The following is a 55,756-nucleotide window of genomic DNA, read 5'->3' as shown; positions in this document are numbered from 1 at the left end:
CCTTTTCGGTGGTGTAGTAAAACGGCGTCTTCTGGCGGTCGATAAAGGTGCGGCTGAGCCCGATGTCTACGGAATGCCATTCGCCCACAAACCGGCTGTTGGACGGCTGCATAAAGGCCAGTTTCGGCAGTTGGAACGTTACGGTCTGGTCGGGCTCCACCGCGATGGCGTTAAGCGGCGTCGGAGCGTCGGAATACAGGCCGCTGGCAATGTCCACGGAGATGACCATTGCCGGGCTGAAATTCATCGCCTCGATGACGGTCCGGATGATGCCCTCCGCCGGTCGGGAGAGGCCGGAACCCAGAATTGCGTCGATGACGATCTCGTTCGGGCGAATAACGGGCATTTCTTTCTCCTGTTCGATGTACCCGATGGTCGTCAGGAGTTTGAGCCGCCGGTGGTTATGCATGCAGTCTTCCGACTCACGCGGCGCGTAGCGGACAATAAACGCCTGAACCGAGTACTCCAGTTGAATCAGCAGCCGGGCAATCGCCAGTCCGTCGCCTCCGTTGTTGCCCAGCCCACAGAAGATTTTGACCGGGCGGGACGTGTCGAACCGTTCGGTGAACCATTCCACAAAAGCCTGGGCGGCCCGTTCCATGAGGTTGATCGGGGCAATCGGCTCGTGTTCAATGGTGTACTGGTCAAGCGCACGAATCTGTTCGACGGAGAGGATTTTCATGAAAGAGATGAAGGGTTAGTTTGGATGGTTGAATGGGTGGATGGTTGAAGGGTTCGATGGCTGAATGATTGAATGGTCGAATGGTTTGATGGTTGAATGGTTTTAAAGGGCTGGATGCGGCTCAGCCATTCAAACATTTAGCCATCCAGCCCTCTAAACCATACCGTCATTCCAAATAGATAAAAACCGAAACACGGAGCAATCTATTGCGCTGCCGGGAATTTATTTAAAGCATATTTTTATAATCTGGAGACATATCACTATCTTTGCGGCTCATTTGGCAATAATTACACCTCGACAATATAATACAGTCATGAGCGAGCTCATTAAACTGGTCGAAGCCCAGAACGCCGGTCGTCGGGCAGATTTCCCGCAGTTTCAAGCGGGTGACACGATCAATGTACACGTCAAAATCCGCGAAGGCAATAAAGAACGGATTCAGGTTTATCAGGGCACGGTGATGCAACGCCGCAACCCGAACACCAACGGCGAAACCTTCACGGTTCGTAAAATTTCCAACGGTGTCGGCGTAGAGCGTATCTTCCCGATCCTGTCCCCGAACATCGAGAAAATCGAAGTGGTTCGCCTTGGTAAAGTCCGTCGCGCTCGCCTGTTCTACCTCCGTGGTCGTCAGGGCAAAGCCGCTCGTATCAAAGAGCGTAAGCCGAAAGCAACAGCGTAAAAAGGAATTGTAAGTGCAAAAGCGGTCCGCCGCCGCGGTCGTAAGTCGTAAGTGCTCCGCTAGCTTTGAATTGAGGCGGCGCATTTACGACTTACGACCGCGGCGGCGGACCGCTTTTGTACTTACGGCTTTTATAACTTTGTTTATGACTTTCTTCAAATACCAGGGCACGGGCAACGACTTTATCCTGATCGACGACCGGGCGGGGACGTTTGCCGCCTCCCAGGCCGAAATCGCCCGGCTGTGCCACCGCCGCTTCGGCATCGGCGCCGACGGACTGATTCTGCTCCAGAATCACCCGAACTACGACTTCCGGATGGTGTATTACAATGCCGATGGGGCCGAAGGCAGCATGTGCGGCAACGGCGGTCGCTGCATCGTCCGGTTTGCGCACGATCTGGGTCTCTTTGAGACGCACACCCGTTTTCTGGCGGTCGATGGTGAGCACGAAGCCACGGCGACGGAATCGGAAATCGCCCTGAAAATGGGGCAGGTGTCGGACTTTGCGCTCCAGCCCGCCTACGCCTTTCTGAACACCGGTTCGCCGCATGTGGTCAAACTGGTCGAGGACGTGGAATCCCTGGACGTTGTGGGCGAGGGGCGGCAAATCCGGTACGCGGACGCTTTTGCGCCCGGCGGCACCAACGCCAACTTTATGCAGCCCATCGGCGGAAATGCGCTGTTTGTGCGGACTTACGAGCGGGGCGTCGAGGACGAAACGTATTCCTGCGGAACGGGCGTCACGGCCGCGGCACTGGTGGCGCATCGGCAACTGGGCATGAGCAGCCCGGTCAGCATCCGGACCCTGGGCGGCGACCTGCGCGTTTCGTTCGAAAACGCCGGGGATTCGTTTGCCAACATCTACCTGACCGGTCCGGCCGTGCGGGTTTTTGAAGGACGTCTGTAAAACCGGGTCATTCCTCCCGGTATCCGGAGAGCGGGGTCAGGGTACTTTAACTTACCGAAGTGGCCCCGCGGGTGACAACCATTTGCCGTTTTCAGCAGTTGTACAAATTGGATGTTGTGACATCATCCGGTTTGCTCAACGCGTATGATTTTATATAAGAAGGAAGATTGGTGGAAATGCATCTGGTATTTTCACACCGGCGACTCGGCCCGCTCCATTCTGAAAGGAGTGCTTATCGCCGGGCTTTATGTGACGATCATTGCTGTCGTCGAATTTCGTTTTCTGGACCTGAAGCTGTCCCGGACCCCGACGGAATATTTTTCGGCACTGGGAATTCTGCTGAGCCTGCTGCTGGTGTACCGGACCAACACGGCTTATGACCGCTTTTACGAGGGTCGAAAGGCCTGGGGATCACTCATCAACACCAGCCGGAATCTGGCCGCTCTCCTGAGCGGCATTCTGCCCGAAGACGACGACGCCAACCGGCGGTTCTTTGCCCGCGGCATCTCCAATTTTGCTTTTGCGTTGACCAACACCCTGCGCAACAATCCGGTACCCGAGGGAATCGAGGATCTCGACGTTGTTCCCAACCAGATGCTTCCCCTCATCGAACACCAGCCCGGGGCGGTGGTGGCGCAACTGCGGCTGCGGCTGGAACAGCTTTACCGGGCCGGTGTCATCACCGATGCGCAATCGATCAATCTGAATGGCTTTGTGGGCGAATTACTGAACGTGGCCGGTATCTGCGAACGGATCAAAAACACGCCCATTCCGTTTTCGTACAGCTACCTGATCAAGTTCCTGATCATGGTCTACATCCTGATTCTTCCGTTTACGCTCCTGGAAGAATACGGGTACGTAGCCGTTCCCGTCGTCATGATTACGTCGTACATGCTGATCGGCCTGGAAATTCTGGGAGAGGAGATTGAAGACCCCTTTGGCGTAGACCGCAACGACCTGCCGCTGAACCAGCTGTCGAACCTGATTCGGGTCAATGTGCATGACCTGCTCTACCTGCATCTGCCGTCCGAGGAAAAAGAAGCCGCCAAGCCGCTCTTTACCGTCGTCATCTGAGGTTATTCTGCCTCTATGAGGCCGCCATGAAGGTGGTAGACGATCTTGTCCTGAAACTCCGGCTGTCGGCACAGGTCTTTGGCCGCAACCCGGCTCCGGACTCCGTTCGTACAAACGATAATCAGGGTTTTGTAAGGCAGCAGTTCTGCCTTCCGGGCGCGGATGTCGGGCAGGGGAATGTTCAGGCCGCCAATGTTGAATTCGTCGTATTCCCACTCATCCCGCACATCGACCAGCACAAAGTCCGGTTGTTCAACAATCGCCGAAAGCTCGGTCAGGGATATGTCGGAGTACGTTTTCATAAAGGTTTGAAAGCGAAGAAGAATGCGTCAGGATTGCCAAAAACTGTTTGGTGACTGGCACTTTATTCTTCACGCTTCACGCATAATTATTTTTGTCTGAATAAAAAGGGGGGCCTTACCGGGATTTCCGGGCACGAGCCTACTTACCGAACATTCGGGCGGAGGGTCCGGTTCAGGACTTTGCTAAAAGAGATTCTACGGCTCCAGACCGGAGTTCCCGTCGATTTGTCCAGTCGTAAAAACGGCGAGGCCACAGGTGTTCGCTTCGACGCGCCGATGGGGAATGGCTGTCAGCCTGGTAATTTTCTGGACGATGCCGCCGAGCCGAAGCCTGTCAGCAGTTGCGTGCAGGGAGACACTGACGAAAAAGGCTCTGTCAATCTGACAGGACTTTCTTTTTTGGAACACCGTTTGAAGCCCGCCGAAGCATACTTATTCGCCACTCACTATTCATTATTCGCTACTACAACTATGGAAGCTGTACAGAACGAAAAAGGCCAGATTTCCATCCACACGGAGAATATTTTTCCGATTATCAAGAAATTCCTCTACTCTGATCACGAGATTTTCCTCCGCGAACTGGTTTCCAACGCCGTTGACGCCAGCCAGAAACTGAAAAAACTAGCCGGATTCGGTGAGTTCAACGGGGAACTGGGCGATCTGAAAGTGACGGTTTCTGTCGATAAGGAAGCCAAAACGATCACCGTCAGCGACCGCGGGATCGGCATGACGGCCGAGGAAATCAAGAAGTACATCAACCAGATTGCTTTCTCGGGTGCCTCGGAGTTTCTGGAAAAGTACAAGGACAAGGTAGACGACAAAGGCGCCATTATCGGCCACTTTGGCCTCGGTTTCTACTCGGCCTTCATGGTGGCCTCCCAGGTCGAGATAATTACTAAATCATTCCGGGAAGGCGCCGAGGCGGCCCGCTGGATTTGCGACGGCTCGACGGAGTTCGAGATCACCGCCGCCGAACGTGCCGAACGTGGTACGGACGTTATCCTGCACATCGCCGAAGATTCCGAGGAGTTTCTGGAAACGTTTCGGATTCAGCAGATTCTGGACAAGTACGGCAAATTCCTGCCCGTCGAGATTGAGTTTGACGGCAAGGTCATCAACAACACGACGCCCATCTGGACCAAGTCGCCGGCGGACCTGAAAGACGAGGATTACGTGGCGTTCTACAAGGAACTGTATCCTTTCTCGGAAGACCCCCTGTTCTGGATTCACCTGAACGTCGATTACCCGTTCAACCTGACGGGCGTGCTGTACTTCCCGAAGCTGAAAAACGACTTTCAGGTCAAGCGGGAGAAGATTCAGCTTTACAGCCGACAAGTGTTCATTACCGACGAGGTGAAGGACATCGTGCCCGACTTCCTGATGCTGCTGCACGGCGTCATCGATTCGCCGGACATCCCGCTGAACGTGTCGCGGAGCTTCCTACAGGCCGACAGCAACGTGAAAAAGATCAACGGCTACATCACCCGAAAAGTGGCCGACAAACTGTCCGAAATGTTCCGCAACGACCGGGCTAATTTCGAACAGAAGTTTGACGACATCGGGCTTTTCATCAAATACGGCATTATTTCGGACGAGAAGTTTTACGAAAAAGCGAAAGACTTCTGTCTGGTTAAAACCACCGAGGGCAAGTTTTATACCTTCAACGAGTACCGCGAAGCCGTTCAGGCGGCCCAGACGGACAAAAGCGATACGGTAATCTGGCTTTACGCTTCGGACGTTGAAAAGCAGCACGGCTATATCGAGTCGGCCCGGCGGCGTGGTTACGAAGTGCTGGTGCTGGACAATGTCATCGACAGCCACTTCATCAACGGCATTGAGTACAAACTGGAAAAGACCAGCATCAAGCGCGTGGACGCCGACACGCTGGACAAACTCATCGACAAGGGGCTGAGTAACGACAGCGTGCTGTCCGAAGACGACCGCAACAAGCTGAAAGGGCTCTTCGAAGAAACTCTGAACAACAAAGCGGCCACGGTATCGGTCGAAGGCATGCCGACGGACGAACTGCCGGTGACGATCACCCTGCCCGAATTTTTCCGCCGGATGAAAGACATGTCGGCCCTGGGCGGCGGCAACCAGATGATGTTCGGCCAACTGCCCGACAGCTACAACCTGGCCGTCAACGCCAACCACCCACTGGCCGACCGCATCCTGAAAACGACGGATGCCGACGCGCAGAAAGCACTCGTGAAGCAGGCCGTAGACCTGGCCAAACTGGCACAAGGCATGCTCTCCGGCGCCGACCTGACGGCGTTTATCCGCCGCACGGCCGAGACGCTCTAGAAACAGCCGGATAATATAAAGAAAGGTCGCCTCCGGTGGGGCGACCTTTTTTGTTTACTGTCGGAGCGGTCAGGCGTCAGCCTTGCGGCCGTATCGGGTATCGTGAAGAACTCTGGCCTGACCGACCCAGTCGTCGCGTTCGATGCGGCCCGGAAAGAACTCGATGAACTCGTTCACCATATCGACATCTTCGGGCGTAAAGTTGGCGATCTGCCGAAAGGTGTAAATGCCGAGGCTATGCAGCTTTTTTTCGAGGAAAGGCCCGACGCCCACTATGTCCTTCAGGTCGTCGGCCTCCGTCGTGCTGGCAAAGCCGATGCGGGTAAAATTAAGTTGCGAGGCCCGGGCGGCAATCCGGGCCAGGACGGACGCTTCATCGGTTTCTTCACCGACGGTCGACGGCTGGACTTTGGGCGATGAATGGCGGGCCTGGCGGCATTCATCCAGCGCCAGCCGTTCGTCCGCAATGGCAGCTCTAAGGTCTCTCAGGCGGCCCGCAAACAGCAGGCGGGCCAGCAGCCAGCCAACAAAAGCGGCAAACGCCAGGAGCAGCAGGATTTCAGTGATCGCTACAGGATGGCTTAATGGATTCATGGATTCCGGAAGAAGTTAAAGAGTAGTAGAAAATCGTTCCCTGTTCGGGCCGGAAGCGGACTCAGCCTCCCGGCAGCCGGCGACGGCATTGCACAAGGCTTCGTGTTCGGCTTCGAGTTGTTTCCAGGCCTGTCGGCGGGAGAGGTAGCCCAGGATAAAGCCCAGCGTACCGGCAACCAGCAGCATGATCCAGTGATGCAGCGTAGCGTTGGGCGTTTGGAGGGGATTCAGATCAAACATAAGGAGCTTTTAGTTTGGCGGTTTAACACTTGGGAGTCATTAGAGGACAACGATAGTTACCCGGCGATTAGCTTTGCGGCCGTCTTCAGTATCGTTGGGGGCTTTGGGTTCGGCTTCGCCTTTGCCTTCCACCCGGATCTGGTCGGCGGAAACCCCCGCCTTTACTAACTCTGCCTTGACGGCGGTGGCCCGGAAGCGGGATAGCCGAACGTTCAGTGCTTCCGAACCGGTATCGTCGGTATGTCCCGTCAGCAGCAGCTTTTTACTCTTATGCTGCTTCAGGTACGCCGTTGCTTCCTGAATGAACCGGGCGGTCTGGGCGGTCCGGATGTAATTCTGGCTGCCCGCCTGGCAATAAAGGTCAATGGGTTTGAGCACAGATTCATAGGTTTCCGCTTTAGCGAGAGCCTCTTCGGTTACCGCTGCCTTTTTGCCGGAGAAGGCAAACCCAATGCCGCCGTAGAGGGAATCTCCGGCGGGCGTAATCGCCGGATTCTCGTCAAGCTGCCCGCGGGTTGTTAGCCGGTCGGGAGCAATGCCTAGTTGGACCAGCAGGGTTTTGAGACTTTCGGCGCGGGCAATCCCCAGGTTGCCGTACGAAGTGGCGTTTTGTTCCTGAGAGCCGTAAGAGCCGGTGAGTTCGAGGGTTTTTCCGGGCGCGGCCTTCAGGTAGCCCACCAGGGAGTCGAGTAGCGGGCGGAGGGGGCCGGTGTTGATGTCGGCACCCGAAACGGCAAAACTGAAATTACCGGCGGAGGATAGTGACAGACGCTGTCCGTCAGAAATGGTTAGCGCGGGCGGGGTAAACGCGGGCGGACTGGCGGAGAGCGCAGCGGGCCCCTGTCCGGAAGAGTCGGGACATAAATGTTTGATGTGGCACAAATGCCACCAGGTCGAGCCGGTCATCCAGAGCACCAGCAGGACCAGCCAGAAGGTTTTACTTGAAAACATACGGAGTGAAAGTAGTGGGTTGTCAACAGTAGGAGGCTCAATGGCTTAGACGGAGCGAAGTCGCAGAAGTAATCGTCCGGAGCCGGTTTTTGTAAAATTTTATAGGGCACAAAAAAAGGCCGCCCCGGTTATGTAACCGAGAGGCGGCCTTTGTATCCGTATGAACTAGAATGAGTTACGGAATCGTGATTTGTTATCGGTTCATCGAAACCAGAAACTCGTCGTTGTTGCGCGTGCCCCGCATGCGGTCGAGCAGGAAATCCATGGTTTCCATGGGATTCATGTCGGCCATATGCTTGCGCAGAATCCAGACGCGCTGGAGCGTTTCGCGGTCGAGCAGCAGATCCTCGCGGCGGGTGCCGGAGGCCATGACGTCGATGGCCGGGAAGACACGCTTGTTGGCAAGCTTCCGGTCGAGCTGGAGCTCCATGTTACCCGTTCCTTTGAATTCTTCAAAAATCACTTCGTCCATTTTCGAGCCGGTGTCGATCAGGGCCGTGGCGATGATCGTCAGCGAACCGCCGTTTTCGACGTTCCGGGCGGCTCCAAAAAAGCGCTTCGGCTTGTGCAGGGCGTTGGCGTCAACCCCACCGGACAGAATCTTACCCGACGAAGGCACCACCGTGTTGTAGGCCCGGGCCAGACGCGTGATGGAGTCGAGCAGAATCACCACGTCGTGGCCGCATTCGACCATCCGCTTGGCCTTTTCCAGCACCATCGCCGACACTTTTACGTGGCGTTCGGCCTGTTCGTCAAACGTCGAGGAGATGACTTCGGCGCGGACGCTACGGGCCATGTCGGTCACTTCTTCCGGACGTTCATCGATCAGCAGAATGATGAGGTAGACTTCCGGGTGATTTTTGGTGATGGCGTTGGCGATGTCCTTCAGCAGCACCGTTTTACCGGTTTTCGGCTGGGCCACGATCATACCCCGCTGGCCTTTCCCGATGGGGGAGAACAGGTCCACAATCCGGGTTGAATACTGATCCGGACGTGTGCTCAGGTTCAGTTTCTCTTCCGGGAACAGCGGTGTCAGGTATTCAAACGGAATCCGGTCGCGGATTTCTTCGGTCGTCTTGCCGTTGACCGTCGAAACGCGCAGCAGAGCGAAGTATTTTTCGCCTTCTTTCGGCGGACGGATCTGGCCGCGCACCGTGTCGCCGGTCTTCAGACCAAACAGTTTGATCTGTGACGGTGATACATATATGTCGTCCGGGCTGGCGAGGTAATTGTAATCCGCCGAGCGCAAAAAGCCGTAGCCACCGTCGGACATAATTTCCAGAACGCCTTCGTTTTCGATGATGCCGTCGAACTCGCGGATGTGCTGGTTGTACTGCCGCCGGATGCGGTTGGTATATTCGTCCGGACGGGTTACGGCGTCACCGTTGCCATTGCCGTTACGGTCGTTCGGCCGGTTCGGCTGCTGCTGGCCACCCTGAGGAGCGGCCGGTTGCGCTGGGGAATCCGTCGACGGGGCTGCTTCGGGAGCCGTTGCAAGGTCCGCTTCGGGAACTGCCCCTTCCGCTTCAGCGGGGGCGGCGTAGAAATCTTCCGTATCCGCTTCGGCGTTCAGATCCATCGCCGGTTCTTCCACTGCAGACGGACGGCGGCGGTCAGGGCGTTCTTCCTGTCCATCGCGGCGAATGCGCTGGCGCTGGCGGCGGTCGTTGCTGTCACCTTCCGGGCGGCGGGGCTCTTCCGGCGATTCCGTAGCGGGGGTTACCGCAACGGGTGCTGATTCGGCCACGGGACGTTCGGCCTGAGTCCGTTCAGGAGCAGGAGCCCCTTCGGGACGTGGCTGACGGTTTTCGGGATTGCGACGGTCGCCGCTGCGGCGATCATTGGTACGCTCGTTGCGGTTGCCGCGTTCGCCCCCATTTTCGCGACGGGGGCGTTCGGCTACCGGCCGCGCAACAACTTCCGCGGGTACTTCCGGAGTTGGCTGGTCTTCGTCCGTTGAAACGGCCGGGACGCTGGCAGCTTCCGGTCGGGGGCGGCGTTGACGGCGCTGGGGATCCGCAGCAGGAGAGGCAGCTTCAGCCGTACCGTTGGCAACAGGAAGAGCGGATTCGGGCATGATGGCCTGCTGATCTAATATCTTATAAATCAGCTCTTTCTTGTTGAATTTCGAGATGTCGCGGATTTTAAATTCTTCAGCGATTGCCCGCAGCTCGGACAGAAGCTTAAGGTTGAGTTCTTCAATATTATACATAAAATGCTGCTGTAAGCAAAGAGGACTTTACTTGATAATCCAAATCGGGTTGTGAATGAGTATTGTCAAAGAGGAATTTTAGTGGATTATACGAACAAGCCAACTGAAACGTACAAAACGGTCAACTGTAAAGGAGTGTGAGTTTGCAGTTACGCGTCGGAATGTTGGGCGGATCAATTGCGGTCGGCCTGCTGAAATGGGTTTATTACCGCAATGTTACTACGAAAACCCTGTCTTGTCAACAGAAAACGACCGGCAAGTGAAATTGTTTCAGGATTTTAGCCAAATTTATGTTTGAGTGGGTTGAGGACCCGCAACATAATTTGGTAATCTGAAGCCTAAACGCTTTAACTTTATTGTTCGAGCGTTTGTTCGGAATGGTTGCGAAGATACAGGATGCGTGTCGGAAATGCAAACTGCCCTTCATTTCGTTCAACAATGTCGATCAGGTGAAAGTTCACCTGCTCCTTGATCTGGTTGAATTCGCGCCAGTCGGCCGTATTGACGTTGTATTGTACCAGAATATCCCGCGAGCTTTCGCCGAATGCATCAAACTGAACCAGCGCCGGTTCTACATTGGTCAGCTCGTGCGTGGCCAGCATGAGGCGGATTTCTTCCACGATGGCCCGTAACTTCTCCGGGGAAGTATCGACAGAAAGGCGCAGGACCGATTTGGACTGTCGTTTGGTGCGGTCCGTCAGGTTATCCAGCGTCTGGGAAATCATCAGCCGGTTGGGCACGGCCACCAGACTGCCGTTATCCGTACGCAGGCGGGTGCTCCGGAAACCAATCCGTTCCACCGTGCCCGTGACGGCGGCCTTGTCCGTTCCCGACGTTACCGTGTCGCCTGTCACGAAAGGCCGGTCGAGCAGGATGGCAAACGAGGCGAACAGGTTTTCGAGCGTTTCCCGCGCGGCCAGGGCAATGGCCAGACCGCCGATGCCGAGCCCCGTGATGATCCCGACGACGTTGACCTTGTAGACGATGCCCAGCGTGGCGAATCCGCCCAGGATGCAGACGCCCAGAATGATCAGGTCGCGCAGAAACGGCACCAGCTGGTCGTCCAGCCGACTTTCCGTCATGGCCGCCCGTTTCTGAAAAATAAGCGAGAAATACCGGATGATGCGGATCGCCAGCCAGATCAGGGCCAGCATCACGGTGGTTTCGTACAGGCGAATCAGGATCAGCCGCAGGCCGAAGCGGTCGGGTGGGGTCAGCTGCCAGACTTCCGGCACCGAAATAAGACTGAACGCCAGGTACAGAAAAAGCAGAAAAACGAGGACTTCAACCGGTTTACGGACCAGCCGGAGAAAGTCGGAGAGGGGCACGCTGCCGACCTCCCGCCGGACCAGCACAAACATCAGCCGACCGAGGGAATTGGACAGCCGGTGGCGAAGAAAAAAGCCGACCAGCAGCAGGGCGGCAAAGAGAAACAGGTTCCCCACGGTATTTCCCAAAAGCTGCTGTCTGAACCACTGCTGAACGATTTCCATAACGGGCGGGTGTTTTTATGGCTCAAAATTCTGTAATACGAACTGGATTTACAATTTTTGCGCTTTCTGTAACCATGAACCTTGTCATCGACTGGGGCAATTCGGCCCTCAAAGCCGCCTGGTTTGCACCGGGCCAGCCGCCGGAAATTCACCGTAACCTGACGCTGCCGGGCGTGCGGGCTTTGGCAGAACAAAAAGAGCCAGCGGCCGTGCTGGTATCGTCGACGAGTCAGCCAGGCGAAAGTCTGCGCGACGAACTGGCCCTGCTGCCGGACGTTTTCTTTCTGTCGCTGAACGGCCTGACGCCGGTGCCGCTGGAAAAACGCTACGACACCCCGCACACGCTGGGAGCCGACCGGGTGGCGGCCGCGGTCGGGGCGAAAGTGCTGTTTCCGGAGGAAGCCTGTCTGGTGATCGACATGGGCACCTGTATCACCTATGATTTGGTCGATGAGGTGTCTGTTTTTCAGGGCGGCATGATTTCTCCGGGCTTTCGCATGCGATTTCTGGCCATGCATTCGTTTACAGAAAGACTGCCGCTGGTGGAACCCGAAGATGCCAACCCGCCTCTGTTGGCCCGGAATACGCGGCAGGCCATGCAGGCCGGAGTTGTCAACGGATTACTGGCCGAACTGAACGGAATTTTAGAAGCTCACCGTTCCAACCATCCAGCGGTAAAAGTACTCTTATGCGGGGGGGACGCTCCTTTCTTTGAAAGTAGCCTGAAACCGCCCATCTTTGCAGTTCCGGAGCTGGTGCTGTTGGGCTTGAATCGTATCTTAGAATATAATAATGTCAATCGGTCGTAAAGGCGTTTCTTCTCTTTTTTATACCAGCCTGTTGCTGTTCGGATTAAGTCCACTCGCGTCACAAGGTCAGGGTCTGGGTAATTCTCCGTATTCTTCACAGGGCATTGGCGAGCTTTACGGCGACAACAACGTCTGGAACCGCGGCATGGGTGGACTCGGCGTGGCCTACGCCAACCCGTTTCACCTCAATTCGGCCAACCCCGCCCTGCTGGTTCGCAACCGGTCGACAATATTCGAGGTCGGTCTGCTCGGCCAGGCCAAACGGATTTCCGACCGCCTGCAGTCGCAGCGGGATTTTGGCGGCAACCTGAGCTACCTGAACCTGGCGTTCCCGGTTACGGGCAAATGGTCGGCAGGCTTCGGACTGCGGCCGTATAGTTTCATCGACTACAATACCACCGTTTTCCGCAAGGTAGAACCGGCCACCATTTACGATTCCCGGACGGTGTATACCGGCCGCGGGGGTCTCAACAAGGCGACGATTACCAACGGGTTTCAGGTTGGCAAAAATGTCTTTCTGGGTCTGGAAGCCGGATTTATGTTCGGTAATGCCGTTCGGGAGGCCAATTCGCAGGTCATCATCAACGGCCTTGGCGACCTTTCGACGGACATTGTGGTGTCCCGGACGACGCAAAGCACGTACAGCGACCTCGTTTTCAAATTCGGGGGCGCCTGGCGGCCGAAGCTCAGCAAAAACTGGAACCTGAACCTGGGAGCGACCTTTGAGCCGCAAACCAAAATCCGGGCCCGGGAAACCGAAGCGTACGAACAGCGGCAGGCGCAGCAGGTGATCTCGCTGGCCGATACCATTCGTTCCAACCAGAAGGGCACCCTTGTTTTTCCGTCTAAACTGCGGGCCGGGGTGGTGCTGGAGAAGAACTTGAACATTGCCGTGGGAGCCGAAGTCTCCTACGAAAAGTGGTCCAATTACCGGACGGTGACCGGGGCGAATCCGGGCCTGCGTGACAGCTACGCGGTGAACGCCGGTATTGAATTTCTGCCAAAGACCGCTTCCAGCAACTACCTGAACCTGATCAACTACCGCTTCGGCGTTGGCTACGGCCAGTTACCGAATGTGGTCAACGGAAAGGCACTCAACGACGTCAATGCCAGCCTGGGCATTGCCCTGCCGGTCGGGCGTTTCGTTAACTCCATCTCGCTTTCGGTGACCGCCGGACAGCGGGGCAACACCTCGTTTGAGGGCCAGATCCGCGAACGGTATACCCGCATCGGCCTGAGCCTCTCGCTGAACGACCGCTGGTTCCAGCGCTTCCGGGTGGATTAACGTTTCTTAACGCGTACAAACGAACTTGCCCGAAATGGTTTCTGTTTACCGACAGAACGCATTTCGGGCAATTGGCTTATGATAAAAATTTCTGCAAAACTGGTATCCGGTCTTTTCCTGCTGTGCACCGGCTGGCTGCTGACGGCTTGCGAAGAGCAAAAAAAGGTGGCAGCCAGCAAGCCCTATACCGGACCGCTGGAAGAAATCAACAATGTTCAGGTCCTGTTCAGCGAGGGCGGCCAGCTGAAAGTGAAGATGAATACGCCGCTGCAGCTCAAGTACGAAAACGACGACCGGATTTACCCCAAACAGGTCGATATCGAGTTCTTTGGACCCAATAAGGAAGTGATGACCACGCTCCGGGCAGATTCGGGCCGCTACATAAACGACAAAAACCTGTACAAAGTGATGGGCAATGTCGTGGTCATTAACAAACAGAAAAACGAACAGCTAAAAACCGACGAGCTGACCTGGAACCCCGTCACCAAAAAAGTGTATACCGAAAAGGCGGTGAACATCCTGCTGAAAAACACCGGCGAACGCCTCGACGGCGACGGACTGGATTCCAACCAGGATTTCTCTGAATACACCATCCGGCGGCCAAGGGGCATCTTCCGCGTCGAACCAGGAACGTTTTAGGAGCATAAGAAATGAACCGCGGCGGACCGCGGTTCACTATTAATTATTCATTATTCATTTTCCACTGCGGCTCCACCGCATTCCGCCAGCACTTTGCTCACTTCTTTCACGTCCGTGATGCCTGTCTCGCCGCCCCATTGCGTATATAGGTAGGTTGTCAGCGTGGCGACGTCGATGTCGGTGAGCTGCGGATTGGCGGGCATGGGTCGGTTGTAGGACCGGCCATTGACGACGATCGGGCCGTTCAGGCCGTGGCGTATCAGGCAGATGACCTTCTCTTTGTTTTTCAGATAATCGGACTTATTCAGTGGCGGATAAATGGCGGCCAGCCCCTGGCCGTCCGTCTGGTGGCAGTTGGCGCAGTTTTCGACATAAACGCGCTGGCCGACGACTTTATATTTCTTTAGTTTCAATTCGGCTTCGCTTTCACAGGAAAAGTGGGCAAGCGCACCGGCTGCCAGAAAGGCCGAGCAAAGCAGATGTCGGTAGGTCATTTTTTGTATTCGGCCAGTAATTTTTCCATATCGGACATCAGTTTGTTGACGCCCTGCTCGGTCGTGCCGTCGTACATGCCGCGCACGTGCTTATCCTTATCTACCAGGACAAAATGGCCGCTGTGCAGCAGTCCGCCCGGGGCCGCGCTGTCGTCCTGCGCCACCACCATGTACGTTTTTCCCTGCGCAAAGAGTTTCTCCTTCTCGCCCGTCACGAATTGCCACTGGCCGTCGGTCACGCCCAGACCGGTGGCAAATTCCTTCAATACCTGCGGGGTATCGTGGCGCGGATCAATCGTGTGCGAAAGAATCATCACCTCCGGATTGCCTTTGTATTTGTCGTACACCCGCTTCATCTGCGTTTTCATTTTGGGGCAGATGGTGGGGCAGGTGGTGAAGAAGAAGTCCGTGACGTAGATTTTTCCGTCCAGCGTTTTGCCGGTAACGGGCTGGCCGTCCTGGTTGGTGAACGCGAAATCCGGAATTCGGTGGTAAACGGTGTCCACGACCGTTTTGCCGTCCACGGTCCTGTTGACGGTTTCCCGCTCTCCGTAGATGGGCAGTTTATCGCTTTCTGAAGAACAGGCCCAGAAGGCCGCCACGAGCAGCGCAATTCCCGCACTTTTGAAGACCATTTTCATAAGACTAAATCCCTTGTCTATGTAAAAAAGACACGTTTTCGCAACGTTTCGTTCGGGTCAGGGGTTGCTTTGGAGGTACTTTTTGGCACGTTCGATGCTGCTGCTGAACTTCTCTTTGACGCGGCCAATTTTTTCCTTCTCCCGGCTGAGGTACGACACTGCGCCCGCCTCGTCCAGTACTTTGAGCGTGTCCGGATTGTACTGGTTCATCCAGGTCATCATGAGGCTGTCGGCCTCCGCCAGCGCCTGATTGGTAGCAATCCCGTCCTGTTTCAGGGAGTCGAGGCTGGAAGCGGACGGGCTTGCCGCGGCGAGACTGTCGAGGCGGCTGATCCGGGTGCTGATCTGGCTTTTCAGGTCCATGAGTTCATCCATCCGCGGCATCACTTCGTCGTGGACTTTCATGACTTCCATTTCGAGCTTCTCGGCGTTGTTACCCCCGGACTGACAGCCTGCCAGCAGGAGCAGCGAAAAAGCAATTGCTTGTGCGTTACGCATGTATAAGTTAGGTGGTTATGACACAGTATGGGACAGGATTTCGCGGGCGTTGCTGATGACGGTGGCCGACGGGTTGTTTCCGCCGATCATCTGGGCAATTTCCCGAACCCGTTCCTCAAAGGTCAGCTTCTTGATCCGGCTAACGGTTTTGTTGCCGGAATGGTCTTTATAAACAAAATAATGGGCCGCTCCCTGGGCCGCAATCTGGTGCAGGTGCGTGATGGAGATAATCTGGTGATTGTGCGCCATGTCCCGCATCATATTGCCCATCTTGATGGCAATTTCGCCCGAAACGCCCGTGTCGATTTCGTCAAAAACGATGGTCGGCAGGGAGCGCTTGCTGGCCAGAATGTACTTGATCGCCATCATCAGCCGCGAAAACTCCCCGCCCGAAGCCACATTTTTCAGTTGCTGGAGCTTAATTCCTTTATTGGCGCTGAACAGAAAAGTGATCGTGTCGATTCCGCTGCCGGTGGGTTTGCCGGTGTCGGCCTGGAGGCTCAGCGTCGCGTTGGGCATGCCCAGATCGCTCAGCAGGCCGCCAATTTCTTTTTCGATTGGCAGCAGAACGGCTTTCCGGGAGGCCGACAGACGCTCGGCGCTGTCCATCATCCGCTGGCGGGCCGCTTCCGCTTCCACCTTGGCGTTTTCCAGCTCTTCGTCCAGATTGAGTACCTTGCTGACCTTCTGCTCCAGCGATTCCTGAATGGCGAGCAGTTCGGCGATTGTTTTTACCTGGTGCTTCGTCTGCAGCTGATAAACGACGTTCAGGCGTTCCCGGACCGCCTCGGCGCGGGTCTCGTTCGTGTCTACCCGGTCGAGTTCGGAAGAAATCTCTTCGGACAGGTCGCGCAGTTCGATGAGCGAACTCTGGGCCCGTTCGCGCAGCGCATCAAACTGCTCCGACAGCTTGTTGATATACCCCAGATTGCTGACGACGCTTTTCAGCAGGGCGACCACCGACTGCTCGGGGTTATCCAGGTATTCCGCCGACAGTTGCAGCCGTTCCCGGATGACTTCGGCGTTTTCGAGCACATTCAGTTCCTGCTCCAGCTGCTCCTGTTCGTCGGCCTTAAGGCTAACCTTGGCCAGTTCGTCGAGCAGAAACTGGTTGTAGTCAAATTCCTTTTTCATGGCCGACGCCTCGCTGCGCAGGGTGTCGTAGGCTTCCTGCTTCTGGCGATAGGCGCGGTAATCGACCCGGTACGTACGCAGCAGGGCGTCGTTCTGGGCGTAGGTATCGACAATCTGTAGCTGAAACTCATTGGACCCCAGCAGAACCGAATCGTGCTGGGAATGAATATCCATCAACTGCGTCGAAATGCGGCGCAGCGCTTCCAGATTGACCGGAGTATCGTTTACAAACGCCCGCGATTTTCCACTCGGGCTGATCTCCCGGCGGACAACGCAGGTCTGTTCATAATCAAGGTCTTCTTCTTCAAAAATATGCTCAATGATGTACCCCGAAATATCAAACGTACCTTCGATGACGCATTTTTCTTCGGGATTGTAAAGCACCTTCGAGTCGGCGCGGTTTCCCAGCAGCAGGCCAAGGGCACCGAGCATAATGGATTTTCCGGCACCCGTTTCCCCGGTAACGATGTTCAGGGACGAGTCCGGCTCAATTTCCAGTTGCTGTATCAGGGCGTAGTTCTTAATCAGTAGATGCGATAGCATACAGAGATTCCTCAAAAGATTAACAACGCCGGGCGGCCTGCGGTTCGGAAGGTGCGGATGAAGTTTTGGAACGAATTCGGAGCTACCGGCAGCCGTCGCAACGGTTCAGTAGGCGGAGGTCCGGTCGTAAATGATTTCTTCGATGTCCGCGACCGCGACCGTATGCCGGTGTCCGATGTTGTCGCGTAAAACTACTGTCGGCAGTGCCGCTTCCAGCAGTCGCCCGTGCAGGGTCCGGTTGCTGGTCAGAATCAAATCGACTTCTGTGCCCACTAACGACCCAACCTGAGCGGCTACCTCTCCCGACCGGATGCGAAATAAACGTTTCCCCATGACTTCCGGCAAAGGTAGGCGATTTTAATTTAAGTGTCAGTAAACGACCCCAAGACTAATCCCCGGCAGACCTTTATTGCGGCTGAAATTCGCGGTTGTTGATAAAATCGTAGTCCGTCAGCGTGCGCAGAAAGGCAACAATATCGGCCTGTTCCTGGCTGGTCAGCGGAATACCCAGGCGGCCGTTCTGCCGCAGCAGCGGATCGAGCGTCGGGCCGTCCACAACCCCGCTGGCATAATGATTCAGCACCTGTTCCAGCGTGCGGAAGCGCCCGTCGTGCATGTACGGCGGCGTCACCTGCACGTTTCGGAGGCTGGGAACGGCAAACCGCTGGCGGTCGGCCTCCTGAAGCGTAATGCTGTAGCGGCCCCAGTCTATAAAGGTCGAGGACGTGATGCGGGGCAGGCCGTTGTTGCGGAAGCTGGCGTCGGTAAACAGTTCTCCCGCGTGGCAGGTGCTGCATTTGGCTTTGAACAGGTTCAGGCCCCGGCTTTCTTCCTCGGTCAGGGTGACGCCCTCGTTGCGGCTGAATTTGTCGTAGCGCGAATTGGCCGAAACCAGCGTCAGCATAAACTGCGACAGGGCTTTCAGGAACCGTTCGGACGTGATCGAGTCTGTTCCGTAGGCTTCTTCAAAAAGCGTCCGGTACTTGCCGCTGCCGCGCAGTTTGGCCATTACATTCGGCAGCGAGTCACCCATTTCAACCGGGTTGCGGATGGGGGAGAGCGCCAAAAGATCGAGGTCTACAATGCCGCCATCCCAGAAAAAATGCTTCGACCAGGCGGCGTTCTGAATTCCCGGAACGTTGCGCGTCCCGATCCGGTCGTCGATGCCGTGGCTCAGGGCGTGGTCGGTATGGGCAAAAGCGGTGAAGGGCTGGTGGCAGAAGCCGCAGCTGATGGTGCCGTTGCGGGACAGCATGCCGTCGTAGAACAGCGCCCGGCCCAGCGCGACGCCTTCCCGGGTCAGCGGGTTGTTTTTGAAATCATAAACCGGGTCGGGGAAGTTGGCGGGCTTCTTCCAGGGATACGGCGTCGTTTTGACCACCGGCTCAGGTTCCGGGTCCGGATCGCCGCCGCCGCTTCCCGAACGGCAGGAGGTGACTATATAGCCCCAGAGCGCTATACAGACGGTCATCATTAGCCAGTGCCAGCGTTTCATGGGTTTGTCTGCAGTCGCGAAAAACGGAAGATTCGGGCGTAATTGTCAGCGATGGTCGAAGAAAAAGGACCTACCATGACTTCGGGATACTGCCGGATGCTGACCGGGGTAGGGCCGTTGAATAGCTGCAATACGTCCGCGGCGATGACCACCGTAGGCCGGGCCGAGGTAGCCACCGTAACCGGGCTGCCCAGCAGGACCCGGACGGTCCGCAGATTGTTGAGCGTGCGGGTCTGGTATCCGCCGAAAAGGCCGATATGATACCGGAAATTCTGGCCGCCCGTGGCGTCGGTCGGGGCGCTGGGCGAAGTGCCTTCCAGCTTCAGGTGGATGTAGCCGCTGTTCCAGTCCCAGTACATCCCGGCGCTGTGACCGCCCGCGGGGTCGAGCACACCCGTTCGTCGGCCAATGTCCATCGTATTGCGGAGACTATCGACGCCCACCAGAAACGAGATTTCGGAATAATCGCCCGGCGGTAAGCCGCGCAGCGTCAGCGTCTGGCTGGCCGCATCCGATTCCCGGATCAGAAAGTAGCTGGAATCCTGCGGCAGAATGGCTTCGGAACCGTCGGTCCGACGCAGCCGGAAGTTGGTCAGGTAATAATCCAGTTTGGAAATCGTGAATGTCTCCCCGACGCCGTTGGTATACGCCGTACTGCCCAGCTTCAGGTCCTGATTACCGACCACGTTATCGATCTGAACAGTTACCTGGCCCGTTTCGGCCACCGGATCGGAGTCCCGGCAGGCCAGCAGGCCCAGCAGACATCCAAAGAAGCAAAATTGGGAAAAGCGGAAAACTCGTGTCATATAACCTCGTGCGGAAAGGGAAACGCAAACTTGACCGGATGAACGGCACCGTTAAAATAACGATGGTTCCGCCTGTCTGGTATACAATTTCCGCATCGGTTATGTGCCCGCAACCCGGAGCTTACGGGGGAAATTTTCCCGACAAGCCCCGGGTTGCGGACGAAGTTCCGTTATACCCGCATGATCAGAACCGGCACTTCGGAATGGTTGAGGACATCTTCGGCCACGCTGCCGTTGATGAAATGCCGCAGCCCTTTGTAGCCGTGGGTGTAGAGGACGATCAGGTCCGCCTTTACTTTGGAAGCGTAATGGATAATGCCCTCCGGCACCGACTTGTCCGGCCAGATCGCCAGATCATAATGCCCGATACCTTTCGACATCGCAAACTCTTCCATCCAGTCTTCGATGCCTTCCGGCGTGCGGGCGTCGGTGGGCGTCAGGACGTAAACAAACTGCCGGAGGCCGTGCTCACTGAGCTGGAATGGATAAAAATGGCGCTTTTTCAGGTTATCATCCAGGTCAACGGCGCAGACGATGTTTTTGGGTTTGAACTGTTCGACGGGCTGCTTGATTACCAGCACCGGGCAGGACGCGTGGCGGACGATCAGTTCGGCATGGGAGCCTTCCAGCCATTCCTGCAACCCGGTCACGCCTTTGGAGGCCAGAATAATCAGGTCCGCCGATTCGTCGGTAATGCCTTTCACAAAGCCTTCCGTATTGTTTCCCAGCTTGGGAAGGATGGAGACTCCGGCATATTTGGGATGAGCCGCCAGCGCCCAGAGCGATTCTTCCGCTTCGCGGCGGGCCTGTTCATAGTCGGCGGCCAGCGTGTCGGCCAGCCCGACCGAATACTCAGGGACCATCAACGGCAGATATTCCTGCTGAACCAGGTGCAGCAGAATAATCTGCGCCTGGTAAAGGCGGGCCAGATCGGCGGCAACGTCGAGGGCGTTTTCGGAAAGGGGGCTGAAATCCGTGGGGACAAGAATGGTTTTCATAATGGTAGCGGCTATTTCGATGAGACTAAATAAGCCGAAACCAGCCCGTTCCCCTATGATGGAAGGCACGGGAAAACCTGAGAGAAGTCACGCCGCCCCCTGACGCAAAAAGGGGCTTAGCGTAGCAATTTCCGATACAATTCCGTTTTGCCGGGGTCCAGTTGCGACAGAATCCCAAAAGCTCTCTGCCGTTCCGGGGCTGTTCCCTCAAACAGGATGTTGTACAGTTCTTCGCCTTTGGTGTCAAAAAACGAGTTGATGACGACCGAATTGGGCCGCTGCTGGCTGATTTGCTGCACCGTCGTCAGCACGTTCAGGATTTGCTGCCGGGCGGCCGCCGGGTTTTGCGCAAAAGCATCCATTGCCAGCCGGTGATAGGTGTAAAGAGCGTCGTGAAACGGGATAAACTGCTGGTTTTGCAGGTTTTCGATCAGCCAGTACCGGTTGCGTAAATCGCCCGTCTGTCCCCAGCCGCCGCCCGGAGGCACGAGGTTCAGGATGTTATAGGCCCGCTGAAAATACGGTTTGCCGCCCTGCCGGCTGAACGTATCGTAATCATAACCCAGCATGACCAGCGCATGAAAAGCCAGCAGTGAGGTCAGTTCGTTCTGGTACGTATTTTCGTTGAAATACATCGGGTCCGCCGGGTTGTAATTGAAGCTGAAATCGTTGTCCATGTACCGCAGCGTGACCGTCTCGTAGTTCGTGCCGTAAACCGGCCGGGTCACCAGCACCTGCGTCCGGCAGCGGTAGACGTTGGGAGCGGGGACTTCAATGACGTTAATCTGGAGCCGGCAGTTGATTTTTTCCTGGGGGCCGTAGGTATCGGTGGTCCAGCGGCGGTTGTTCAGAAAATCCGTCATGAACGCCTGCATCTGGGGGAAAACCTGCCGGTCGGTGGTGGCCGTAAACTTGGCCTGGTCCGTATTGACAATCACCTGGCAATTCAGTTCCTGGGCCGGGCTGACCCGGGCGAGCAGCGCAAAAAAAAGCAGCAGGGGCAAAAAGCGCGTATTCATAAAGCAGTAAGGTAACCTTCCACCAGACGGAGCAAATCAAGCGCTACTTCGTTTTTGGATTTCAAGTCAAAGGTGGTAATGTGTTCGGCTTTATTAATAACGGTGATTTTGTTGGTATCGTGCCCAAACCCGGCTCCGGAATCCTGGAGGGAGTTCAGAACGATGAAATCGAGGTTTTTGCGGCGGAGTTTGCCGATGGCATTCTCCAGTTCGTTGTCCGTTTCCAGCGCAAAGCCCACAAGCACCTGACCGGGACGTTTGCGCCCTCCCAGCGACCCGGCAATATCTGCCGTTTTGGTCAGTTCGATGGAAAACTGCTCTTCCTGTTTCTTGATTTTCCGGTCGGCGGGGTGAACGGGCGTATAATCGGCCACGGCCGCGGCCATGATAATCACATCCGCCTCGTCGGCTTCGGCCATCGTGGCTTCGTACATCTGCGCCGCCGACCGGACGGACACCCGCCGGATGGTCGGGGCCGGGACCGGAAGGCCGGTAGGGCCGCTGATCAGCGTGACGGTAGCACCCGCCCGGGCAAAGGCTCCGGCAATGGCGTAGCCCATTTTTCCGGACGAATGATTGCTGATGAAACGCACTGGGTCGATGGGCTCCTGCGTCGGGCCCGCCGTGAGCAGAATGCGTTTGCCCCAAAGCGCCGGGCGCTGGGCAAAATGCGTTTCCAGCATCTGCACAATGCGTTCGGGCTCCGCCAGACGGCCTTCGCCGACCAGCCCGCTGGCCAGTTCTCCGTGTTCCGCCTCGATGATCTGGTTGCCGTAGGACGAAAGCCGCTGCAGGTTCTCGCGGGTCGCCGGGTGCCGGTACATGTCCAGATCCATAGCCGGAGCCACATAAACGGGGCATTTGGCCGACAGGTAAACGGCCGACAGCAGATCGTCGCAGAGGCCGTGCGCCAGGCGCGCCAGCGTGTGGGCGGAGGCCGGGGCAATCAGCAGCAGGTCGGCCCAGAGGCCCAGATCGACGTGGTTGTTCCACAGGCCTGTTTCATCCCGCACAAACTCCGACAGGACCGGCCGTTTGGAGAGCGTCGATAAGGTCAGGGGCGTGATGAACTCCTGGGCGGCTTTGGTCATGATGACCTGCACGTCGGCTCCCGCCCTGACCAGCAGACGAGTCAGCAGGGCAGCTTTGTAGGCGGCGATGCTGCCGGATACGCCGAGGAGAATCTTTTTGCTGGAAAGAGGGGACATACCAGATGCATAAAACCGCCAGAACGCGAAGGATAACGCCAGGTCGCTAAGAAAATCTCGGCGCTCTGGGCGTTCTCCTTCGCGTTCTGGCGGTTATTACAAAACTATGAATTCGAATTTTCGTCGTCTACATGACGCCACTGCACTTTGTCCTCCAGGAACTCGTCGGTGGCCAGCGAGGTCGGCTTCGGCAGACGCTCGTAATACTTGGAGATTTCGATCTGTTCGCGGTTCTCAAACACTTCCTCCAGATTGTCAACGGCCGAGGCAAACTCAGAAAGCTTGTTGCTGAGCTCTTCTTTCATTTTGGTTGAAATCTGACGGGCGCGTTTCGAGATAACCGATACGGATTCGTAAAGATTGCCCGTTTTAGCGGCGATTTTGTCCGTATCGCGCGTAATCAGAGAGGGATTTGTTGCCATATTAATTAGATGCTGTCGTTGCTGTTGTAACCTTACCGGGCGCCTGGCCGGGGGTTTGTTTTTTCTCGTTTTCCTTTTGTTTAATCTCTTCCAACTGCTTCTGGCTGTCCGCAAAGAAGCGTTCTGCCTGACGAACGTACTTGCTGTTGGGGTATTTATCGACAAACGACTGGTAGAAGCTCAGGACCTCCCCAAACCGCTCTTTCCGTTTATCCTCAAAACTGTTTTTGGCCAGATTGTACTGGGCGTCCACCTTCAGGTAAGCGAGCCGTTCGTTGTATTCCGAAGACGGAAACTCACGCTGAAAGTTGGAGATCGTTACGACCGCCGAGCGAAAATTGGCAATATTGGCGGCGCTGGTTCTGTAGTACAGTTCCGCTTTCTCGTAGGCTTTCTTCTCCACCTTCTGACGAAGATCCATGATCATCGTCGTACACTCCTTGCTGAACGGACTGCTGGGAAAGGTGTTGACAAAATCCTGAAGCGCCGAAATGGCCGTGACGGTGTTCGACTGGTCCAGATTGTAGTTCGGCGTATCCTTGTAAAGGGACAGCGCGTACATATACATCGCTTCCTGGGCATAATCGCTTCGGGCGAAGGTCTCGTAAAATTGCTTGAAATGGAAGGACGACAACTGGTAGTTGCCCTGGTGGTATTCCGTATAGGCCCGGTAGAACTGAGCCAGTTCGGACTCTGTACTTCCTTTCAGGATCGGAATGATCTCCTCAAAGAGCAGTCCGGCCCTATACCAGTCTCCCTTTTTGAAGTAATTGACGGCCGCGTTGTACTTCTCAACATCCGTACCTTTTTTCTGCAATTTCTGAAAGGGGCTGCACGAGGCCAGCACGATCAGTAACGCGACTACAATACTTCCTGCTTTCCAACTATACTGCATAAGGCTGCAAAAATAACAAAAAATCCGCTATTGGAAGCGGCTGTATCTCAGTAACGAAGGTCGAGGGGAAAAAGTGTCAGGAGCTAAAGAAGATGTCGGCAGGAATTTACAGGGTTCCTGCCGACGATAAATGGCTTAGTTATGACGAATCAGCAGCTTTTTGGTCGCTACTTTCTTGCCGTCTACGGAAAGCTGGTAAAAGTAAATTCCGTTGCTCCAGTCGCGGGTGACGATCCGAAGCTTGCGTTCTCCCTTATCAAAGGCATAATCCGCAATGGGAGCGCCTAATACGTTATAGATCAAAACTTTGACTTCGCCGGCGGCGGGCGCAAGCTGGTAGTCAAATTCTGCATAATCGTTGGCCGGGTTCGGGAAAACGTTGGAAACGGATACTTTTTCGTTTGCAAACAATTTCTCGTCCACTTTCTTCAGCTCTTCCGTAGTGGCCTGGCGTGCCTCGGCTATCACCGGTTTGCTGGTCTCTACCGCCGTGGTGTTGCCCGTACGGGTGGTTCCCGAGAGCATCGAGGTCCGGTAATACTGGTTAATCGCCGCGCTTGGTTTCACTTTAACACTCCGGTCCATGCTGCTGACGGTCGGGTGCTTCAGAAACGGGAAGTTCTTGCTGGTAATGACGCGACCGACCGTGGCCGGCTTCCGGCCCATATCCAAACGGCTTTTTGGCGGGCTTTCCGTCTGCGCCCACCCCCAGGTGGAGAGCAGCATTAGTCCCGTTAAACACCAGTATCTGAGTATAGGTTGTTTCATAGTATTCGGTCCAAAATGGGGACAGGTTATATGTGCCCAATACAAACATATTCAAAAAAATAGGAAAGTCAACGACCCCTACCTTAATTGTATTGTATTTATTTCTTTTTTATGTCGTTTAGAACCGTTTTCGGCGGCAAAGGTTTAGCCGAAGCGCTGGTTTTCAACAACTTTTTTGACGAATCGTCAGTCGGGCGGACGGGCGGTTTCTCCAATCCGAGCACCTGGCGTTTGGTGGGCCGCTGATTTTTCTGCCAATTAAAGCCATCCAGCCTTTTTTTGTTTTCAGAAAGTTCGTGTGGCGGAATAAACTGAGAATCCGGCTGTCCGATAAAGCGGATGTTCTTTACTTTTCGGGTATCGTCGAACCGGATATTCATTTTACTGCACTGCACGTGGTTCATCCCGACCAGCTTGTTCTTTTCGTCCACGGCGAAATAGTTGCTTTCGCCGTTGCCCTCCACCACCACCAGGCTAATGTCCGAACGGTCCACTTTCGGCTTGTAATCGAAATAGGCCGTGATGGCGCGCCCCTTCACCTGGTTGAACTGCTGCAGCGTGTCCTGGGAGATGACGAACGATTTGCTCCGGAGGAACATGGTATGAATCCGGTTATTCTTCAGTCGGGCCGTCATGGAGTCGGCTTCCATCTGATAATTCGTGCTCCAGACGATCGGGTCCCCGAAGAAAACAATCGTTGAATCTGCCGTATCATACACAATCGAATCACACTTGCTCTGCAAATCGTTCTTGTAAATCAAGACGTTTCGGTCGCCGATCAGCCGCCGTTTGGTGGCCGTCGCCGTGGTGCTGCCGGGTTTGGTCGGCTTCGCATTCTTGTCCGGTATCTCGAAGGACCAGAGGGTGTCGGCCCGCATGAACATCGTGTCCGATTCCGCCGTAATGCTTTTCACCACGGCGTTTCCGGTCATCCGCGCCACCCCCGTCTTTCGGTTATAGCGCCCGGACTCCCCGGTCAGGATGGTCTTGTCGTTTTTGGCGAACAAAACCACGTTTCCTTTCGCCACATAGAATTCGCTCGTGCTGTTCCCGCCCAGCGAATCGCCCGTCAGGCGGTACTTGTCCGTTTCGATGGTGGCCCGCCGCTGGAAGTTGGACACCCGCGTAATGGTGTTGTATTCGCCTTCCTTGGCGACAAGCGTACCGTCCTTGCTGACGATTCGGGTCGGCCCCTGAAAGGTCGCAATCTTGGTGAACGAATTGTACAGCAGCGAATCGGCCGTCATGGTATATTTCGGATTCACAAGCCGGACATTCTGCCGGAAGGTGAACAGTTTGGTACGGGTGTCGTAATAGCCCTCCCGGCTGGTCAGGATATTTTCCCGGTCCACGATCCGGCCCGGAACCGGGTAATGGGCGATGCCCGAAAGCATGTCATAATCCAGCCGCCGCGTGGTCAGCGTCATTTTCCGGTCGCGGAGCGTAACCCGGCCCCGGACGTTAGCCTGCCGGGTGGCTCCGAAGTAAAAGAGCGTATCGCCCCGAACCGTAACGGTATCGCCCTGCACAATCCGGACGTTCCCGAACGCTTCGATCGAATTGTTCGTCAGGTTTTGTATGGCACGGTCACAATACATAAGAGCCCCTTTATGACGAATGGCAACATTGCCGAGCAACTCCCGGGATTCGGATGTTCCGGTATTCAACCCTTTCAGCTGATTGGCTTTCAGAATTTCGATGACATCCCCTCCGGCCGACGGCCGACCGGCCTGCCCGAACGACTGTCCGCTCCAAAGCACAAAAAGCAGGGCGACCAGCAGCCGGAGCCGTTTGTCGATAAAGACTCTATAAGAAAGTGAACCGTTGCAATCCATAGTGAAAAACGATTGAAAGTTGTTTGTCACAACTTTTTGGCGTGCCATCGCCCGCGAAGTATTAATTTTCGCCCTACAAAACTACGGCTTATGCCCGTAACCCGACGATGCGCGATGAGTTTTTAACCTTTGTTAACGAACAACACTTATTCGGGCCAACAGATTCGGTTCTGCTGGCGGTAAGCGGCGGAATCGATTCCGTGGTGATGGTCGATCTGTTTCAGCAGCAGGCGTTTACCTACGGCATTGCGCATGTCAATTTTGGCCTTCGCGGGGAAGAGTCGGATGAGGATGAGGTTTTTGTGCGGCAGTTAGCCGAAAAAAATGGCGTCCGTTTTCATAGCGTACGGTTCAACACCCGGGACTACGCCGCGCAGGAAGGCATTTCGATTCAGATGGCGGCCCGGCAGCTTCGGTACCACTGGTTCGAAGAGGTCGCGCAAACCGCTGGTTATCCGTACATTGCCACGGCCCATCACCAGGACGACAGTCTCGAAACCCTGCTCCTCAATCTGGTTCGGGGCACGGGGCTGGCTGGTCTAACGGGCATCCGGCTGCGCAACGGCCGGGTGATTCGCCCGCTGCTGTTTGCCGAACGTCTCCAGATTGAAACCTATGCGGCGGCTCACGGACTGACCTGGCGCGAAGACCGCTCCAACGCGGAGGACAAATACGCCCGCAATCGTCTCCGGCATCAGGTCGTCCCTGTGCTTAAGGGGTTGAACGTCAATCTGTTGAACACAGTCAAACAAACGTTTGATTCAGCCAGGGCCTCCGGAAATCTGGTGAGGGACGAACTGGCCCGGTCCTGGCCGCTGGTGAGTCGAGAGCGCGGAGGAACTACCGCCATTTCCGTTTCAGACCTGCTGGCTTTACCGGAATGGGAATTCCGGCTGGGGGAGTGGCTGAAGCCCTACGGCTTTCGTCCGGGGCAGCTTCCGGCCCTGGTGGACGCGGTGAAAGGTACCAACTTCGGACAGGTGTTTGAATCGCCGGAGTACCGGCTTCTCCGCGACCGCACGGAGTTGATTCTTTCGAAAAAAACGGCCGGGCCCGGAGAAGTAATCGTACTTCCCGGAATGCCGGACGACGAAGTCCGTCTGGGTGACGGACGGGTTCTCCAGTTCGAAATTTTCCAGTATTCTCCTGATTTCCAGATAAAAGAAGGCGAGGCCGTTGTCTGTCTGGATGCGGCCCGAATGGAATGGCCGCTAACCATCCGGCTTTGGCAGACCGGAGATCGGTTCCGTCCGCTGGGCTTGAAAGGCAGCCAGAAAGTGAGCGATTTTCTGACCAACCGGAAGGTGTCCCGGCGGGAACGGGAAGAGGCCCGAGTGCTGCTTTCGGGCGGCCGGATTGTCTGGCTTATCGGCTACCGGCCGGACGACTTCTACCGGCTCACACCGGAAACCAAACAGGTTTTGCAGATTTCTTTGAAAACACGATGAGCGAATGTTACCAAATCAGCGGTTTCGTGTCAAAAATCAAAGATGCTTTTGGCATTTATTTTGTTTGGCTATTCGACGAAAACCGTCCAGTTTCTATGAGTATACGAAAAGGTTTACAACTGTTGGGGCTTTGTCTGGGCTTTTGTCTGCTGGCGTCTGTGGTTCAGGCGCAAAGTACGCGGCTCCGTGCGGCCAACAAGCAGTTTGAAAGTATGAGTTATGTGAACGCCATGCGGGCTTATGAAGACCTGCTGCGTTCCGACAAACGAAAAGACCCCACCGAAACGCTGGAAGCAATGACCAAACTGGCCTACTGCTACCGGATGTTACAGGATACTAAAAATGCCGAACGGGTTTATGCCGAGCTGATTAAAGAATTTCCTGAAGCCGATTCCAAGAATTACCTCTACTACGCCCAGGCGCTGGCCAGCAACGGGAAATACCGTGACTCGCAGAAAATGTACAGCAAATACGGCGAAAAGCAGGCGGATGATATGCGCGGCCGGAAGTTCACGGTCTCTTACATGGACATGAGCCGGTTTTATCAGGACTCGTCTTCCTACCGGGTCGATTATCTGCCCATCAACTCGAAACAGGCCGATTTCAGCCCCATGTATTACCAGAACGGCCTGGTGTTTGTCTCCTCACGGGACGAAGCCGGGGTGGTCAGACGGGTATTCCAGTGGAACCAGACCCCGTTCCTTGACCTTTACTTTCAGCCCGACACGGCAGAACTGCGCCGCGCGGTAGACCCGGTCCGGACGGGGGCCGTCGGTGGACGAAACGCTACGTCGGAGGAATCCGTTGATCTTTCGGTCGAAAAGGCACCCCTGTCGCGCACGGAAGTGTTCAGCCGTACGCTGAATACCAAGTACCACGAGGGACCGATGACGTTTTTCAAGGACTACAAGAAAATTATCTTCACCCGCAACAACGTCAGCAAGGGCAAATACAGCAAAAGCTCGGACGGCGTTCGGAAACTGAAACTGTACATTGCCGACAACGAAAACGGCAACTGGCGGAACGTGGAGGAACTGCCGTTCTGCTCCAACGAATATTCGGTCGGGCACCCGGCGCTCTCGCCCGACAACACCAAACTTTACTTTGTGTCGGACATGCCCGGCGGCTACGGCGGCACCGATCTATACATTGTCGAATACGCCAATGGGCAGTGGGGAACGCCGGTCAATATGGGCAAGGAAGTGAATACGGAGGGGAACGAAATGTTTCCGTTTGTCGATGAAAACGGCAATCTGTATTTCGCCTCGGACGGGCACGAAGGTCTGGGCGGGCTGGACATTTTCTTCACCGAACTCCGGGAGGGGGTTGCCTACCGGGGCGTGCAGAATCTGGGTTACCCGATCAATTCCGATAAGGACGATTTTAGCCTGATTACGGACAAAACCCGGCAAACCGGCTATTTCAGCAGCAACCGCAAACAGGGCATTTTCGACGACAACCTGTACAGCTTCCGCCGGGTCTGCAAGCAGCTCAATATTCTTGTGTACGACGCCAAAACAAAAGAGCCTATCGCCCTGGCCGATGTCCGCACCGTCAAAAATGGCGTCAATCAGGATTTGCGCATCACCGGGCAGGATGGCAAAACGTCGTTCTGCGTGGACGGAAATACGGAATATGAATTCAAAGCGCTGAAAGAAGGCTACGGAACCAGCAGTGTCCGCTTCTCGACCCTGACCCAATCGCCGCAGCCGGTGATGTCGGTGTCCATTTACCTCGATAAGAGCGACAACACGCTGGTAAAGGGTACCATCAAAACCGAAGTGGACCAGCGCCCGGCCCAGGGCGTTCAGGTGACGCTCCGCAACGAAAAGGACAAATCAGAGCAATCGATTCTGACCGGACCCGACGGGAAATACGAGTTTGAGATGAAGCCCGGTGCGCCGTATACCATCACCACCCAGAAGAAGAAGTACACCAGCAATAAGGAGGTGATTCCGAGCATGAAGAAGGGCAAAAGCCCGAAAGTGATTGAAAACGAGCACGGTATCTACGGCGAAGGCGACGTGTTCGAGCTCAAGAACATTTACTACGACCTGGATAAGTTCTTCATCCGTCCGGATGCCGCCCGGGAACTGGACCGCGTGGTGGCGATCCTCAAGAAGTACCCGGACATGAAAATCGAGCTGCGTTCGCATACCGACAGCCGGGCGACGGATACTTACAACCTGCGCCTGTCTGAAAACCGGGCCCGGGCCGCCGTTGACTTTCTGGTCTCCAGAGGCATTACGCCGACCCGCCTGAAGGCCCAGGGCCTGGGCGAAAGCGAACTCGTCAACGGTTGCGAAGACGGCATCCGCTGCTCCGAAGCCCAGCACCAGCTCAACCGTCGCACAGAGTTCAAGATCGTAACAGTGGGGAATTAAGAGTTAAGAGTTAAAAGTTAAAAGTAGGCTCCGCCGGGTCAGTAACCTGAATCAGCGGAGCCTTACTTTTAACTTTTAATTTTCAACTCTTAACTCAAATGACCGTTCCTCCGTCGGCGTAGAACAGGCTGCCGGTGCAGTAGGAGGAGGCGTCGGAGGCAAGGAAGAGGGCGAGCGGGCTGATTTCGTCCGTGGTGCCCATGCGGGCGATGGGCAACCGTTTGGTGAAGTGGGCCAGGATTTTTTCGTCCCGCCAGAGCGCCTCGCTGAATTTGGTTTTGATCAGGCCCGGGCAGATGGCGTTTACCCGCACTCCGTCCGGGCCCCATTCTTTCGCCAGCACTTTGGTAAGCATGTTCATGGACGCTTTGCTGACGCTGTAGATACCCAGACCGGGGTCGGGCGTGTGTCCGGCAATGCTGCTCATCATGATGATGCTCCCGCCGCCGCGCGCTTTCATGTGCGGATACACCATTTTGCTCAGTTCAAACGGCGCCTTGACATTCACCTGCATAATCTTGTCGAAAGCCGCGCTGTCGCAGTCGGCGGCCGGTCCGAAAACGGGGTTGGTCGCCGCGTTGTTGACCAGAATATCAATGCCGCCGTACGTATCCAGCGTCCGGTCGACCAGCGTGCGGAGCTGGTCCACATCGCCGGCATGGGCCGCTACGCCGGTCGCTTCGCCTCCCTGCGCCTTGATTTCGGCGGCTACTTCGTCCAGACTGTTCTGACGGCGGCTGCTCAGGACGACCTTAGCCCCGAAGCGGGCGTAAATACGGGCTATATCTTCACCAATTCCTTTGCTGGCGCCCGTAATGAGGGCTACTTTTCCTTCAAGACTAAATAATTGTTTTTCTGCAAGTTGAGCAGACTGGGTTTCCATAAAGTTAGGGTTAGGTTCGAAGTTTGATGAAACAAGCCCTGTAAACTAGGCCTATTATAGAATAATTCAAAACCTGAATTGTAATTATCCCACTGGCAAAGAGTAAGCTTCATACGTAAAATATCCCTACTTTCGTTTCCTGAATACTCCGTTACTCCACCGCTTTCCTATGCAACAAGACCCTGACCTTCCTCCGTTTGTCCGCTCCTGGCGACAGCTTTATAGCGTCGTGATTGGCAGTCTGCTGCTCGAAATAGGGCTGTTTTACCTCTTCATGCGTTATTTTTCATGAGCAGCCTGGATTGGGTGGTTCTTCTGGGAACGCTGGCCGCCATCATTCTCTACGGAATCTACCGGAGTCGTGGTCGCCAGAATATGGATGATTACCTGCTGGCCGGACAATCGCTGCCGTGGTACCACGTCTGCCTGTCGGTGATGGCGACGCAGGCCAGCGCCATCACGTTTTTGTCCGCACCGGGACAGGCGTATACCGACGGAATGCGGTTTGTGCAGTTCTATTTTGGATTGCCGCTGGCGATGGTGGTCCTGGCCGTAACGTTTGTTCCCATCTTTCACAAACTGCGTGTTTTTACAGCCTACGAATACCTGGAGTCGCGCTTTGATGCCCGCGTCCGGGTCTTTACGGCGCTTTTGTTCCTCATTCAGCGGGGCCTTTCGACCGGACTGTCCATTTATGCGCCGGCCATTATCCTCTCCACTATCCTGGGCTGGAATATCTACTGGACCAACATTCTGATGGGCGGGATCGTCCTGCTCTATACCGTTACGGGCGGCACCAAAGCGATTTCCTACACCCACCTGCAACAGATGCTTGTGGTGACGCTGGCCATGTTTCTGGCGGGCTGGACAACGGTCCATCTGCTCCCGGAAAGCATGGATTTTACGGATGCCCTTCAGGTGGCCGGAAAAGCCGGTCGGCTCAACACCATCGATCTGGAATTCGATCCGGACAGCCGCTACAACGTCTGGTCCGGGCTGATTGGCGGGTTCTTCCTGCAACTGTCTTATTTCGGGACCGACCAGTCGCAGGTGGGTCGTTATCTGACGGGCCAGTCCGTCGGGCAGAGCCGGTTGGGACTGCTCATGAACGGCATGCTGAAAGTGCCGATGCAGTTTCTGATTCTGCTGGTGGGCGTGCTGGTCTTCACGTTTTACCAGTTTCATCCGTCGCCGATTTTTTTCAATAAACAGGAAACGGACGCTCTGAAAAAAAGCGCCTACGCCGCCGAATTCAACCAGCTGGAGGCCCGACATTCGCAGCTGGAGGCCCAGAGGCGGCAGGCGGTGCTGGTGCTGGAGAAAGGACTGGATGCCGACGACGAACGGCTGATCGAACAGGCCCGGGCCACCATCCACAACGCCGATACCGAGGCAAAGGAGGTGAAGAAAGACGTGGTTGGACTGATCAAAAAGAACATTCCGGCTTCGGATACTAGCGACGTAAATTACATTTTCCTGCGGTTTGTGCTGGACTTCCTGCCGCACGGCCTCATCGGACTGCTGATTGCGGTTATTTTCAGCGCGTCGATGGGCTCCATTGCCGCGGCGTACAATTCGCTGGCGTCGACGACGGTGATTGACATGTACAAGCGGATGGCCCGCCGGAACGGCTCGGAGGATCATTACCTGCTGGCGTCAAAAGTCTCTACGGTGCTCTGGGGGGCTTTTTGCATCGTGGTCGCCCAGTTTGCCAACCGCATGGGCAGCATGATCGAGGCCGTCAATATACTCGGCTCGCTGTTCTACGGCGTTATTCTCGGCATCTTCGTCGTGGCTTTTTACTTCAAAACGATTGGGGCCCGGGCGACTTTCTGGGGGGCCATTCTGGCGGAGGCGGTGATTGTGGCCTGTTATTATTACGAAGTGACCGCCTACCTGTGGTTCAACCTCATCGGCTGTGTGCTGGTCGTCGGGTTTGGCTGGCTGCTGAACCGGGCCTGGCCGGAACCCATCAAAATCGAAGAAAAGGTTTTATAAAAAAAGCCGCTTCACGTTCCATGAAGCGGCTTTTTCAGGTAAGATAGGGAAGGATTACTTCTTTTTCTTGCCTTTGATCAACTGGGCCGGCTGCGGCAGAGCGGCCTGATAATCGCTCACGTTTTTGGCAATGGCATCTTTAAAGAAGCGGAACGAAGCGTCGCCGGAGGTCTCCCCGAGGCTCAGCGCCTTCTGGGCCAGCGGCAGCGCCTGGGCTACTTTGCCCATTTTGGCCAGAATCTGCGATTTGACCCACAGGTTGCGGAAGTTTTCCTTCAGGCCAATCGACTTATCGACCCACGCCAGCGCCTGGTCCAGATTGCGGCCTTTCGACAGGTTGTAGTTGGCAGCGGCGGTCAGAACGGCAGAATCCTCCGGTTTTTCGGCCACGGCCTTTTCGACATTGGCCTGGGCCGTCGTGTTCACATCCACTCTCAGGTTAGCGGCGGCTTTGACGTTCGCCCACGCGATGTCCATTTTTGCCGTGCTGTCGGTCAGGTCGCTGAAACCGATGAAGAACGACTCTACTTTTTCGCTCGTCGTGGCCGGTTTGATTTTCACCCGCAGGGCGTCTTCTTCCTGCTTATAAGCGTCGGTGCTGGCGCCGGTGTTCCGGTTGAAAATCAGTGTCCATTCGTTCTGTGCCGGGATGGTAAAAATGGAGTACGTACCGGCGGGCAGTTTCTGGCCTTCTACCAGAACGTCGGTCGAAGCCTGAAACGTGGTGGCGGCATTAGCGCCGGTGCGCCACAACTGGCCGTAGGGAACGAGCTGACCGAAGATTTCCCGGCCTTTCATGGCCGGACGGGAATATTTAACGGTAATGTCCGTGACCCCAACCGTCTGCATAACGGCCGCGGAAGGGCTGGGCTGCGGCAAACGAATCTGGGCGGTGGCCAGTTGTGCGACAAGGCAGAACGCCGCCACTTGAACCAGTGCTTTTTTCATGGTTGCTGTTGTATAATAGGTGGTCTTACAGGATTAACAAACACGAAGGTCCGCTTTTTCCGGTAGAAAGAAAAGTTCGCCGTACCTTTGCGGGCATGCACCGACACACTTTACTGAACCTGCTTGCGGCCTACTCTCCGGCCGATGAGCAGGAGGCCGCCATGCACCGGCAGACGGTCGAATTTGTAACCCATCATCCCGCCTGTTTTGAGCGAACTTTGCTGACCGGGCACGTCACCGGCTCGGCCCTTATCACCAGTCCCGACCGGCAGCAGATCGTGCTGATTCACCACCGGAAGCTGGACCGATGGTTTCAGCCCGGCGGCCATTGCGACGGCGATCCGGATGTGCAGGGCGTTGCCCGCCGCGAAGCCGAAGAAGAAACCGGACTAACCCGTTTGGAAGCCCTCAGCGGGGCCATTTTTGACCTTGATGTCCACGAAATTCCGGCGCGGGGCGAAGAACCGGCCCACCTGCACTACGACATCCGGTTTCTCTTTGAAGCCGACCCGCAGGAACCGTTTCAGGCTACCGCCGAGACAAAGGAAATTCGGTGGGTAACTCTTGAAGAGGTGAACAGGTTTTCGGACTCTTCCTCAGTTCTGCGAATGATTTCTAAAATAAAATGAAAAACTAAAGGAATAGTTGGTGATTTAGCGGTTATATTAGCGGAAGAATCAAGTTTTTGTCATTCAAACGCTTCATCTGTATGAAATCGCCAATGCTGGTTCTGGCTGGAATGCTGGTGGTTGCGCTTGCGGCACCTGCTTCGGCACAGACGAATTCGAAAGTATATCGGGACGTAACCGTCCACCCGAATAATTACAAACATCCTAACAAGGCGGCCATGCGGCCGGTTCAGGGAATTGAGTTTCGCGAAACCTATCGCAAAGCTCCTTCCATTGCCGATTATAAAGAACAACAGCGGCGCGGCGGCCACCTGGAAGCGGCAATCGCCATCCCGGCCAAAGACGTTGTTGTCTCCGAAAATCGGAATTACAAGCAACAGAATCTGAACGTGAAGTCCCGCCGGAAAGAGGCGACTCAGCCGACGATCGAACCGGTGACCCAGGAGGAAATCGGGAACTGATCCAGGGATAAATTGTTTGAGAAAGCCGACCTGCATCAGGTCGGCTTTTTTGTAAACCTTCGAGGTCGACAGGTCGTTAGTTGTTCATATATCTTTGACACACCTATGCGACTGCGGTCCAACGAACCCTTCTGGCTGCTCAAAAACGGCTATCTGAATGCTTATCCTTCCCTCCGAAAGTCCATCACCTGCGAGGCGCTGGTAGTGGGGGCGGGCGTCACCGGGGCCCTGATGGCCTATACACTTACCCAGGCCGGAATCCGGACGGCAGTTATCGACCGGCGCGACGTGGGCTTTGGAAGCACCTCCGCCAGCACGGCCATGCTCCAGTACGAGATTGATACGGCCCTGCACGAACTGATTCCGATGATCGGCCAGAAAGGGGCGGTCCGGGCTTACCAGAACTGCCGCGAAGCCATTGACACGATCGAAAAACTGGTCGGGCGCGTCGGGAGCCAGTGCAGTTTTCGCCGGAAAGAAAGTTTGTACTTTGCCAATACGCCCGGGGATGAAGATTTTTTGCGGAAAGAGTTCGAGACGAGGCAACGGCACGGGTTTCAGGTGGAATGGCTGGACCGAGCGGCCCTGCGCGAAAAGTACAACCTGCCCGCTTCCGCCGCCATCGCCTCCGCAGACGCGGCCGAAATCGACGCCTACCGGTTTGCCCACGACCTGATCAGGGCCGCTGTAGACGATGGCCTGTGCGTCTTCGACCATGTCGACATCCTCAAAACGGAATACCACAACCAGGGCGTCCGGGTGCTGACCGACGGCCTGGCCACGATAGATGCCCGCCACGTGATCTACTGCACCGGCTACGAAGCCCAGGAAATGCTGCCCGAAAAGGTGGTAAAGCTGCTGAGCACCTACGCCATCGCCAGCGAACCGATGGAGTCGCTGCCGGACTACCTGCGCGAGGTCATTCTCTGGAACACGGACAAGCCGTACCTGTACCTGCGGACTACGAACGACAATCGCGTCCTCATTGGCGGCGGAGATGAGGCGTTCAGCAACGCCGGTGTGCGCGACGCTCTGATCGCCAAAAAATCGGACTTTCTGACCGAACAGGCCCGTTCCCTGTATCCGGACATTTCGTTTGTCCCGGATCAGGCCTGGGCCGGAACCTTCGGCGAGACCAGGGACGGCCTGCCGTACATCGGGCCGCATCCGGACTTCCCGCATAGCTATTTTGCGCTGGGATTTGGCGGCAACGGCATTACGTTCAGCGTAACGGCGGCGGAACTCATCCGGGACTGCCTGAACGGCAAAGAGCCAGACGATCTGGCTCTTTATCGATTCGGACGTTAAACGACTCTTCCCTTAATGCTTCAGAATCTTCACCGTCCGCTGGTTCTTCTCGCTTTTGAGCGTCAGGTAATAAAGGCCCGGCGACAGGCTCAGGGGCGTCAGCGACAGGTTGGCCAGCCGGTCGGCGGGGTAGCGCTGCCGCATGAGGATCTGACCCCGTTCGTTGGTAAGGGTCACGTCCATCGCTTCGGTCGTGGACACTTCGTTCCACAGCACCGTCAGGCGGTCATTATCCGTGAACGGATTCGGGAACACAACGAGCGAAAACGAATCGCTGGCGAACGCCGCAGCCCGGCCAAAATCGGGAATTCCGAAGCCCAGTGAGTTGTCCGGCGTGCCATACTGGCTGCCTGAGCGGCGCAGGCTCTCGGCCACCTGTTTGGCGGTAAGGCGCGGAAATGCCTGCCAGAATCCGGCCGCCAGGGCCGCTACGAGGGGCGAAGCGAAAGAGGTTCCGTTGCCCGTGGTGATCGAACCGCCCGGCGAGCCGAGGACCGTGCCCAGTCCCATAGCGGCCAGATCGGGTTTGATGCGGTTGTCGGCGGTAGGGCCCACCGAACTGAACGAGGCTCTGTTGCCCGCGGCGTTGACCGCTCCGATGGCCAGCACCTGGGGGGAGTCGGCCGGGACGGAAACGTACTTCCAGCGGCCCGCCCCTTCGTTACCGGCGGAAACCACCACGAGCATACCGGCTTCGGAAGCCCAGTTGGCGGCCCGGGTAGCCAGCGACGTTTTGCCGTTCAGATCGTTGTAGGTATGGTTCAGCGCGGCGTCCTCAAAGGTGGTGTACCCGAGGGACGAATTGAGCACATCGGCTCCGGTGCTGTCGGCGTATTCGGCGCCAAAGAGCCAGTTGGCTTCTTCGACGGGCGTTTCGCCGGAGGCATCTTCGGTGCGCAGCAGGAGGTAGGAGGCTTTGTAAGCCGGACCAATCAGCTGGCTTTCGCTGTAACCGGCCATGACCGAAAGTACCGCCAGTCCGTGCGAATCATCTTCGTAAACACTCGATTCTTTCTGAACAAAATCGTACGTGCCGACAATCCGGTTTTCCTGAAACAGGTGCTGGAGGTAGGGAACCGTATTGGCGTTGCGGAAACCGGCGTCCAGAATGCAGACGAGCATGCCTTCGCCCCGGAAACCCTGCTGGTGCATCTTGTCAACGCCCAGCTGCGTAATCTGGGTTGCGGAAAGTCCGTAGGAGAGCGGCCCCTCGGTTTCGCCGAGCTTCCGGGCCGAGGGATTCGTGACCGCCGCCGACGGACTGACTGTGTAGGCGGTGCGGGCGTTTGCCAGCGCCCGGTCTCGTTCCAGACCTTTCACAAAAGGCAGCGCCCGGACTTTGGCGAGCGTGGCTTCGTCGGCCTGGATGAGCACGCCGTTAGCCCAGCGGGACGGAAACCAGACCATAGCCCCGGCCTGCCGGATGGCGGAGAGATAGGCGGGGTTGACCGGCAAGTCCCGTTCGGTGACGGGAATATTCTGCTTCTGACGACGTTCGATGGCCCGCCGGGAGAGAAACTGTTCCGGCTTGTTTACCGAAAAAGGAGAATTGGCCTTGTCGGCCAGCAGCACAAAATAACGCTTCGGGCTGGTCTGCGCCGAAAGCCCGCTTGCCAGAAATACGCCCAGAAGCAGCGTCAGTATCCCTTTTTTCATAATCTATAACCTGCCGTAACTTTTCAATCGTATGTATTGCCGGATTCCAAAATCGACCTGTCCTTTTCCGACGCAGCCGGGTGTCGAAGAACAGAACTGCACCTGCACCCGCTCCCGGTAAACAAGGCCAACCTGCCGGGCGTAAACCTCCAGCCGCCTGTCCTGATTAACCCGTGTCGAATCGTTTTGTTGGACAACCGTTATGGTTTCCGGAAAGGTTTGATTTAAAACGCTGTATGAACAGCGCGTATTGCGAATCTGGTAGGCATCCGCGCCGAGACTATTGAATAAATTGCCGTCCCATTCCGCCCGTTCGTACACCGGAAAAACCAGCCGGACAAAATCGCGGTTGTTCTCCGTCCGGATCAGCTGATCCTGGGTCAGCCGGATGCTGCCCGCCGAATCCGGTTCCCAGGGCTGGTTATCGGACAATCGGATGGCCCGCTCAATCCGGTAAGCCCGGGCGTTGCTCAGGTCCGTATACGTTTCCGTGAGCGTTTCCCGAATCTGGTAAATCCGTTCAATGGGAGAACCGCCGAGCGGAATCCGCTGCTCCGTCACTTCGTAAACCCAGAAACGGCCCAATTCCAGCGGTGCAAAGTCGTAACCCAGCCCGGAGAGGTCCGGTCCGGCAGGATCCGCTTCCCGTTTCTCAACGGACGATTGACAGGCGAGCAGGGCCGTTCCCCAAACGATCAGAAGAGCAAAGTTACGGAATTTCACGCAGTCAAGATAAGGGTTTTGCCGCCGGGAATCAATTCACTGGAGGGAAAACCGTTCCGGCCTAAAACAAAAAGGGGACGGCCAGGCCGTCCCGCTTGCTGTATCTTCGTTCGCTTACACCGCCGCGGCCCTTGCCGGGCTGGCAGCCGGTTCGTCGCTCTGCCGGAAGCTTTTCATGATCCAGCCGCCGCCGATCACATCGTCGCCTTCGTAAAATACGGCGGCCTGCCCCGGCGCAATGGCGCTGACGCCTTCGTGGAAATGCACCCGGATGCGGTCGTCCGATTCCTGCATCAACAGCGCGGGCGTGCCAGAATCCTTGTACCGGATTTTGGTGACGGTTTCCAGCGGGCCGGGCAGTCGGTCGTACTTCTGCAAGTTCAGTTTGCTGACGTACATCCCGTCGCGGAACAGGTCCTTGTCCACGCCCAGCACGACTTCGTTGGTTTCTTTCCGGATTTCGGTTACAAAAACCGGGTGGCCGAGCGCAATGCCGAGCCCTTTCCGCTGGCCGATGGTATAGAACGGGTAACCTTCGTGCCTGCCGACCACTTTGTTGCTGCCTTCGAGAACAAAATTACCGCCCGCCACTTCCTGCTCCAGACCCGGCATCCGGCGTTTGAGGAAGCCCCGGTAATCGTTGTCGGGGACGAAACAGATTTCGTACGACTCGGATTTGGTCACGAGTTCGATAAAGCCGCGTTCTTTCGCCATCTCGCGGATTTCCGATTTGCGGAGATGGCCCAGCGGCAGTTTGGTCCGGCTCAGGCTTTCCTGCGAAACGCCCCAGAGCACATACGACTGGTCTTTGAGGTTATCAATGCCTTTGGAAATGATGTACCGTTCGTTCTCGTGGCGTATATTGGCGTAGTGGCCCGTGGCGATGAACTCGCAGTCGAGGCGGTCGGCGCGGCGCAGCAGGGCATCCCATTTGATGTGGGTGTTGCAGAGAACGCAGGGGTTGGGCGTGCGGCCTTCGAGGTATTCACCCGTAAAATGGTCGATGACGTAATCGCCAAATTCGTTGCGGATGTCGAGAATGTAATGCGGGAAGCCGAGGTTGACGGCGATGTTGCGGGCGTCGTTGATGCTGTCGAGGCTGCAACAGCCCGTTTCTTTCTTGGTGCCGCCCGAGGAGGCGTAATCCCAGGTTTTCATGGTCATGCCGATGACCTCATAGCCTTCTTCGTGCAGCAGCACCGCCGCGAGGGAAGAATCAATGCCGCCGCTCATGGCGACCAGAATACGTCCGTGTTTACTCATGGTATCTGCCGGGGTTCAAAGCCCCGCGATAAACAATTAAGAATGATAAGTTATGAATTATGAGTTGGTGGGAATGCTGAATTTAACGCGAAAAAACACAAAGTTAGTTTCCGAAGCCTTCAGAACAGCGTACTTTTGCCAAAAACCGCATAACTCATCATTCATAACTCATAATTCATAACTGAATAATGGCACTGCGTACCGTCGTCAAAATAAGTAACGTGACCAACCTCAGCGATGCGCGGTATTGTGCCGGCATGGGCGTGGAAATGCTTGGTTTTTCCATGGATGAAACGGCTGAGCAGTACGTCAGTCCGCAGAAACTGGCCGAAATCCGGGGCTGGCTGGCGGGTGTTCAGATCGTGGGCGAAACGGCCGAGACGGACCCGCAGGCTTTCGAAAAGCTGCTGGAAAGTTACCAGCCGGATGCCGTTCAGGTGGAAGATTCCGCCGTGGTGCCCTACGCCGCCTCCTTCGATCTGCCGGTAATCCTGAAGCTGGATCTCGGCCAATTGACCCTGGCGCAGATTACGTCCATTCTCACCACCAAACACGACGGACTTTCCTTCGTTCTGCTGGAAGCCAAGGCCCCCATTAACCTGGACGATGACCTCAGAACCACGTTGCAGCAGCTGGCCGAAAGCTATCCCGTGCTGCTGGGAACCGGCATTTCGGTGGATAACGTCCTCGATGTGCTGGCGAATCTGCCGCTGAGAGGAATTGCCCTGGCCGGAGGCGACGAGGCCCGCCCCGGCTACCGGGAGTTTGGCGAAATGATGGATATTCTGGAAAAACTGGAAGAAGAGTAACGTACTGAGCGGCTGGTAAGCCGATAAAACCCGAATCAGCGCCTGAAACAGATGTGCTGCCCGTGGATCCAACGATGTTTTCTGTCCGATAACCCGGTCCCGCACGACCGGGTTTTTCTTTTGTCGCCTGCCGGGCCGGGCCTGCCAGGCCGGGTCTTTACCTCAGGAAATCAAACATTCGGGGCAGGGTGAAGATTGATTAGCAAACGGCGCACCTTGGTCCCGTCCGGGACCGCAGGCAATTTATGGAACAGCAAAACTATCTTTGGTGGCAACAGGGTGTCATCTACCAGATTTACCCCCGATCGTTTCAGGACAGCAACGGCGACGGCATTGGCGACCTGCGCGGCATCATCAACCGGCTGGATTACCTCAAATGGCTGGGAATCGACGCCATCTGGATTTCGCCCATCTACGAATCACCGATGGCGGATTTTGGGTACGATATAGCCGATTATACCAGTATTCATCCCATTTTCGGCACAATGGATGAGTTTGACGCGCTGCTGAAGGAAGTGCACGCCCGGGGCATGAAACTCATTCTGGATTTGGTGCCGAACCACACCTCCGACCAGCATCCCTGGTTTCTGGAATCGCGCTCGTCGCGGGATAATCCCAAGCGGAATTGGTACCTCTGGCAGGACGCCCGCCCCGACGGCTCTCCGCCCAACAACTGGCTGAGCGTTTTTGGCGGCAGCGGCTGGGAATGGGACCAGACCACCGGTCAGTACTATTACCACGCTTTCCTGAAAGAGCAACCCGACCTGAACTGGCGCAATCCGGAGGTTCAGGAGGCCATGATGGCCGTCATGCGGTTCTGGCTCGACAAGGGCGTGGACGGGTTCCGGGTAGACGTCATGTGGCACATGATCAAGGACGATCAGTGGCGCGATAACCCCCGCAACCCCGGCTACGAGCCTCATATGGCGACCTATGAGCAGTTGCTGCCGGTGTATTCTACCGACCAGCCAGAAGTCCATACCATCGTCCGGATGATGCGGAGCGTGCTCGATTGGTACGACGAGCGGATGATGATCGGCGAAATTTACCTGCCCATTCAGCAGCTAATGACCTATTACGGCACCGACCGGAACGGGGCGCATCTGCCGTTCAATTTCCAGTTGCTGACCCTGCCCTGGGATGCGCAGCAGGTGGCCACGGCCATCGACCAGTACGAAGGCGCGCTTCCCGGCGATGGCTGGCCCAACTGGGTTCTCGGCAACCACGACCAGCCGCGTATCACGAGCCGGGTAGGGCAGACCCAGGCCCGCGTGGCTGCCCTGCTGCTGCTGACGCTCCGCGGAACGCCCACCGTGTACTACGGCGACGAAATCGGCATGCGCGACGTGCCGATCCCGTTCGAGGAGGTGCAGGACCCGCAGGGCCTCAACATGCCCGACCTGAACCTGAGCCGCGACCCTTCCCGCACGCCGATGCAGTGGGACGATTCGGAAAATGCCGGTTTCACCACGGGCAAACCCTGGCTGCGGCTGCCCGAAGTCTTTCGGCGGCATAACGTGCAGGCGCAGCGGCAGGACCCGTACTCGATGCTCAGCCTCTACAAACGCCTCATCGACCTGCGACACCGGGAGCCCGCGCTCAAGACGGGTAGCTACCGCCCGGTCTACTCCGACCGGCAGACCATTGCCTTCGAGCGCGAAAGCGAGGGCCACGACAGCTTTCTGATCGTCCTCAACCTGAGCCACCGTCCGAGTTATTTCAAACCTAAGCAGTACGAGTTTGCCGGTACGGTCGAAATCGCTACTGTGCCCGAACGCGAAGGCATCCGGGTGGAAAACAGGCTCAACCTGGGCGGCGACGAAGGGGTAATTGTGCGGCTGGAGAAGTAAAAACCTGTTTTAGCGAATAGATACAAGGGAGAGAACCGGCTTGAGATTCGTTCTTAAGCCTTTTGTCATAAACGTTTAGAAACTGAATGAAAACCATTGGGGCGGAATACCTGGGTGACGGGCGTTGCGTGTTTACCGTCTGGGCGCCACTGAAAAAAAAGATGGTGCTGCACCTGATTCAGCCGAAAGAACAGAAACTGCCGATGGAACGGGCGGACTTCGGGTATTTCAGACTCGAAATGACGGGCGTTGAACCGGGAACGCGTTACTTTTTCAGGCCGGATGACGAAGAGGATTTTCCCGATCCGGCCTCGCAGTACCAGCCCGACGGGGTACACGGCCCTTCCGCCGTTGTGGACCACGGGGCGTTTGCCTGGCAGGACAGCGCCTGGCGGGGTATTCCGTTCCGGAACCTGATTCTGTACGAACTGCACGTGGGTACGTTCACACCGGAAGGCACGTTCGAAGCCATCATTCCCCGCCTTGCCCAACTGGCCGAGGTTGGGATCAACGCGCTGGAGCTCATGCCGGTCAACCAGTTTCCGGGCAGCCGCAACTGGGGCTACGACGGCGTTTTTCCGTATGCCGTTCAGGATAGTTACGGCGGACCGGAAGGGCTGAAAAAGATGGTCGATGCCTGCCACGCGCACGGAATTGCCGTTTTTCTGGACGTGGTCTACAACCACATTGGGCCCGAAGGCAATTATTTCGGCAAATTCGGCCCGTACTTCACCAGCCAGTACTGTACTCCCTGGGGCGATGCCCTGAATTTCGACCGCGACTGGTCCGAGGGCGCACGGGATTATTTTTCCAACAACCCGCTGTACTGGTTCGAAAAGTTTCACATCGACGGTCTTCGGGTGGATGCCATTCACACCATTTACGACACGGGGGCGGTCAACTTCTGGGAACTGACGTACCACAAAATCCGCCAGCTGGAACAGCGGCTCGGCCGTTCGCTGCCGATGATTGCCGAAAGCGACCTGAACAGCCCGCGGGTCATCCGGTCGCCCGAACTGGGCGGGTACGGCTTTACGGCCCAGTGGCTCGACGATTTCCACCACACGCTGTATGTGCTCGTCGATGAAGAAGGGAAGCAGCGCTACCCGGATTTTGGGCGGATGGAACAACTGGCGAAGGCGTTTACGGACGGATTTGTACACAGCGGCGAGTTTGTACCGTTTCGCAAACGAAAATACGGCGCTTCGTCCGTGGGTATTCCTGGCGACCATTTTGTGGTGTTCAACCAGAACCACGATCAGGTCGGCAACCGGGTGAAAGGCGAGCGTCTGTGCATGCTGGTCGATTACGAACGCCTGAAAGTGGCCGCCGCCGCCGTCATGCTGTCGCCGTACATCCCGCTGCTGTTCATGGGGGAGGAGTACGGCGACGAATCGCCTTTTTTCTACTTCGTCAGTCATTCGGAACCCGAACTGGTGGAAGCCGTCCGGAAAGGGCGCAAAGAAGAGTTTGCCGATTACGGATTTGATGCCGAGCCGCCGGACCCGCAGGACGAAAAGACCTTTCTGGACTCGAAACTACGGTGGCAGGTGCGCTCGGAAGGTCGGCACCGCCTGATGCTGGAATGGCACCAGCAACTGATTGCGCTGCGCCGGTCGCACCCGGTTTTGCAGAACGTCGGGAAAGACGACCTGCGGGTGGACGTGCTGGGCCAGCAGGGGCTGGTGCTGCACCGGCGCAGTGAAGACGGGCTCAGGCACCTGCTCTGCCTTTTCAACCTCTCCGGCGAGCCGGCTGCCTATGCCGTCGCCCATTCGGCCGCCCGCTGGCAGAAGATTCTTGATTCCCGCGAACGCCGGTGGCTTACCGAAGCCGACGACCGCCCGGGCCTGCCGATTACCGTCGAAGCCGGAGCCGCCGTCAGCCTCCCGCCGCTCAGCATTACCGTTTATGAAGCGAGCGAATAAAAAAGAAAAGTAGGAGGCGGAGCGATCTGGTTTCGCCTACTACTTGGTATTACCAACTATCCGGTTTTTGATGGATTTCATCCTGTCCGGCGTCCATTCTTATAACTCAAATTGGGGGAAATTTGCGCGTTTGGTAGGTTTACTGCGTCAACTAACGACAACAAACCATGAACAAACGCTTAGAACGCCTGACGAATGACTCGGTGCTGGGCGGCGTTGCCGCCGGACTGGCCGATTACTTTACCATAGATAAAACGCTGGTCCGAGTCCTGTTCGTCGCCGGCTTTTTTCTGCCTCATTTTCCGTCTTTGCTCATTTACATTATCTTGTGGATTGTGTTGCCGGAACGCATCGGCGCGGCTTATACCGTCTACTCATCCACGCCCGGCTCCTCTTCAACCTCAACCCCCTATTCGACCATGAACCAGAATGTAAACCGGAAAGACGAACATACCGGAAGTATTGTATTTGGCGGACTGCTGATCCTGATCGGCGTGTATTATTTCATGCGTGAGTGGTTCGATTTCTACATCGATTTTGGCAAGATCTGGCCGATTGGTCTGATTCTGCTGGGCGTGTGGCTGCTCGTTCGCAACCGGAACCGGAACGACGACGACACCTACAACAGCGGCCAGACGCCGCCCTATACCGGCACGACCGGCACCAGCGACCCCTACACCGGCAGTAATCCCCAACAACCCCTCTAATCAACCGACGCCATGAAATCGCGAAGTATTGTTCCGGGCATCGTTCTGATTACCCTGGGTGTGATCTTTTTGGGTGAGAAACTGGACTGGTTTCACCTCGATCTGGGCAACCTAGCCCGCTTCTGGCCCATTCTGCTGATTCTGGCCGGGGTGAACATCATCCTGCGGCGAAGCAACAGTTCGGCCGCCGTGGTCACGACCGTGCTGCTGGCCGTAGCCATCCCGCTGGCCGTTATCAGTGCCTTCCGTTCCAACCGGGAAAAGGTGGAAGTCCATGTGGACGACGATGAGGATGATTTCGAGTGGCATAGCGACGATTCGGACAATGACACGGCCAGCTCCGGCACAACGCCCCGGACCGACCGGTTTGCCGAGCCGATGGCCCCCGACATCCAGCAGGCGAGGTTGAAGTTCGGCGGTGGAGCGGGCACGTTCACCATCGGCGCACCCTCCGACAGTCTGGTTGTAGCGGATACCCGCATGACGGTTAGCAGCTACAGCATGTCTGTTAGCCGGGATGACGAGGACCATACGGCCGAAGTGAATCTCGAACTGAACGACGACAAGTTCAAAATCCGGAACGGCAAGATTGAGAACCGGGTCAATCTGAAACTCAATGCCCAGCCGGCCTGGGAATTCGATCTGGGTTTTGGGGCCGGAAAGGCCGATCTGGATCTGAGCGCCTACGCCGTGCGCCGTCTGGAACTGGATGCCGGGGCCGCCGAAATCGACCTGAAGCTGGGCGACCGGGCCGCCGAATCGCTCATTGACATCGAATCCGGGGTGGCGTCGGTCACGATCCGGGTTCCAAAAACCGTCGGCTGCCAGATCGAGATGCAGGGCGCGATGAACTCCCAGAAGTTTGTCGGCTTCACCGAAGTAAGCAACAACCGCTTCCAGTCCCCGGACTACGACAAAGCCGCCAAAAAAGTGACCATCAAATACGAAGGCGGCATGTCGAGCGTGAAAGTGGAACGTTATTAGTTAAGAGTTACGAGTTAAAAGTAGGCTCCGCTTATTCAGGTTTCTGAACTGGCGGAGCTTTACTTTTAACTTTTAACTCTTAATTCTTAACTATTTTTTAAAGATTAGGGCTTTCACGGGCTGAATCCGGGTGATGACCAGCGTTGGAATCCAGAGGATGAGGCCGATCAGGAGGAGCGTTCCCAGGTTGGCGAACAGAATGACGGGCAGGTTCCACTCGATGGGCACGTAACTCATGTAGTAGTTCTTGGGGTCAAGCGGTACCAGGCGGAAATAATACTGGATGGCGCACAGGCCCAGACCCAGCAGGTTGCCGATCAGCAGGCCCTTGACGACCATATCCAGCCCGACGTATAGGAACATCCGGCGGATGAGCGCATCCGGACTGCCCATCGCCTTGAAAAGCCCGATCATCGGCGTCCGCTCCATCATCAGCACCAGCAGAATCGACACCATGTTGAAGCTGGCGACGAACAGAATCAGCACCAGAAAAACCACCGCGTTCGAGTCGAGCATGCTCATCCAGTCGAACAGCTCCCGGTAATTGTCTGAGACGCGCGTGGGCAGAAAATCGGGCGGCGAAAGGTCGCGGACCGCCTCGTAAACGGCATCGAGCCGGTTGAAGTCGTTCACGAAAAGCTCGAACGTCCCGACCGAATCCGGCCCCCAGTTGTTGAGCCGCTGGACCATGCGGATGTCGCCCACGACAAAGGTGCCGTCGAATTCAGGCATGCCGGTATCGTAAATACCCGTAATCTGCAATTTCCGGGCACGGGGCGGGTTATCGATGAAATACATCGTCACCTCGTCGCCCGGTTTCAGCCGCAGCTGGCTGGCCATATACTGGCTGAGCAGCACCTCGCGCGAGTACCCGCTGTCGGGCTGAACGGCCGGAACGCGGCCCGCCACCAGCGATTCCTGAAACAAGGCCCAGTCGTAGTCCTTGCCCACGCCTTTCAGCACGGCCCCGCTGAGTTCGTCCGGCGTTTTGAGAATGCCCGCTTTCAGCCCCACGCCCTGGATGTGCCGGAGTCCTTCAATCGTTTTGATGTTCTGGGTCAGCTTGTTGCGAACGGGAAGCGGCGTTTCTTCGTAGGAGTTGTTAAGCGTAAATTTGGAAATCTGGATATGGGCGCCGAAAAGAAAAATCTTTTGCCGGATGGTATTTTTAAACCCGAACAGCACCGCAAAGGCAACCAGAATAACGGCTAGGCCAATGGCAATGCTGGCAATGCCCACCCGGGTTACGGTGGCGGAAAAGGTTTCAACGGGAGCATGGCGGATACGCCGGGCCAGAAAAAGCGGAAGATTCAAATCGGGCTAACAGTTAAATGCCGGGACGTTGTCCGCAGCCAGAGTTTTGCGGCTTAAAAGTAACGAACAGAACCGGCTTCCGGATGTGCAGGCGCCGGTTTTCTTACGCACAAAAGGGACGATTGGCCGGGCCTGCCCAAATCCAGCGCAAAAAGTCAGGCGGGAGCCGCAAACGGCAGGCGCGGGGCCGACCGGTCTCGTTTATAGGTTTCCGGTCGAAAGCCTAAAAGAAAAAACCGGGAATTTCGTTGCGGGAGGGAAGGCAGCGTGCCTACTTTGCAAAAAGAATATGTATCGTCACTCCTCTTATTCATGACACCACTTCGCCACGTACTTTTCCTGTTTGCCCTACTCCTCATCAGCAGTTGTAAAGCCCAGACGGGCAAAACGTCCACCCGGGCAGCCTCCGCCCGCCTGCAGACCGGCGCCGAGCAGATGAACCAGTTTCTGCCCCTGCTGAAAGGCAAACGGGTAGGCATGGTCGTCAACCACACCTCCATTGTCGGAAACACGCACCTGGTCGATAGCCTGCTGGCCCGCGGCATTGCCATCAAAACCATTTTTGCCCCGGAACACGGCTTTCGCGGGCAGGCCACCGACGGGGAGACCATCGCCGACGGCCGGGATACGCGCACGGGCGTTCCCATTATCTCCCTGTACGGCAAAAACCGCAAACCGGCGCCCGAACAGATCGATTCGCTGGACGTGCTGATCTTCGACATTCAGGATGTAGGCACCCGTTTTTACACTTACATCAGCACCATGCACTACGTGATGGAAGCCTGCGCCGAGCAGAAAAAGCCGCTCATCGTGCTGGATCGGCCCAATCCGAACGGAAATTACGTCGATGGTCCGGTGCTGGACCCCAAATTCCAGTCGTTTGTCGGCATGCACCCGATTCCCGTCGTCCACGGGCTGACGGTTGGCGAACTGGCGCAGATGATCAACGGCGAGAAGTGGCTGAAAAACGGCGTTACCTGCCCGCTGACGGTCGTCAAAATACCGGCTTACAACCACCGTCTGCCGTACCGCCTGCCGGTTCCGCCTTCCCCGAACCTGCCCAACCAGCAGTCTGTCCTGCTGTATCCGTCGCTCTGCTTTTTCGAGGGCACGATTGTCAGCGTGGGCCGCGGCACCGACAAGCAGTTCCAGGTCATCGGCGCCCCGGAGAATCCGGCTTACGGAAAATTTGAATTTACCCCGACCGATAAACCCGGCGCGGTGAACCCGCCGCAGGAAGGCAAGCGGTGTTACGGCTACGATCTTTCGCAGGCGGAGCCGCCGACGAACGGGTTGTCGCTCAAATACCTGTTTGAGTTTTTCCGGAAGACGCCGGACAAGACGAAATTCTTTCTGGCAACCAACTACATCGACAAGCTGGCGGGCACCGACGAGTTCCGGAAACAGGTCCTCGCCGGCAAGTCCGAAGCCGAGATTCGGAAGACCTGGGAGCCGGGCCTGAATCGTTACAGGGCGTTGAGAAAGAAGTACTTACTGTACCCGTAAAAAAATTTTTGGCCGTTCACGCAATTAAATAGCCCGCTCCGGATTTTCGGCAAACTTTTTGCCATCCTCTGTTTGTAATTTTCCGTAACAAATACGATACTTACTCAACGTTTTTTGTACTAACTACAGGCAGAGGAGATGATAACAGAGGTTTACGCAGTACAGCGGGTAATTTCCGTATTCGACCGATATTCGTCGGAATTTGTAAGCATGGTGCCCGTCCGGCATTTTGAACTCGAAAAGTTCCTGTACACTTTTGAGGTGCCTTCGAATGATCCCATGATGTACGAATTCTACGAAATCCGGCCCGAACATCTGTACGCGTTGCGAAACGAAGAGATTTATTTTGACTTCGACCGGTATAATTACTACGTCGAGTGCGCCATTAGCGAATAGAAACCGCAACAGCATTCCGGTGCTGTTGCGGACTTTTCCCAAAATGCCCTACCTTTGCATTTTGGAAACGTAGCATGGCCACCGAGCAGATTCTCATTCTCGATTTTGGTTCGCAGTACACCCAATTGATTGCCCGCCGGGTGCGGGAACTGAATGTCTACTGCGAAATTCACCCCTACAACAACATCCCGCCGATTACGCCTGACGTCAAAGGAGTTATCCTGTCGGGCAGCCCGTGTTCCGTCCGCGACGCCGACGCACCGATGATCGACCTGGCGGCCTTCCGGGGCCAGCAGCCGCTGCTCGGCGTTTGTTACGGCGCGCAGATGCTGGCGCAGACCAGCGGCGGGCAGGTACAGCCTTCGTCCATTCGCGAGTACGGCCGGGCCAAACTGGGCACCGTCGATCTGGCAAGTCCGCTCCTGCACGGCATCGACCCGCATTCGCAGGTCTGGATGTCGCACGGCGATACGATCATGGACATTCCCGAAGGCTTCCGGGTGATCGCCTCCACGGACACCGTTCGGGTGGCGGCCTTCGATGTGGAAGGCGAGCCGACCTTCGGCATCCAGTTCCACCCCGAGGTGACGCACTCCCTGCAGGGCAAACAGCTTCTGAAAAACTTTGTGGTCGATATCTGCGGCTGTTCGCAAAACTGGACTTCAGAGTCGTTTGTGGAAAGCACCGTGGCGGCCCTGAAAGCAAAACTGGGCGACGGCAAGGTGGTGATGGGACTCTCGGGCGGCGTGGATTCGTCGGTCGCGGCGATGCTGATTCACCGGGCCATCGGGAAAAACCTCTACTGCATTTTTGTCGATAACGGCCTGCTGCGCAAAGACGAGTTCGAACAGGTTCTGGACTCTTACCAGCACCTGGGCCTGAACGTCAAAGGCGTGGATACCAAAGCCCGTTTCTACGAAGCACTGGCCGGCCTGACCGATCCGGAAGCCAAGCGCAAAGCCATCGGCAAGACGTTCATCGACGTTTTTGACCACGAAGCGCACCTGATTGAAGACGTGAAATGGCTCGGCCAGGGAACGATTTATCCGGACGTAATCGAATCGGTTTCGGTGAAAGGTCCTTCGGCCACCATCAAATCGCACCATAACGTAGGCGGACTGCCGGACTTCATGAAACTGAAGGTCGTGGAGCCGCTCAATACCCTGTTCAAAGATGAGGTTCGGGCCGTTGGAAAAACGCTCGGCATCCCGGACGCGATTCTGGGCCGTCACCCGTTCCCCGGACCGGGCTTAGCCATCCGGATTCTGGGCGACATCACGGCCGAGAAAGTGGCGATTCTGCAGGAAGTGGATGCACTCTTCATCAACGGCCTCAAAAAATACGGCCTCTACGACCAGGTTTGGCAGGCCGGCGCGATGCTGCTGCCGATCCAGTCCGTGGGCGTTATGGGCGACGAGCGGACCTACGAACGGGTCGTGGCGCTGCGGGCCGTCACCAGCGTCGACGGCATGACCGCCGACTGGGCGCACCTGCCCTACGAGTTCCTGGCCGATATTTCCAACGAAATCATCAACCGCGTCAAAGGCGTCAACCGGGTAGTCTACGACATCTCCAGCAAACCGCCGGCCACCATTGAGTGGGAATAAAATCGGTTAAGAGTTAAAAATTAAAAGTGAAAAGTAAGGCTCCGCTTGTCAGAAACCTGAATGAGCGAAGCCTTACTTTTCACTTTTAATTTTTAACTCTTAACTAACTTCCCGCCCCCGTTGGGTCCTCTTCGTTGGGGTTGCCGGCGGCGTTGAGGGCGTCGCCTGGTTCGATGTCCTCTTCGGTCAGCATGGCGTCGTTGGTGCCGTCGGCGTCGGTGCGTTCGGCTTTTTCGAGTTCCGTGCCCTGGTTTTTCGGCTGAACGTCGGTGCCGCCCTGCATCGCATTCGGACTGAACTGCGGGTTTTGCATGGCGCCCGTCTGCGGATTCACCTGCTCGGACCGTGCCCAGGCTTCCAGCGGTCCCTGGTTTTCGTCTTCGCCGGGCTGGTAGTGCTCGTTCATGGCTTCGAGGCCATGTTCATCTTTGTTTTTCATGACGTTGTGAATTTGATATTCAAGGTTTATCGTTTAGGGTTTATGGTTTAGAGTTGGGCGGGCGAAGGTCGTCCGATAGGAACCCTAAACCATGAACCCTAAACGATAAACTGAACTACGAACTACTCCGGGTTACATGCCCGCCGAGGTAAAAATTATCGTCCTGCTGGTGATCGTGTTCGCCGGTAGGGTCGCCGTCGCGGTCAACCGGCTCGTCGTCGGTCACATCCTGACCCGTCGGCGAATCATCTTCCGTATCGAATTCGTCATCGTCGATGGAGGCTCCGCTCTGGTTGACGATGTTGGGATCAAGCCGCCCGATTCGGGAGCCGATCAGTTCCGTATCGTTGGGATTGTTTTTCATAACGATCGTGGATTGTGTACCTTCTGAACCCGTCGGCTGCTAAATTGTTCGCCGGGATGAGTGGTAGGCCGTGGCCGAAAGTGCCTTTACAGAAAAGATGATCAATTGTGTCCACCTATGCGTTTTTCTTACTCCATCCTTTTTTTGACTTTCTGCTTTTTTGCCGTTTCCAAACCCGTTGCCGCCCAGTCGCGGGCGGGTAACCCCGTCTTTCCGGGCTGGTATGCCGACCCGGAGGTGGCTGTTTTTGGAAAAGAATACTGGATTTTTCCGACCTATTCCGCTCCGTATAAAGAGCAGGTGTTTTTCGATGCGTTTTCGTCCAAAGACCTGAAAACCTGGACAAAGCATACCCGGATTCTCGACACGACGGCCGTCCGCTGGGCCAAACGGGCCATGTGGGCCCCCGCGGCCGTAGAGCGAAAGGGCAAATACTTTCTGTTTTTTGGGGCCAACGACGTGCATCCGGGCGAAATCGGCGGCATCGGCGTAGCGGTGGCGGACAAACCGGGCGGGCCGTATAAGGACCATCTGGGCAAACCGCTCATCGGGACGATTGAGAACGGGGCGCAGCCCATCGACCAGTTTGTGTTTCGGGATAAGGACGGACAGGATTATCTGCTCTACGGCGGCTGGGGCCATTGCAACATTGCCCGCCTCAAGCCCGATTTCACCGGCTTGCTGCCGTTCCCGGACGGAAAGATGTTCCGCGAGATAACCCCGAAAAATTACGTGGAAGGCCCGTTGATGTTCATTCGCAACGGCAAGTATTATTTTATGTGGTCGGAGGGAGGCTGGACGGGCCCGAATTATTCGGTGGCTTATGCCGTGTCGGATTCGCCTTTTGGTCCCTTTGAGCGCGTCGGCAAGATTCTCCAGCAGGACCCGACCGTGGCCCGGGGAGCCGGTCACCACTCCGTGCTGCAGATTCCCGGCACCGACGAATGGTACATCGTCTACCACCGCCGCCCGCTGACCGAAACCGACGGTAACCACCGCGAAACCTGCATCGACCGGATGGAATTCGACGAAAAAGGCTTCATCAAGCCGGTGAAAATTACGCGGGAAGGAGTAGAGGCGCGGCGAATCAAGTGATCCAGCACCGGATACGACCGGAGAACAAACGAGTCACCAAAGCAGAAGGGGCCGAATGACCCGTTGACGGTATCATTCAAGCTTCCGTGTGTCTGCCCGGTCTTTGCTGTTCGACTCCGTGAAGTCTCAGGTTAGCATCAGAGCGAAGTAAATTCCTGCAAAAATCACGGTCAGCCAGGGGCTTAAGCCCAGGATCTGCGTCCGGAGGTAGTGCTGCCAGATGGACAGGGCCACCCCGGCCACCGCCAGTCCGGTCCAGCCAAATGGCAGTGCAATACTCAGCAGCACGGCTGCCGGCAGTAGGCTCATGCCCAGATGGCCCGTGTAATCAAGCAGGTGTTCCCAGTAATTGGGCGTTCGTTTGTGGCGAAGGTGCGCGGCTACAAGTCCGATCTGTACCGCGACACCCGCCACCACGGACCACTTCAGCGTCCCGACAGCCGTGACATGCAGCGCCCCGACCAGACCAAACACCACCGCCAGGAACAACAGGCGCCACCGGGCGTGAAATTGCGGTTCAAAATCCATCAGTTCCCAGCGGTCGGCGGGCGTCGGGACCACGATGCGGCGGTTGTAGGAAATGAAGGCATACAGGCGGTACAGGACCATCTTCACCCAGCGGACAGAGCCCAGATACCGGATCGCGCGGCTTTTGCTGCCGAGCAGTTCGAGCAAAGCATCTACGCCGTAGAGCGTTTCTCCGCCCTGCAAATCCACCAGCGGAATCTCGTGGCGAGCCCGTTGTGGATCCACCCGAGTCGTGATGGCTTCATCGGCGAGGCCGCTGTTGCCTAAGCGTTGTTCTTCCTTCAACAAGCCCATTTTGACGAAGCCTTTTGTATACAGGCGGCACATCGGGCAATTGTCGTCAAAGATTATAGCCTTTTCCATATGTTTAATACCTTTAGATGTTTCAGTAATAATTGAAATATTGCGCCTTAAAAAAAGGGCCAAGCCGTACGTCATCAACGGCGTTCTGACCGCCTGTTCAGTTATGTCCTGCGCTAATCCGGCGGGTGCATCATCTGAAAACTTTCATAAACTGTCCCATTAGCCAGTTTTCCTCGGCTTTAATCACCGCGTTCAGGGTATTGTCGGCAAATTCCACCACGCCACTGAGGTTGTTCATTACTTTGCGAAACTCCTGCGCCTCGGGGGTGGAGTCGTCGATGTTTTTCAACTCGTTGAGCACCTCCACTACGGGGGTGATTTCGCGCCGCCGCCGTTCGCGGGCAACCTGCCGGGCTATTTTCCAGACATCTTTTTCGGCATAGAAGAACTCCCGCCGCTCGCCGGGGCGGAGTTGTTTGTAAATAAGCCCCCAGTCCAGGAGGTCACGGAGGTTCATGCTGGCGTTCCCGCGCGAAATCTGCAATTCCTGCATGATTACGTCGGTATCCAGCGGTTGGGGCGCAATCATCAGCAAGGCGTGAATCTGCGCCATCGTGCGGTTGATGCCCCATTGCGTCGCCAGCGTTCCCCAGGTCTGAATGAATTTCGCTTTCGCCTCGTCATACGTCATGGGGCAAATATATGGTATATTTTAAACTTTCAATAAATATTGAAAATTAAATTAGTGACGGAATAAAAAAATGGATTGGAGCAGGCCGCGTAAACTTAACGCCCACATAACCTCAGTTTTCCGGCAAACCTGTAGCTTTGCTCCATTCCATCCTCGACCACATGAGACGATTTTACGCAACGGCATTGCTGTTATCCCTGTCGCTTTCCGCTTTTGCCCAGAAGGCGGTTCAAAAAGAGCAAAACGCCCTCAAAGGCCTGGAAGCCAAACGGATAACGCTGCCGAATGGCTGGAGCCTGACGCCCGTCGGCCGGACGCTGCCGCTGGGTGATCTGCCGCTCAACATGGCCGTCTCCCCGAACGGGAAGCAACTGGCCATCACCAACAACGGCCAGAGCAAACAGACCATCCAGCTCGTAGACATCGCCTCCGAAAAGCTGCTGAGCGAACTCGAAATTCCCAAATCCTGGGTGGGCATCCGCTTTAGTCCGGATGGCTCAAAACTGTACGCTTCGGGCGGCAATGACAACCGGATCGTGGTGTACGACATCGCGAACGGCCAGTTGAAAGAGTCCGGCCGAATCGAGCTGGGGAAACCCTGGCC

54 protein-coding genes and 1 pseudogene (2 of these 55 only partly in view) are annotated in these 55,756 nt (G+C 56.1%); 24 read left to right on the top strand and 31 right to left on the bottom strand.

Annotated features, from left to right (window positions below; all coding sequences use genetic code 11):
* Nucleotides 1-682, bottom strand: the 5' portion of a protein-coding gene (locus ORG26_RS03615; protein ID WP_266367162.1) for an NAD(P)H-hydrate dehydratase. The gene continues 818 nt to the left of window position 1, outside the view; the window shows 682 of its 1,500 coding nt (coding positions 1-682); its start codon is at nt 680-682; the stop codon falls past the left edge of the window.
* A 313-nt stretch (nt 683-995) separates the two neighbouring features.
* On the opposite strand from ORG26_RS03615, the gene rplS reads away from it, so the two are divergent.
* The 3 genes from rplS (at nt 996) to ORG26_RS03600 (ending at nt 3,345) form a co-directional block, all read left to right on the top strand.
* Entirely contained in the window at nt 996-1,364 is a 369-nt protein-coding gene (gene rplS / locus ORG26_RS03610) for a 50S ribosomal protein L19 (RefSeq protein WP_266367161.1), read from the top strand.
* A gap of 145 nt (nt 1,365-1,509) precedes the next feature.
* Entirely contained in the window at nt 1,510-2,271 is a 762-nt protein-coding gene (dapF, locus tag ORG26_RS03605; protein WP_266367160.1) for a diaminopimelate epimerase, read from the top strand.
* Between the two features lie 144 nt (nt 2,272-2,415).
* A complete protein-coding gene (locus tag ORG26_RS03600; RefSeq protein ID WP_266367159.1) occupies nt 2,416-3,345 on the top strand; it encodes a bestrophin family protein in 930 nt (309 codons plus the stop codon).
* A 2-nt stretch (nt 3,346-3,347) separates the two neighbouring features.
* On the opposite strand, the gene ORG26_RS03595 is transcribed toward ORG26_RS03600, so the two are convergent.
* Nucleotides 3,348-3,647 (bottom strand): rhodanese-like domain-containing protein, encoded by a 300-nt coding sequence (locus ORG26_RS03595; RefSeq protein WP_266367158.1) that lies wholly within the window; start codon nt 3,645-3,647, stop codon nt 3,348-3,350.
* 471 nt (nt 3,648-4,118) lie between these two features.
* Here ORG26_RS03595 and htpG point away from each other — a divergent pair, with 471 nt between their 5' ends.
* Nucleotides 4,119-5,951 (top strand): molecular chaperone HtpG, encoded by a 1,833-nt coding sequence (gene htpG, locus ORG26_RS03590; RefSeq protein ID WP_266367157.1) that lies wholly within the window; start codon nt 4,119-4,121, stop codon nt 5,949-5,951.
* 69 nt (nt 5,952-6,020) lie between these two features.
* Here the strand turns inward: htpG and ORG26_RS03585 are convergent, their stop codons facing one another.
* The 5 genes and pseudogenes from ORG26_RS03585 to ORG26_RS23630 form a co-directional block, all read right to left on the bottom strand.
* Nucleotides 6,021-6,545, bottom strand: a complete 525-nt coding sequence (locus ORG26_RS03585) for a hypothetical protein (protein WP_266367156.1) — start codon at nt 6,543-6,545, stop codon at nt 6,021-6,023.
* 15 nt (nt 6,546-6,560) lie between these two features.
* Nucleotides 6,561-6,785 carry a hypothetical protein gene (locus ORG26_RS03580; RefSeq protein ID WP_266367155.1) on the bottom strand — a complete coding sequence of 75 codons (225 nt, stop codon included), beginning with the start codon at nt 6,783-6,785 and terminating at the stop codon, nt 6,561-6,563.
* Between the two features lie 39 nt (nt 6,786-6,824).
* Nucleotides 6,825-7,736 carry an OmpA family protein gene (locus tag ORG26_RS03575; protein ID WP_266367154.1) on the bottom strand — a complete coding sequence of 304 codons (912 nt, stop codon included), beginning with the start codon at nt 7,734-7,736 and terminating at the stop codon, nt 6,825-6,827.
* Between the two features lie 193 nt (nt 7,737-7,929).
* Nucleotides 7,930-9,948, bottom strand: coding sequence for a transcription termination factor Rho (gene rho / locus ORG26_RS03570; RefSeq protein WP_266367153.1), 2,019 nt, complete (start codon nt 9,946-9,948; stop codon nt 7,930-7,932).
* Nucleotides 9,949-10,385: 437 nt separating this feature from the next.
* Nucleotides 10,386-11,030, bottom strand: a pseudogene (locus tag ORG26_RS23630) (mechanosensitive ion channel family protein); the annotation flags it as partial.
* Between the two features lie 485 nt (nt 11,031-11,515).
* On the opposite strand from ORG26_RS23630, the gene ORG26_RS03560 reads away from it, so the two are divergent.
* From ORG26_RS03560 to lptC, 3 genes are all read left to right on the top strand, one after another.
* On the top strand, nt 11,516-12,250 hold the full coding sequence (locus tag ORG26_RS03560) for a type III pantothenate kinase (protein WP_266367151.1): 735 nt from the start codon (nt 11,516-11,518) through the stop codon (nt 12,248-12,250).
* Entirely contained in the window at nt 12,234-13,535 is a 1,302-nt protein-coding gene (locus tag ORG26_RS03555) for an outer membrane beta-barrel protein (RefSeq protein WP_266367150.1), read from the top strand. Before ORG26_RS03560 ends, ORG26_RS03555 begins: the two co-directional genes overlap by 17 nt.
* A 78-nt stretch (nt 13,536-13,613) precedes the next feature.
* Nucleotides 13,614-14,174 carry an LPS export ABC transporter periplasmic protein LptC gene (gene lptC, locus ORG26_RS03550; protein WP_266367149.1) on the top strand — a complete coding sequence of 187 codons (561 nt, stop codon included), beginning with the start codon at nt 13,614-13,616 and terminating at the stop codon, nt 14,172-14,174.
* Between the two features lie 50 nt (nt 14,175-14,224).
* Here lptC and ORG26_RS03545 read toward each other — a convergent pair whose 3' ends face one another.
* The 14 genes from ORG26_RS03545 to ORG26_RS03480 all read right to left on the bottom strand — a co-directional run bounded on the left by ORG26_RS03545 (nt 14,225) and on the right by ORG26_RS03480 (nt 26,930).
* Nucleotides 14,225-14,668, bottom strand: a complete 444-nt coding sequence (locus ORG26_RS03545) for a c-type cytochrome (RefSeq protein ID WP_266367148.1) — start codon at nt 14,666-14,668, stop codon at nt 14,225-14,227.
* Entirely contained in the window at nt 14,665-15,309 is a 645-nt protein-coding gene (locus tag ORG26_RS03540) for an SCO family protein (RefSeq protein WP_266367147.1), read from the bottom strand. Before ORG26_RS03540 ends, ORG26_RS03545 begins: the two co-directional genes overlap by 4 nt.
* A gap of 57 nt (nt 15,310-15,366) precedes the next feature.
* Nucleotides 15,367-15,807 carry a viral A-type inclusion protein gene (locus tag ORG26_RS03535; protein ID WP_266367146.1) on the bottom strand — a complete coding sequence of 147 codons (441 nt, stop codon included), beginning with the start codon at nt 15,805-15,807 and terminating at the stop codon, nt 15,367-15,369.
* 15 nt (nt 15,808-15,822) lie between these two features.
* Complete coding sequence (gene recN, locus ORG26_RS03530) at nt 15,823-17,484, bottom strand: DNA repair protein RecN (RefSeq protein WP_266367145.1); 1,662 nt, start codon at nt 17,482-17,484, stop codon at nt 15,823-15,825.
* 105 nt (nt 17,485-17,589) lie between these two features.
* Nucleotides 17,590-17,817 (bottom strand): hypothetical protein, encoded by a 228-nt coding sequence (locus ORG26_RS03525; protein ID WP_266367144.1) that lies wholly within the window; start codon nt 17,815-17,817, stop codon nt 17,590-17,592.
* 73 nt (nt 17,818-17,890) lie between these two features.
* Nucleotides 17,891-18,979 (bottom strand): cytochrome-c peroxidase, encoded by a 1,089-nt coding sequence (locus ORG26_RS03520; protein WP_266367143.1) that lies wholly within the window; start codon nt 18,977-18,979, stop codon nt 17,891-17,893.
* Nucleotides 18,976-19,785, bottom strand: coding sequence for an MbnP family protein (locus tag ORG26_RS03515; RefSeq protein WP_266367142.1), 810 nt, complete (start codon nt 19,783-19,785; stop codon nt 18,976-18,978). Before ORG26_RS03515 ends, ORG26_RS03520 begins: the two co-directional genes overlap by 4 nt.
* A 170-nt stretch (nt 19,786-19,955) precedes the next feature.
* Complete coding sequence (locus tag ORG26_RS03510; protein ID WP_266367141.1) at nt 19,956-20,783, bottom strand: universal stress protein; 828 nt, start codon at nt 20,781-20,783, stop codon at nt 19,956-19,958.
* A 116-nt stretch (nt 20,784-20,899) separates the two neighbouring features.
* The gene (gene porD, locus ORG26_RS03505; protein ID WP_266367140.1) at nt 20,900-21,802 is read right to left on the bottom strand and encodes a type IX secretion system protein PorD; all 903 of its coding nucleotides are present in this window, start codon (nt 21,800-21,802) and stop codon (nt 20,900-20,902) included.
* A complete protein-coding gene (gene coaBC, locus ORG26_RS03500) occupies nt 21,799-23,010 on the bottom strand; it encodes a bifunctional phosphopantothenoylcysteine decarboxylase/phosphopantothenate--cysteine ligase CoaBC (protein ID WP_266367139.1) in 1,212 nt (403 codons plus the stop codon). The genes porD and coaBC overlap by 4 nt, the downstream gene beginning before the upstream one ends.
* A gap of 104 nt (nt 23,011-23,114) precedes the next feature.
* Nucleotides 23,115-23,432 (bottom strand): DNA-directed RNA polymerase subunit omega, encoded by a 318-nt coding sequence (locus tag ORG26_RS03495; protein ID WP_266367138.1) that lies wholly within the window; start codon nt 23,430-23,432, stop codon nt 23,115-23,117.
* A gap of 1 nt (nt 23,433) precedes the next feature.
* The gene (locus tag ORG26_RS03490; protein WP_266367137.1) at nt 23,434-24,327 is read right to left on the bottom strand and encodes an outer membrane protein assembly factor BamD; all 894 of its coding nucleotides are present in this window, start codon (nt 24,325-24,327) and stop codon (nt 23,434-23,436) included.
* Between the two features lie 135 nt (nt 24,328-24,462).
* Entirely contained in the window at nt 24,463-25,053 is a 591-nt protein-coding gene (locus tag ORG26_RS03485; protein ID WP_266367136.1) for a T9SS type A sorting domain-containing protein, read from the bottom strand.
* 140 nt (nt 25,054-25,193) lie between these two features.
* Complete coding sequence (locus ORG26_RS03480; RefSeq protein ID WP_266367135.1) at nt 25,194-26,930, bottom strand: OstA-like protein; 1,737 nt, start codon at nt 26,928-26,930, stop codon at nt 25,194-25,196.
* A 107-nt stretch (nt 26,931-27,037) separates the two neighbouring features.
* On the opposite strand from ORG26_RS03480, the gene tilS reads away from it, so the two are divergent.
* Complete coding sequence (gene tilS, locus ORG26_RS03475) at nt 27,038-28,378, top strand: tRNA lysidine(34) synthetase TilS (RefSeq protein WP_266367134.1); 1,341 nt, start codon at nt 27,038-27,040, stop codon at nt 28,376-28,378.
* Between the two features lie 95 nt (nt 28,379-28,473).
* Nucleotides 28,474-30,762, top strand: a complete 2,289-nt coding sequence (locus tag ORG26_RS03470; RefSeq protein WP_266367133.1) for an OmpA family protein — start codon at nt 28,474-28,476, stop codon at nt 30,760-30,762.
* A gap of 94 nt (nt 30,763-30,856) precedes the next feature.
* On the opposite strand, the gene ORG26_RS03465 is transcribed toward ORG26_RS03470, so the two are convergent.
* Nucleotides 30,857-31,645, bottom strand: a complete 789-nt coding sequence (locus ORG26_RS03465) for an SDR family NAD(P)-dependent oxidoreductase (RefSeq protein WP_266367132.1) — start codon at nt 31,643-31,645, stop codon at nt 30,857-30,859.
* A gap of 169 nt (nt 31,646-31,814) precedes the next feature.
* Between ORG26_RS03465 and ORG26_RS03460 the strand changes: the two genes are divergently transcribed.
* Both ORG26_RS03460 and ORG26_RS03455 read left to right on the top strand, forming a co-directional pair.
* Complete coding sequence (locus tag ORG26_RS03460) at nt 31,815-31,937, top strand: hypothetical protein (RefSeq protein ID WP_266367131.1); 123 nt, start codon at nt 31,815-31,817, stop codon at nt 31,935-31,937.
* Nucleotides 31,934-33,643 carry a sodium:solute symporter family protein gene (locus ORG26_RS03455; RefSeq protein WP_266367130.1) on the top strand — a complete coding sequence of 570 codons (1,710 nt, stop codon included), beginning with the start codon at nt 31,934-31,936 and terminating at the stop codon, nt 33,641-33,643. The genes ORG26_RS03460 and ORG26_RS03455 overlap by 4 nt, the downstream gene beginning before the upstream one ends.
* A 54-nt stretch (nt 33,644-33,697) precedes the next feature.
* Here ORG26_RS03455 and ORG26_RS03450 read toward each other — a convergent pair whose 3' ends face one another.
* A complete protein-coding gene (locus ORG26_RS03450; protein WP_266367129.1) occupies nt 33,698-34,591 on the bottom strand; it encodes a DUF2911 domain-containing protein in 894 nt (297 codons plus the stop codon).
* A 95-nt stretch (nt 34,592-34,686) separates the two neighbouring features.
* Here ORG26_RS03450 and ORG26_RS03445 point away from each other — a divergent pair, with 95 nt between their 5' ends.
* From ORG26_RS03445 to ORG26_RS03435, 3 genes are all read left to right on the top strand, one after another.
* Nucleotides 34,687-35,220, top strand: a complete 534-nt coding sequence (locus ORG26_RS03445) for an NUDIX hydrolase (protein ID WP_266367128.1) — start codon at nt 34,687-34,689, stop codon at nt 35,218-35,220.
* Between the two features lie 80 nt (nt 35,221-35,300).
* The gene (locus tag ORG26_RS03440; protein WP_266367127.1) at nt 35,301-35,681 is read left to right on the top strand and encodes a hypothetical protein; all 381 of its coding nucleotides are present in this window, start codon (nt 35,301-35,303) and stop codon (nt 35,679-35,681) included.
* Nucleotides 35,682-35,786: 105 nt separating this feature from the next.
* Nucleotides 35,787-36,989, top strand: a complete 1,203-nt coding sequence (locus ORG26_RS03435) for an NAD(P)/FAD-dependent oxidoreductase (protein WP_266367126.1) — start codon at nt 35,787-35,789, stop codon at nt 36,987-36,989.
* 12 nt (nt 36,990-37,001) lie between these two features.
* On the opposite strand, the gene ORG26_RS03430 is transcribed toward ORG26_RS03435, so the two are convergent.
* The 3 genes from ORG26_RS03430 to mnmA all read right to left on the bottom strand — a co-directional run bounded on the left by ORG26_RS03430 (nt 37,002) and on the right by mnmA (nt 40,631).
* Nucleotides 37,002-38,645, bottom strand: a complete 1,644-nt coding sequence (locus ORG26_RS03430) for a S8 family serine peptidase (protein ID WP_266367125.1) — start codon at nt 38,643-38,645, stop codon at nt 37,002-37,004.
* A gap of 3 nt (nt 38,646-38,648) precedes the next feature.
* The gene (locus tag ORG26_RS03425) at nt 38,649-39,368 is read right to left on the bottom strand and encodes a hypothetical protein (protein WP_266367124.1); all 720 of its coding nucleotides are present in this window, start codon (nt 39,366-39,368) and stop codon (nt 38,649-38,651) included.
* 114 nt (nt 39,369-39,482) lie between these two features.
* Nucleotides 39,483-40,631, bottom strand: coding sequence for a tRNA 2-thiouridine(34) synthase MnmA (gene mnmA, locus ORG26_RS03420; RefSeq protein WP_266367123.1), 1,149 nt, complete (start codon nt 40,629-40,631; stop codon nt 39,483-39,485).
* A gap of 188 nt (nt 40,632-40,819) precedes the next feature.
* Between mnmA and trpF the strand changes: the two genes are divergently transcribed.
* The 5 genes from trpF to ORG26_RS03395 all read left to right on the top strand — a co-directional run bounded on the left by trpF (nt 40,820) and on the right by ORG26_RS03395 (nt 46,909).
* Entirely contained in the window at nt 40,820-41,440 is a 621-nt protein-coding gene (trpF, locus tag ORG26_RS03415; RefSeq protein WP_266367122.1) for a phosphoribosylanthranilate isomerase, read from the top strand.
* A 245-nt stretch (nt 41,441-41,685) separates the two neighbouring features.
* Complete coding sequence (locus tag ORG26_RS03410) at nt 41,686-43,290, top strand: alpha-amylase family glycosyl hydrolase (protein ID WP_266367121.1); 1,605 nt, start codon at nt 41,686-41,688, stop codon at nt 43,288-43,290.
* A gap of 86 nt (nt 43,291-43,376) precedes the next feature.
* A complete protein-coding gene (gene treZ, locus ORG26_RS03405) occupies nt 43,377-45,218 on the top strand; it encodes a malto-oligosyltrehalose trehalohydrolase (RefSeq protein ID WP_266367120.1) in 1,842 nt (613 codons plus the stop codon).
* A 167-nt stretch (nt 45,219-45,385) separates the two neighbouring features.
* Nucleotides 45,386-45,925, top strand: coding sequence for a PspC domain-containing protein (locus tag ORG26_RS03400; protein ID WP_266367119.1), 540 nt, complete (start codon nt 45,386-45,388; stop codon nt 45,923-45,925).
* 12 nt (nt 45,926-45,937) lie between these two features.
* Nucleotides 45,938-46,909: a LiaI-LiaF-like domain-containing protein gene (locus ORG26_RS03395; RefSeq protein ID WP_266367118.1), complete on the top strand. Its 972-nt coding sequence runs from the start codon at nt 45,938-45,940 to the stop codon at nt 46,907-46,909.
* A 90-nt stretch (nt 46,910-46,999) separates the two neighbouring features.
* On the opposite strand, the gene ORG26_RS03390 is transcribed toward ORG26_RS03395, so the two are convergent.
* A complete protein-coding gene (locus ORG26_RS03390; RefSeq protein WP_266367117.1) occupies nt 47,000-48,223 on the bottom strand; it encodes an ABC transporter permease in 1,224 nt (407 codons plus the stop codon).
* A gap of 312 nt (nt 48,224-48,535) precedes the next feature.
* On the opposite strand from ORG26_RS03390, the gene ORG26_RS03385 reads away from it, so the two are divergent.
* The 3 genes from ORG26_RS03385 to guaA all read left to right on the top strand — a co-directional run bounded on the left by ORG26_RS03385 (nt 48,536) and on the right by guaA (nt 51,732).
* Nucleotides 48,536-49,729, top strand: coding sequence for an exo-beta-N-acetylmuramidase NamZ family protein (locus ORG26_RS03385; protein WP_266367116.1), 1,194 nt, complete (start codon nt 48,536-48,538; stop codon nt 49,727-49,729).
* 138 nt (nt 49,730-49,867) lie between these two features.
* Entirely contained in the window at nt 49,868-50,125 is a 258-nt protein-coding gene (locus ORG26_RS03380) for a DUF7683 domain-containing protein (RefSeq protein ID WP_266367115.1), read from the top strand.
* Between the two features lie 74 nt (nt 50,126-50,199).
* Nucleotides 50,200-51,732 (top strand): glutamine-hydrolyzing GMP synthase, encoded by a 1,533-nt coding sequence (gene guaA / locus ORG26_RS03375; protein ID WP_266367114.1) that lies wholly within the window; start codon nt 50,200-50,202, stop codon nt 51,730-51,732.
* Between the two features lie 103 nt (nt 51,733-51,835).
* On the opposite strand, the gene ORG26_RS03370 is transcribed toward guaA, so the two are convergent.
* Nucleotides 51,836-52,171, bottom strand: coding sequence for a hypothetical protein (locus ORG26_RS03370; protein WP_266367113.1), 336 nt, complete (start codon nt 52,169-52,171; stop codon nt 51,836-51,838).
* A 115-nt stretch (nt 52,172-52,286) separates the two neighbouring features.
* Entirely contained in the window at nt 52,287-52,535 is a 249-nt protein-coding gene (locus ORG26_RS03365; RefSeq protein WP_266367112.1) for a hypothetical protein, read from the bottom strand.
* A gap of 117 nt (nt 52,536-52,652) precedes the next feature.
* Between ORG26_RS03365 and ORG26_RS03360 the strand changes: the two genes are divergently transcribed.
* The gene (locus ORG26_RS03360) at nt 52,653-53,630 is read left to right on the top strand and encodes a glycoside hydrolase family 43 protein (protein ID WP_266367111.1); all 978 of its coding nucleotides are present in this window, start codon (nt 52,653-52,655) and stop codon (nt 53,628-53,630) included.
* A gap of 126 nt (nt 53,631-53,756) precedes the next feature.
* Here ORG26_RS03360 and ORG26_RS03355 read toward each other — a convergent pair whose 3' ends face one another.
* Nucleotides 53,757-54,521, bottom strand: coding sequence for a thiol-disulfide oxidoreductase DCC family protein (locus ORG26_RS03355; protein ID WP_266367110.1), 765 nt, complete (start codon nt 54,519-54,521; stop codon nt 53,757-53,759).
* Nucleotides 54,522-54,651: 130 nt separating this feature from the next.
* The gene (locus ORG26_RS03350) at nt 54,652-55,152 is read right to left on the bottom strand and encodes a GbsR/MarR family transcriptional regulator (protein WP_266367109.1); all 501 of its coding nucleotides are present in this window, start codon (nt 55,150-55,152) and stop codon (nt 54,652-54,654) included.
* A 161-nt stretch (nt 55,153-55,313) separates the two neighbouring features.
* Between ORG26_RS03350 and ORG26_RS03345 the strand changes: the two genes are divergently transcribed.
* A protein-coding gene (locus ORG26_RS03345) for a beta-propeller fold lactonase family protein (protein WP_266367108.1) crosses the window boundary here: on the top strand, nt 55,314-55,756 show its start. Its footprint extends 1,978 nt past the window's final position; only the first 443 of its 2,421 coding nucleotides appear in the window; the start codon lies at nt 55,314-55,316; the stop codon falls past the right edge of the window.

Source organism: Tellurirhabdus rosea, from assembly GCF_026278345.1.
Lineage (GTDB): Bacteria > Bacteroidota > Bacteroidia > Cytophagales > Spirosomataceae > Tellurirhabdus > Tellurirhabdus rosea.
Note: the sequence above shows the minus strand (reverse complement) of the source record. Positions and strands in the feature narration are given on the sequence as shown.

What these genes read in the sequence shown, in the direction of transcription:
- rplS (WP_266367161.1), top strand. Translation starts at nt 996, where the DNA reads ATGAGCGAGCTCATTAAACTGGTCGAAGCCCAGAACGCCGGTCGTCGG.
- dapF (WP_266367160.1), top strand. Translation starts at nt 1,510, where the DNA reads ATGACTTTCTTCAAATACCAGGGCACGGGCAACGACTTTATCCTGATC.
- ORG26_RS03600 (WP_266367159.1), top strand. Translation starts at nt 2,416, where the DNA reads ATGATTTTATATAAGAAGGAAGATTGGTGGAAATGCATCTGGTATTTT.
- ORG26_RS03595 (WP_266367158.1), bottom strand. Translation starts at nt 3,647, where the DNA reads ATGAAAACGTACTCCGACATATCCCTGACCGAGCTTTCGGCGATTGTT.
- htpG (WP_266367157.1), top strand. Translation starts at nt 4,119, where the DNA reads ATGGAAGCTGTACAGAACGAAAAAGGCCAGATTTCCATCCACACGGAG.
- ORG26_RS03585 (WP_266367156.1), bottom strand. Translation starts at nt 6,545, where the DNA reads ATGAATCCATTAAGCCATCCTGTAGCGATCACTGAAATCCTGCTGCTC.
- ORG26_RS03580 (WP_266367155.1), bottom strand. Translation starts at nt 6,785, where the DNA reads ATGTTTGATCTGAATCCCCTCCAAACGCCCAACGCTACGCTGCATCAC.
- ORG26_RS03575 (WP_266367154.1), bottom strand. Translation starts at nt 7,736, where the DNA reads ATGTTTTCAAGTAAAACCTTCTGGCTGGTCCTGCTGGTGCTCTGGATG.
- rho (WP_266367153.1), bottom strand. Translation starts at nt 9,948, where the DNA reads ATGTATAATATTGAAGAACTCAACCTTAAGCTTCTGTCCGAGCTGCGG.
- ORG26_RS03560 (WP_266367151.1), top strand. Translation starts at nt 11,516, where the DNA reads ATGAACCTTGTCATCGACTGGGGCAATTCGGCCCTCAAAGCCGCCTGG.
- ORG26_RS03555 (WP_266367150.1), top strand. Translation starts at nt 12,234, where the DNA reads ATGTCAATCGGTCGTAAAGGCGTTTCTTCTCTTTTTTATACCAGCCTG.
- lptC (WP_266367149.1), top strand. Translation starts at nt 13,614, where the DNA reads ATGATAAAAATTTCTGCAAAACTGGTATCCGGTCTTTTCCTGCTGTGC.
- ORG26_RS03545 (WP_266367148.1), bottom strand. Translation starts at nt 14,668, where the DNA reads ATGACCTACCGACATCTGCTTTGCTCGGCCTTTCTGGCAGCCGGTGCG.
- ORG26_RS03540 (WP_266367147.1), bottom strand. Translation starts at nt 15,309, where the DNA reads ATGAAAATGGTCTTCAAAAGTGCGGGAATTGCGCTGCTCGTGGCGGCC.
- ORG26_RS03535 (WP_266367146.1), bottom strand. Translation starts at nt 15,807, where the DNA reads ATGCGTAACGCACAAGCAATTGCTTTTTCGCTGCTCCTGCTGGCAGGC.
- recN (WP_266367145.1), bottom strand. Translation starts at nt 17,484, where the DNA reads ATGCTATCGCATCTACTGATTAAGAACTACGCCCTGATACAGCAACTG.
- ORG26_RS03525 (WP_266367144.1), bottom strand. Translation starts at nt 17,817, where the DNA reads ATGGGGAAACGTTTATTTCGCATCCGGTCGGGAGAGGTAGCCGCTCAG.
- ORG26_RS03520 (WP_266367143.1), bottom strand. Translation starts at nt 18,979, where the DNA reads ATGAAACGCTGGCACTGGCTAATGATGACCGTCTGTATAGCGCTCTGG.
- ORG26_RS03515 (WP_266367142.1), bottom strand. Translation starts at nt 19,785, where the DNA reads ATGACACGAGTTTTCCGCTTTTCCCAATTTTGCTTCTTTGGATGTCTG.
- ORG26_RS03510 (WP_266367141.1), bottom strand. Translation starts at nt 20,783, where the DNA reads ATGAAAACCATTCTTGTCCCCACGGATTTCAGCCCCCTTTCCGAAAAC.
- porD (WP_266367140.1), bottom strand. Translation starts at nt 21,802, where the DNA reads ATGAATACGCGCTTTTTGCCCCTGCTGCTTTTTTTTGCGCTGCTCGCC.
- coaBC (WP_266367139.1), bottom strand. Translation starts at nt 23,010, where the DNA reads ATGTCCCCTCTTTCCAGCAAAAAGATTCTCCTCGGCGTATCCGGCAGC.
- ORG26_RS03495 (WP_266367138.1), bottom strand. Translation starts at nt 23,432, where the DNA reads ATGGCAACAAATCCCTCTCTGATTACGCGCGATACGGACAAAATCGCC.
- ORG26_RS03490 (WP_266367137.1), bottom strand. Translation starts at nt 24,327, where the DNA reads ATGCAGTATAGTTGGAAAGCAGGAAGTATTGTAGTCGCGTTACTGATC.
- ORG26_RS03485 (WP_266367136.1), bottom strand. Translation starts at nt 25,053, where the DNA reads ATGCTGCTCTCCACCTGGGGGTGGGCGCAGACGGAAAGCCCGCCAAAA.
- ORG26_RS03480 (WP_266367135.1), bottom strand. Translation starts at nt 26,930, where the DNA reads ATGGATTGCAACGGTTCACTTTCTTATAGAGTCTTTATCGACAAACGG.
- tilS (WP_266367134.1), top strand. Translation starts at nt 27,038, where the DNA reads ATGCGCGATGAGTTTTTAACCTTTGTTAACGAACAACACTTATTCGGG.
- ORG26_RS03470 (WP_266367133.1), top strand. Translation starts at nt 28,474, where the DNA reads ATGAGTATACGAAAAGGTTTACAACTGTTGGGGCTTTGTCTGGGCTTT.
- ORG26_RS03465 (WP_266367132.1), bottom strand. Translation starts at nt 31,645, where the DNA reads ATGGAAACCCAGTCTGCTCAACTTGCAGAAAAACAATTATTTAGTCTT.
- ORG26_RS03460 (WP_266367131.1), top strand. Translation starts at nt 31,815, where the DNA reads ATGCAACAAGACCCTGACCTTCCTCCGTTTGTCCGCTCCTGGCGACAG.
- ORG26_RS03455 (WP_266367130.1), top strand. Translation starts at nt 31,934, where the DNA reads ATGAGCAGCCTGGATTGGGTGGTTCTTCTGGGAACGCTGGCCGCCATC.
- ORG26_RS03450 (WP_266367129.1), bottom strand. Translation starts at nt 34,591, where the DNA reads ATGAAAAAAGCACTGGTTCAAGTGGCGGCGTTCTGCCTTGTCGCACAA.
- ORG26_RS03445 (WP_266367128.1), top strand. Translation starts at nt 34,687, where the DNA reads ATGCACCGACACACTTTACTGAACCTGCTTGCGGCCTACTCTCCGGCC.
- ORG26_RS03440 (WP_266367127.1), top strand. Translation starts at nt 35,301, where the DNA reads ATGAAATCGCCAATGCTGGTTCTGGCTGGAATGCTGGTGGTTGCGCTT.
- ORG26_RS03435 (WP_266367126.1), top strand. Translation starts at nt 35,787, where the DNA reads ATGCGACTGCGGTCCAACGAACCCTTCTGGCTGCTCAAAAACGGCTAT.
- ORG26_RS03430 (WP_266367125.1), bottom strand. Translation starts at nt 38,645, where the DNA reads ATGAAAAAAGGGATACTGACGCTGCTTCTGGGCGTATTTCTGGCAAGC.
- mnmA (WP_266367123.1), bottom strand. Translation starts at nt 40,631, where the DNA reads ATGAGTAAACACGGACGTATTCTGGTCGCCATGAGCGGCGGCATTGAT.
- trpF (WP_266367122.1), top strand. Translation starts at nt 40,820, where the DNA reads ATGGCACTGCGTACCGTCGTCAAAATAAGTAACGTGACCAACCTCAGC.
- ORG26_RS03410 (WP_266367121.1), top strand. Translation starts at nt 41,686, where the DNA reads ATGGAACAGCAAAACTATCTTTGGTGGCAACAGGGTGTCATCTACCAG.
- treZ (WP_266367120.1), top strand. Translation starts at nt 43,377, where the DNA reads ATGAAAACCATTGGGGCGGAATACCTGGGTGACGGGCGTTGCGTGTTT.
- ORG26_RS03400 (WP_266367119.1), top strand. Translation starts at nt 45,386, where the DNA reads ATGAACAAACGCTTAGAACGCCTGACGAATGACTCGGTGCTGGGCGGC.
- ORG26_RS03395 (WP_266367118.1), top strand. Translation starts at nt 45,938, where the DNA reads ATGAAATCGCGAAGTATTGTTCCGGGCATCGTTCTGATTACCCTGGGT.
- ORG26_RS03385 (WP_266367116.1), top strand. Translation starts at nt 48,536, where the DNA reads ATGACACCACTTCGCCACGTACTTTTCCTGTTTGCCCTACTCCTCATC.
- ORG26_RS03380 (WP_266367115.1), top strand. Translation starts at nt 49,868, where the DNA reads ATGATAACAGAGGTTTACGCAGTACAGCGGGTAATTTCCGTATTCGAC.
- guaA (WP_266367114.1), top strand. Translation starts at nt 50,200, where the DNA reads ATGGCCACCGAGCAGATTCTCATTCTCGATTTTGGTTCGCAGTACACC.
- ORG26_RS03370 (WP_266367113.1), bottom strand. Translation starts at nt 52,171, where the DNA reads ATGAAAAACAAAGATGAACATGGCCTCGAAGCCATGAACGAGCACTAC.
- ORG26_RS03365 (WP_266367112.1), bottom strand. Translation starts at nt 52,535, where the DNA reads ATGAAAAACAATCCCAACGATACGGAACTGATCGGCTCCCGAATCGGG.
- ORG26_RS03360 (WP_266367111.1), top strand. Translation starts at nt 52,653, where the DNA reads ATGCGTTTTTCTTACTCCATCCTTTTTTTGACTTTCTGCTTTTTTGCC.
- ORG26_RS03355 (WP_266367110.1), bottom strand. Translation starts at nt 54,521, where the DNA reads ATGGAAAAGGCTATAATCTTTGACGACAATTGCCCGATGTGCCGCCTG.
- ORG26_RS03350 (WP_266367109.1), bottom strand. Translation starts at nt 55,152, where the DNA reads ATGACGTATGACGAGGCGAAAGCGAAATTCATTCAGACCTGGGGAACG.